This is a genomic window from Bacillus sp. NPDC094077 (assembly GCF_050279465.1).
In the GTDB taxonomy this organism is placed as follows: Bacteria; Bacillota; Bacilli; order Bacillales; family Bacillaceae_G; genus Bacillus_A.
Window position 1 is genome coordinate 1 of the sequence record NZ_JBNNUF010000011.1, and the last position, 57208, is coordinate 57208.

At 34.2% G+C, this 57208-nt stretch carries 64 protein-coding genes and 5 pseudogenes (1 of these 69 cut by a window edge); 49 read left to right on the forward strand and 20 right to left on the reverse strand.

Annotation, left to right across the window (positions count from 1 at the left end; translation table 11 throughout):
• Positions 1-592 (forward strand): annotated as a pseudogene (locus ACQKNR_RS21895) (hypothetical protein); the annotation flags it as partial.
• A 316-nt stretch (positions 593-908) separates the two neighbouring features.
• Positions 909-1856, forward strand: coding sequence for a DNA-binding domain-containing protein (locus ACQKNR_RS21900; RefSeq protein ID WP_427320847.1), 948 nt, complete (start codon positions 909-911; stop codon positions 1854-1856).
• A gap of 95 nt (positions 1857-1951) precedes the next feature.
• Here the strand turns inward: ACQKNR_RS21900 and ACQKNR_RS21905 are convergent, their stop codons facing one another.
• Together ACQKNR_RS21905 and ACQKNR_RS21910 are read right to left on the reverse strand one after the other, a co-directional pair.
• Complete coding sequence (locus ACQKNR_RS21905) at positions 1952-2752, reverse strand: flagellin (protein ID WP_427320547.1); 801 nt, start codon at positions 2750-2752, stop codon at positions 1952-1954.
• Positions 2753-3007: 255 nt separating this feature from the next.
• Positions 3008-3820: a flagellin gene (locus ACQKNR_RS21910; protein ID WP_147787972.1), complete on the reverse strand. Its 813-nt coding sequence runs from the start codon at positions 3818-3820 to the stop codon at positions 3008-3010.
• Positions 3821-4077: 257 nt separating this feature from the next.
• Between ACQKNR_RS21910 and ACQKNR_RS21915 the strand changes: the two genes are divergently transcribed.
• From ACQKNR_RS21915 to ACQKNR_RS22000, 18 genes are all read left to right on the forward strand, one after another.
• On the forward strand, positions 4078-4863 hold the full coding sequence (locus ACQKNR_RS21915; RefSeq protein WP_427320549.1) for a lytic transglycosylase domain-containing protein: 786 nt from the start codon (positions 4078-4080) through the stop codon (positions 4861-4863).
• A 62-nt stretch (positions 4864-4925) separates the two neighbouring features.
• The gene (locus ACQKNR_RS21920) at positions 4926-5150 is read left to right on the forward strand and encodes a flagellar motor switch protein FliN (protein WP_000775712.1); all 225 of its coding nucleotides are present in this window, start codon (positions 4926-4928) and stop codon (positions 5148-5150) included.
• 14 nt (positions 5151-5164) lie between these two features.
• Complete coding sequence (fliM, locus tag ACQKNR_RS21925) at positions 5165-6151, forward strand: flagellar motor switch protein FliM (protein ID WP_427320551.1); 987 nt, start codon at positions 5165-5167, stop codon at positions 6149-6151.
• A 10-nt stretch (positions 6152-6161) separates the two neighbouring features.
• Complete coding sequence (gene fliN, locus ACQKNR_RS21930) at positions 6162-6521, forward strand: flagellar motor switch protein FliN (RefSeq protein WP_151035372.1); 360 nt, start codon at positions 6162-6164, stop codon at positions 6519-6521.
• Between the two features lie 12 nt (positions 6522-6533).
• Positions 6534-6854: a hypothetical protein gene (locus ACQKNR_RS21935; RefSeq protein ID WP_000121171.1), complete on the forward strand. Its 321-nt coding sequence runs from the start codon at positions 6534-6536 to the stop codon at positions 6852-6854.
• Entirely contained in the window at positions 6851-7609 is a 759-nt protein-coding gene (locus tag ACQKNR_RS21940; protein ID WP_427320553.1) for a flagellar type III secretion system pore protein FliP, read from the forward strand. Before ACQKNR_RS21935 ends, ACQKNR_RS21940 begins: the two co-directional genes overlap by 4 nt.
• 33 nt (positions 7610-7642) lie before the next feature.
• Positions 7643-7918 carry a flagellar biosynthetic protein FliQ gene (locus ACQKNR_RS21945; RefSeq protein ID WP_001098085.1) on the forward strand — a complete coding sequence of 92 codons (276 nt, stop codon included), beginning with the start codon at positions 7643-7645 and terminating at the stop codon, positions 7916-7918.
• A 15-nt stretch (positions 7919-7933) separates the two neighbouring features.
• Positions 7934-8695, forward strand: coding sequence for a flagellar biosynthetic protein FliR (locus tag ACQKNR_RS21950; RefSeq protein WP_427320555.1), 762 nt, complete (start codon positions 7934-7936; stop codon positions 8693-8695).
• 10 nt (positions 8696-8705) lie between these two features.
• Positions 8706-9752 (forward strand): flagellar type III secretion system protein FlhB, encoded by a 1047-nt coding sequence (gene flhB, locus ACQKNR_RS21955; protein ID WP_427320557.1) that lies wholly within the window; start codon positions 8706-8708, stop codon positions 9750-9752.
• 23 nt (positions 9753-9775) lie between these two features.
• Complete coding sequence (flhA, locus tag ACQKNR_RS21960; protein WP_427320559.1) at positions 9776-11842, forward strand: flagellar biosynthesis protein FlhA; 2067 nt, start codon at positions 9776-9778, stop codon at positions 11840-11842.
• Positions 11843-11856: 14 nt separating this feature from the next.
• Positions 11857-13167: a flagellar biosynthesis protein FlhF gene (gene flhF / locus ACQKNR_RS21965; RefSeq protein ID WP_427320561.1), complete on the forward strand. Its 1311-nt coding sequence runs from the start codon at positions 11857-11859 to the stop codon at positions 13165-13167.
• 43 nt (positions 13168-13210) lie between these two features.
• Positions 13211-13984, forward strand: coding sequence for a flagellar basal-body rod protein FlgG (locus ACQKNR_RS21970; RefSeq protein ID WP_427320563.1), 774 nt, complete (start codon positions 13211-13213; stop codon positions 13982-13984).
• Between the two features lie 159 nt (positions 13985-14143).
• Positions 14144-14980: a TrmB family transcriptional regulator gene (locus tag ACQKNR_RS21975; RefSeq protein ID WP_427320565.1), complete on the forward strand. Its 837-nt coding sequence runs from the start codon at positions 14144-14146 to the stop codon at positions 14978-14980.
• On the forward strand, positions 14973-15698 hold the full coding sequence (locus tag ACQKNR_RS21980; protein WP_427320567.1) for an AzlC family ABC transporter permease: 726 nt from the start codon (positions 14973-14975) through the stop codon (positions 15696-15698). The genes ACQKNR_RS21975 and ACQKNR_RS21980 overlap by 8 nt, the downstream gene beginning before the upstream one ends.
• Positions 15689-16000: an AzlD domain-containing protein gene (locus ACQKNR_RS21985; RefSeq protein WP_000425942.1), complete on the forward strand. Its 312-nt coding sequence runs from the start codon at positions 15689-15691 to the stop codon at positions 15998-16000. Before ACQKNR_RS21980 ends, ACQKNR_RS21985 begins: the two co-directional genes overlap by 10 nt.
• Before the next feature lie 62 nt (positions 16001-16062).
• Complete coding sequence (locus tag ACQKNR_RS21990) at positions 16063-16233, forward strand: DUF3951 domain-containing protein (protein WP_427320569.1); 171 nt, start codon at positions 16063-16065, stop codon at positions 16231-16233.
• An 87-nt stretch (positions 16234-16320) separates the two neighbouring features.
• Positions 16321-16905, forward strand: coding sequence for a TetR/AcrR family transcriptional regulator (locus tag ACQKNR_RS21995; protein ID WP_427320571.1), 585 nt, complete (start codon positions 16321-16323; stop codon positions 16903-16905).
• Positions 16898-17296, forward strand: a complete 399-nt coding sequence (locus ACQKNR_RS22000) for a DUF5367 family protein (protein ID WP_427320573.1) — start codon at positions 16898-16900, stop codon at positions 17294-17296. Before ACQKNR_RS21995 ends, ACQKNR_RS22000 begins: the two co-directional genes overlap by 8 nt.
• A gap of 26 nt (positions 17297-17322) precedes the next feature.
• Here the strand turns inward: ACQKNR_RS22000 and ACQKNR_RS22005 are convergent, their stop codons facing one another.
• From ACQKNR_RS22005 to ACQKNR_RS22025, 5 genes are all read right to left on the reverse strand, one after another.
• Entirely contained in the window at positions 17323-17682 is a 360-nt protein-coding gene (locus tag ACQKNR_RS22005; RefSeq protein WP_427320575.1) for a hypothetical protein, read from the reverse strand.
• Positions 17683-17693: 11 nt separating this feature from the next.
• On the reverse strand, positions 17694-18287 hold the full coding sequence (locus ACQKNR_RS22010; protein ID WP_427320577.1) for a dienelactone hydrolase family protein: 594 nt from the start codon (positions 18285-18287) through the stop codon (positions 17694-17696).
• A gap of 2 nt (positions 18288-18289) precedes the next feature.
• Complete coding sequence (locus ACQKNR_RS22015; protein ID WP_427320579.1) at positions 18290-18625, reverse strand: antibiotic biosynthesis monooxygenase family protein; 336 nt, start codon at positions 18623-18625, stop codon at positions 18290-18292.
• A 187-nt stretch (positions 18626-18812) separates the two neighbouring features.
• Positions 18813-18992: an H-type small acid-soluble spore protein gene (locus ACQKNR_RS22020; protein WP_193411228.1), complete on the reverse strand. Its 180-nt coding sequence runs from the start codon at positions 18990-18992 to the stop codon at positions 18813-18815.
• Positions 18993-19058: 66 nt separating this feature from the next.
• A complete protein-coding gene (locus ACQKNR_RS22025) occupies positions 19059-20273 on the reverse strand; it encodes a helix-turn-helix domain-containing protein (RefSeq protein ID WP_427320581.1) in 1215 nt (404 codons plus the stop codon).
• 118 nt (positions 20274-20391) lie between these two features.
• Here ACQKNR_RS22025 and ACQKNR_RS22030 point away from each other — a divergent pair, with 118 nt between their 5' ends.
• Together ACQKNR_RS22030 and ACQKNR_RS22035 are read left to right on the forward strand one after the other, a co-directional pair.
• Positions 20392-21660 carry an MFS transporter gene (locus ACQKNR_RS22030; RefSeq protein WP_427320583.1) on the forward strand — a complete coding sequence of 423 codons (1269 nt, stop codon included), beginning with the start codon at positions 20392-20394 and terminating at the stop codon, positions 21658-21660.
• 118 nt (positions 21661-21778) lie between these two features.
• Complete coding sequence (locus ACQKNR_RS22035) at positions 21779-22303, forward strand: hypothetical protein (RefSeq protein ID WP_427320585.1); 525 nt, start codon at positions 21779-21781, stop codon at positions 22301-22303.
• A gap of 40 nt (positions 22304-22343) precedes the next feature.
• Here ACQKNR_RS22035 and ACQKNR_RS22040 read toward each other — a convergent pair whose 3' ends face one another.
• Positions 22344-22766 carry a YfmQ family protein gene (locus ACQKNR_RS22040; RefSeq protein ID WP_427320587.1) on the reverse strand — a complete coding sequence of 141 codons (423 nt, stop codon included), beginning with the start codon at positions 22764-22766 and terminating at the stop codon, positions 22344-22346.
• 549 nt (positions 22767-23315) lie between these two features.
• On the opposite strand from ACQKNR_RS22040, the gene ACQKNR_RS22045 reads away from it, so the two are divergent.
• The 4 genes and pseudogenes from ACQKNR_RS22045 to ACQKNR_RS22060 all read left to right on the forward strand — a co-directional run bounded on the left by ACQKNR_RS22045 (position 23316) and on the right by ACQKNR_RS22060 (position 26029).
• Positions 23316-23477 carry a hypothetical protein gene (locus ACQKNR_RS22045; protein WP_002171285.1) on the forward strand — a complete coding sequence of 54 codons (162 nt, stop codon included), beginning with the start codon at positions 23316-23318 and terminating at the stop codon, positions 23475-23477.
• Positions 23478-23654: 177 nt separating this feature from the next.
• Positions 23655-24745: pseudogene (locus tag ACQKNR_RS22050) on the forward strand (serine hydrolase).
• 124 nt (positions 24746-24869) lie between these two features.
• Entirely contained in the window at positions 24870-25439 is a 570-nt protein-coding gene (locus ACQKNR_RS22055; protein WP_427320589.1) for a histidine phosphatase family protein, read from the forward strand.
• Positions 25440-25657: 218 nt separating this feature from the next.
• Positions 25658-26029 (forward strand): hypothetical protein, encoded by a 372-nt coding sequence (locus ACQKNR_RS22060; RefSeq protein WP_193411218.1) that lies wholly within the window; start codon positions 25658-25660, stop codon positions 26027-26029.
• An 18-nt stretch (positions 26030-26047) separates the two neighbouring features.
• Here ACQKNR_RS22060 and ACQKNR_RS22065 read toward each other — a convergent pair whose 3' ends face one another.
• From ACQKNR_RS22065 to ACQKNR_RS22075, 3 genes are read right to left on the reverse strand one after another with little or no spacing between them, the layout of a single operon-like run.
• Positions 26048-26980, reverse strand: coding sequence for an alpha/beta fold hydrolase (locus ACQKNR_RS22065; protein WP_427320591.1), 933 nt, complete (start codon positions 26978-26980; stop codon positions 26048-26050).
• Positions 26980-27270, reverse strand: coding sequence for a DUF3147 family protein (locus ACQKNR_RS22070; RefSeq protein WP_427320593.1), 291 nt, complete (start codon positions 27268-27270; stop codon positions 26980-26982). The genes ACQKNR_RS22065 and ACQKNR_RS22070 overlap by 1 nt, the downstream gene beginning before the upstream one ends.
• On the reverse strand, positions 27254-27664 hold the full coding sequence (locus tag ACQKNR_RS22075; protein ID WP_427320595.1) for a MarR family winged helix-turn-helix transcriptional regulator: 411 nt from the start codon (positions 27662-27664) through the stop codon (positions 27254-27256). The genes ACQKNR_RS22070 and ACQKNR_RS22075 overlap by 17 nt, the downstream gene beginning before the upstream one ends.
• Positions 27665-27788: 124 nt before the next feature.
• Between ACQKNR_RS22075 and ACQKNR_RS22080 the strand changes: the two genes are divergently transcribed.
• Positions 27789-28616, forward strand: a complete 828-nt coding sequence (locus ACQKNR_RS22080; RefSeq protein ID WP_427320597.1) for a protein phosphatase 2C domain-containing protein — start codon at positions 27789-27791, stop codon at positions 28614-28616.
• 44 nt (positions 28617-28660) lie between these two features.
• On the opposite strand, the gene asnB is transcribed toward ACQKNR_RS22080, so the two are convergent.
• Positions 28661-30484 (reverse strand): asparagine synthase (glutamine-hydrolyzing), encoded by a 1824-nt coding sequence (asnB, locus tag ACQKNR_RS22085; protein WP_427320599.1) that lies wholly within the window; start codon positions 30482-30484, stop codon positions 28661-28663.
• 271 nt (positions 30485-30755) lie between these two features.
• Here asnB and ACQKNR_RS22090 point away from each other — a divergent pair, with 271 nt between their 5' ends.
• Positions 30756-31322, forward strand: a complete 567-nt coding sequence (locus ACQKNR_RS22090) for a sigma-70 family RNA polymerase sigma factor (RefSeq protein ID WP_427320601.1) — start codon at positions 30756-30758, stop codon at positions 31320-31322.
• Complete coding sequence (locus ACQKNR_RS22095; protein WP_427320603.1) at positions 31319-32464, forward strand: DUF4179 domain-containing protein; 1146 nt, start codon at positions 31319-31321, stop codon at positions 32462-32464. The genes ACQKNR_RS22090 and ACQKNR_RS22095 overlap by 4 nt, the downstream gene beginning before the upstream one ends.
• Before the next feature lie 41 nt (positions 32465-32505).
• Here the strand turns inward: ACQKNR_RS22095 and ACQKNR_RS22100 are convergent, their stop codons facing one another.
• Positions 32506-33579 carry a WD40/YVTN/BNR-like repeat-containing protein gene (locus ACQKNR_RS22100; RefSeq protein ID WP_427320605.1) on the reverse strand — a complete coding sequence of 358 codons (1074 nt, stop codon included), beginning with the start codon at positions 33577-33579 and terminating at the stop codon, positions 32506-32508.
• A gap of 174 nt (positions 33580-33753) precedes the next feature.
• Here ACQKNR_RS22100 and ACQKNR_RS22105 point away from each other — a divergent pair.
• Both ACQKNR_RS22105 and fbpA read left to right on the forward strand, forming a co-directional pair.
• Positions 33754-34155 (forward strand): annotated as a pseudogene (locus ACQKNR_RS22105) (cation diffusion facilitator family transporter); the annotation flags it as partial.
• A 193-nt stretch (positions 34156-34348) separates the two neighbouring features.
• Positions 34349-34519 carry a Fur-regulated basic protein FbpA gene (gene fbpA / locus ACQKNR_RS22110; protein ID WP_078418474.1) on the forward strand — a complete coding sequence of 57 codons (171 nt, stop codon included), beginning with the start codon at positions 34349-34351 and terminating at the stop codon, positions 34517-34519.
• A 55-nt stretch (positions 34520-34574) separates the two neighbouring features.
• On the opposite strand, the gene ACQKNR_RS22115 is transcribed toward fbpA, so the two are convergent.
• Positions 34575-35246, reverse strand: a complete 672-nt coding sequence (locus tag ACQKNR_RS22115; protein ID WP_427320607.1) for a GntR family transcriptional regulator — start codon at positions 35244-35246, stop codon at positions 34575-34577.
• Positions 35247-35262: 16 nt separating this feature from the next.
• On the reverse strand, positions 35263-36228 hold the full coding sequence (locus tag ACQKNR_RS22120; RefSeq protein WP_427320608.1) for a DMT family transporter: 966 nt from the start codon (positions 36226-36228) through the stop codon (positions 35263-35265).
• 166 nt (positions 36229-36394) lie between these two features.
• Between ACQKNR_RS22120 and ACQKNR_RS22125 the strand changes: the two genes are divergently transcribed.
• Complete coding sequence (locus ACQKNR_RS22125) at positions 36395-36706, forward strand: DUF3784 domain-containing protein (RefSeq protein WP_427320610.1); 312 nt, start codon at positions 36395-36397, stop codon at positions 36704-36706.
• A 38-nt stretch (positions 36707-36744) separates the two neighbouring features.
• Here ACQKNR_RS22125 and ACQKNR_RS22130 read toward each other — a convergent pair whose 3' ends face one another.
• A complete protein-coding gene (locus ACQKNR_RS22130; RefSeq protein WP_427320612.1) occupies positions 36745-37932 on the reverse strand; it encodes a GTP-binding protein in 1188 nt (395 codons plus the stop codon).
• Positions 37933-38120: 188 nt separating this feature from the next.
• Between ACQKNR_RS22130 and ACQKNR_RS22135 the strand changes: the two genes are divergently transcribed.
• The 5 genes from ACQKNR_RS22135 to fumC all read left to right on the forward strand — a co-directional run bounded on the left by ACQKNR_RS22135 (position 38121) and on the right by fumC (position 44078).
• Positions 38121-39098 (forward strand): permease, encoded by a 978-nt coding sequence (locus tag ACQKNR_RS22135; RefSeq protein ID WP_427320614.1) that lies wholly within the window; start codon positions 38121-38123, stop codon positions 39096-39098.
• Between the two features lie 12 nt (positions 39099-39110).
• Complete coding sequence (locus ACQKNR_RS22140; RefSeq protein WP_427320616.1) at positions 39111-39995, forward strand: TIGR03943 family putative permease subunit; 885 nt, start codon at positions 39111-39113, stop codon at positions 39993-39995.
• Between the two features lie 112 nt (positions 39996-40107).
• Positions 40108-40767, forward strand: coding sequence for a class I SAM-dependent methyltransferase (locus ACQKNR_RS22145; RefSeq protein WP_427320618.1), 660 nt, complete (start codon positions 40108-40110; stop codon positions 40765-40767).
• A gap of 297 nt (positions 40768-41064) precedes the next feature.
• Positions 41065-42468 carry a Na+/H+ antiporter NhaC gene (nhaC, locus tag ACQKNR_RS22150; RefSeq protein ID WP_427320620.1) on the forward strand — a complete coding sequence of 468 codons (1404 nt, stop codon included), beginning with the start codon at positions 41065-41067 and terminating at the stop codon, positions 42466-42468.
• Positions 42469-42689: 221 nt separating this feature from the next.
• Complete coding sequence (fumC, locus tag ACQKNR_RS22155) at positions 42690-44078, forward strand: class II fumarate hydratase (protein ID WP_427320622.1); 1389 nt, start codon at positions 42690-42692, stop codon at positions 44076-44078.
• Positions 44079-44187: 109 nt separating this feature from the next.
• On the opposite strand, the gene ACQKNR_RS22160 is transcribed toward fumC, so the two are convergent.
• Positions 44188-44583, reverse strand: a complete 396-nt coding sequence (locus tag ACQKNR_RS22160) for a PH domain-containing protein (RefSeq protein ID WP_427320624.1) — start codon at positions 44581-44583, stop codon at positions 44188-44190.
• Between the two features lie 162 nt (positions 44584-44745).
• Here ACQKNR_RS22160 and ACQKNR_RS22165 point away from each other — a divergent pair, with 162 nt between their 5' ends.
• The 3 genes from ACQKNR_RS22165 (at position 44746) to ACQKNR_RS22175 (ending at position 47489) form a co-directional block, all read left to right on the forward strand.
• Complete coding sequence (locus ACQKNR_RS22165) at positions 44746-44922, forward strand: hypothetical protein (protein ID WP_427320626.1); 177 nt, start codon at positions 44746-44748, stop codon at positions 44920-44922.
• Positions 44923-45216: 294 nt separating this feature from the next.
• Positions 45217-45981: a DUF2087 domain-containing protein gene (locus tag ACQKNR_RS22170; protein ID WP_427320628.1), complete on the forward strand. Its 765-nt coding sequence runs from the start codon at positions 45217-45219 to the stop codon at positions 45979-45981.
• A gap of 98 nt (positions 45982-46079) precedes the next feature.
• On the forward strand, positions 46080-47489 hold the full coding sequence (locus ACQKNR_RS22175) for an MATE family efflux transporter (RefSeq protein ID WP_427320630.1): 1410 nt from the start codon (positions 46080-46082) through the stop codon (positions 47487-47489).
• 57 nt (positions 47490-47546) lie between these two features.
• Here ACQKNR_RS22175 and ACQKNR_RS22180 read toward each other — a convergent pair whose 3' ends face one another.
• Entirely contained in the window at positions 47547-48245 is a 699-nt protein-coding gene (locus ACQKNR_RS22180; protein WP_427320632.1) for a peptidase E, read from the reverse strand.
• Between the two features lie 393 nt (positions 48246-48638).
• Here ACQKNR_RS22180 and ACQKNR_RS22185 point away from each other — a divergent pair, with 393 nt between their 5' ends.
• The 7 genes and pseudogenes from ACQKNR_RS22185 to ACQKNR_RS22215 all read left to right on the forward strand — a co-directional run.
• A complete protein-coding gene (locus tag ACQKNR_RS22185) occupies positions 48639-49037 on the forward strand; it encodes a DUF3942 family protein (RefSeq protein ID WP_427320634.1) in 399 nt (132 codons plus the stop codon).
• A gap of 97 nt (positions 49038-49134) precedes the next feature.
• Positions 49135-49551 (forward strand): BlaI/MecI/CopY family transcriptional regulator, encoded by a 417-nt coding sequence (locus ACQKNR_RS22190; RefSeq protein ID WP_427320636.1) that lies wholly within the window; start codon positions 49135-49137, stop codon positions 49549-49551.
• Position 49552: 1 nt separating this feature from the next.
• On the forward strand, positions 49553-50365 hold the full coding sequence (locus ACQKNR_RS22195; RefSeq protein WP_427320638.1) for a M56 family metallopeptidase: 813 nt from the start codon (positions 49553-49555) through the stop codon (positions 50363-50365).
• Positions 50366-50420: 55 nt separating this feature from the next.
• Positions 50421-51134: a cytochrome c-type biogenesis protein CcdA gene (gene ccdA / locus ACQKNR_RS22200; RefSeq protein WP_427320640.1), complete on the forward strand. Its 714-nt coding sequence runs from the start codon at positions 50421-50423 to the stop codon at positions 51132-51134.
• 18 nt (positions 51135-51152) lie between these two features.
• Positions 51153-51707: a TlpA family protein disulfide reductase gene (locus ACQKNR_RS22205; RefSeq protein WP_427320642.1), complete on the forward strand. Its 555-nt coding sequence runs from the start codon at positions 51153-51155 to the stop codon at positions 51705-51707.
• A gap of 17 nt (positions 51708-51724) precedes the next feature.
• Complete coding sequence (locus ACQKNR_RS22210) at positions 51725-52405, forward strand: prolipoprotein diacylglyceryl transferase family protein (RefSeq protein ID WP_427320849.1); 681 nt, start codon at positions 51725-51727, stop codon at positions 52403-52405.
• 445 nt (positions 52406-52850) lie between these two features.
• Positions 52851-53112 (forward strand): annotated as a pseudogene (locus ACQKNR_RS22215) (IS6 family transposase); the annotation flags it as partial.
• A 93-nt stretch (positions 53113-53205) separates the two neighbouring features.
• Here ACQKNR_RS22215 and ACQKNR_RS22220 read toward each other — a convergent pair.
• Positions 53206-54564 carry a hypothetical protein gene (locus ACQKNR_RS22220; RefSeq protein ID WP_427320644.1) on the reverse strand — a complete coding sequence of 453 codons (1359 nt, stop codon included), beginning with the start codon at positions 54562-54564 and terminating at the stop codon, positions 53206-53208.
• Positions 54565-54901: 337 nt separating this feature from the next.
• Here ACQKNR_RS22220 and ACQKNR_RS22225 point away from each other — a divergent pair, with 337 nt between their 5' ends.
• Positions 54902-55990, forward strand: coding sequence for a tetratricopeptide repeat protein (locus ACQKNR_RS22225; protein WP_427320646.1), 1089 nt, complete (start codon positions 54902-54904; stop codon positions 55988-55990).
• Between the two features lie 233 nt (positions 55991-56223).
• Here ACQKNR_RS22225 and ACQKNR_RS22230 read toward each other — a convergent pair.
• A pseudogene (locus tag ACQKNR_RS22230) lies at positions 56224-56473 on the reverse strand (IS6 family transposase); the annotation flags it as partial.
• Positions 56474-56800: 327 nt separating this feature from the next.
• Here ACQKNR_RS22230 and ACQKNR_RS22235 point away from each other — a divergent pair.
• Positions 56801-57208, forward strand: the 5' portion of a protein-coding gene (locus tag ACQKNR_RS22235) for a cupin domain-containing protein (RefSeq protein ID WP_427320648.1). 303 nt of this gene lie beyond the right edge of the window; the window shows 408 of its 711 coding nt (coding positions 1-408); its start codon is at positions 56801-56803; its stop codon lies off the right edge, out of view.

Here is a 57208-nt window from a genome sequence, read left to right on the forward strand (position 1 = left end):
ATATGCATCTGAAACAGTAACAAAAGCACCAGTGGCAGGAACAATCACAGTAGCGAATAATAAAGCAGGTGTGAAAGATGTAGTGACAGTGACAGGAGTGAAAGCAGGCGACGTAGTCAAAGTATACGACGCAGCAACAAAAGGAAAAGAATTGGGAACAGCAACAGTGGCAGAAAAAGCGGTAGAAGCAAAAATAGAAATTGATCAAATCGCAAAAGACGCAAAAACAAAAGGAAATGTATACGTAAGTGTACAAAGTAAAGGTGAGTTAGAAAGTACGCGTACAGTGAAAGCATTTGATGCAGAAATTACAGCCGCTCCAAATGCAAATAATATTGTTGTATTAAATAATGATTCTGGTGAAGATGATATTGTTCGAGTGACAGGCTTAAAAGCAGGAGATGTAGTCAAAGTATATGACGCGGCAAAAGAAGGCAAAGAGCTGAAATCAGCAACCGTTGCTGCACAAAAAACGGCAGTAAATGTTAAAATTCCTCAATTAGGTGAGAAAGCAGGAAAAGTATACATTACAGTAACAAACGTGAATAAAGAAGAAAGTGTACGTGTAGCAAAAGATTTTATAGGTGAATAAAAGGATAGAGTATTAAAAATTAGTAATTCAATAGAGAGCGCCAGGAGGATGTAGATCTCTTGGCGCTCTTGTTTTTGGTTAAGTAATATAAATAGAAATAAAAACGCTATTTTTAAAAATGAAGACATTTGAATTTTGAATACTATAAATGAAATAGCCAAATCCTATTTTATACTTTTTATACCTTTTTGTATGTTAATTATTTGACGGATAATTTTGAAATGTTATAATATGGATGTGTCAAAATTTCTATTTTCTTAAAAGACATGGGAGTCAAATGAGAATTGTGAAAGGATGAGGGGGAGTGACACATATTATGTATCATCATACAGCAATCAATGCATTAAGTGTTTTGCAAAAAATGTCAAATGATAAAATGAACGATATGAAATTAGATACGGAATTCAAAAAAATAGAGAAACAATTCCGAATAGGGTATGAGGAGCTTGTTGATTTATATAATAGAATGGTATTATTTCAAATAGATATAGAAAAAAGTGGCGGTATGCGAGCATATGAAAAATCAGCAATTACATGGCTGAAATCCGAATTAGAACTATTATATGAAGTGTATCGATTTTGTCAACGTCATGGTTTAAATATCGCAAATATTTCAAAATATGTTAGTAAAAATGAATTGAATCTTTTTCCGAAAACAGAAAGTCAATTACAAAATACGTATTATAAATTAAAAAAACAAGAGATGCCGTTTGAAAATATTGAAAAACAAAAACCAGGACGAAAGCGAAAATATACACCTGTAAAAGAACCAATCGTTGAAATAAAAAAAGAAAACAAGCAAGAATTAAGAAAAGAAGTTCAAAGTACAGAGAATGAAAAAAGTCTTGTAACAGTTATATCTGGTATCGTTGATAACTTTGAAACAATTAGTCAGTGTAGTGAAAGAAAAGAAGATGAACTACATCAGTTTATGGAAGGTATTTATAAGCTTTCAAGCATGGCTGCTGGGCGTTCAAAAAATGAAAAGAACGTACGTGGTCTTGAAAGTGAACTACATGTATTACGAGCTGAAAATGAAAGACTAAAGCGAGAAAAGGAAGAACTTGTTCATGATATAAAAGAAATGACGCATCATTTAATTCATTTCATTACGAGCTCTGATATCGATCAAATTCGCACTTTGCCTTTCTTCGTAAAAGAATGTAAACAAGATTTGCATAAGTTAGGCTTATATAACGCACAAGACGGTAAAATGAAAATTATGGTTGATCGTAGTGGACAAGTTATGACTGTAACACAGTAATAAAATTTGGGTACAAAATAAAAGGGAGATACATAGTTTATATGTATTTCCCTTTTGTTTTGTGTGGAATCGTTTTAAAGAAGGAAGATGAATTCTTATGATTGTAGTAACTTAGAAACTCTTTGCGGAATTTGATTAGCCTGCGAAACCATACTAAGTGCAACTTCAGTTAACAATTTAAACTTCAAAAAATCACTCATCTCTTGCACCATATCCGCATCCTCAATTCGAGATGCAGCATCTGTTACCGCCATACTTTGGCTATTTAAATCTTCAATATTAAACTGTAAACGATTCATCATAGCACCGAGGTCGGCACGATGAAGTGCTACACTTTGCAAAGCCTCTTCAATTTTACGAATCGCCGCTTTTGCTTCTTGTTCTGTTGAAATCTTGATGTCATGTTGTGTAGGGGAAGGGGGAATATGTTTCGTTATATTTACTGTATGACCGATATCGTCTAATGTAACAGGACGGTTTTTACCGTCGAATACAGATAAATCGTTAAGCTCAGTCGTCTCGCCAATATAGCCAATTTGCTCTGTTAAAGATTGAAACTCTTTATTCAGTGCATCACGGTTTTTGTTTGAATTTGTACCGTTCGCAGATTGAATAGCTAAATCACGCATACGCTGCAAAATATTCGTCACAGTTTGAAGAGAAGCTTCCGCTGTACGAAGCATTGATATCGCATCCTCGTTATTACGAATCGCCACACGCATACCACTCGCTCTCGCATGCATATGAGTCACAATCGCAACATTAGTTGGATTATCAGAAGCATGATTTAACTTCTTACCAGTCGCCAAATGCTCCAACGCACCATTCATACGTTTCTCATTCTCATACAACGACTGTCTAGCATTCATACTTGAAACATTCGTACCAATACGCATAATAGACACTCCTTATAGATTCATATATGGTCTTAAAGCCAATAAACAGTTATGAAAAGAAAAAGGGATTTATGCTTATCTTTTATTTGTGTTTTAACATGAGAGGGAATAGAGAGAGGCACTGACCGCTTCTACACATCGTGGAGGCTCTCTTCCACCTAAAAAAAGAAGGGCTTTACAAATAATTTATTTATATAGAAAAAATAAACCCCTCCGCAAGCAGAGAGGTTTATTCATAAAACTAACTCAAATGGATTATTGTAATAATTTAGAAACCATTTGTGGAGTTTGGTTTGCTTGAGAAAGCATGCTGATACCAGCTTCGTTCAAGATTTTGAACTTAGTCATTTCAGACATTTCTTTCGCCATGTCAGCGTCTTCGATTTGAGAAGCTGAAGCAGCCATGTTTGTTGCTTGGTTAGTAACGTTTGTTAAGTTATGGTCTAAACGGTTTAATTGAGAACCGAAAGTTGCTCTATGATCAGCAACTGTTTGGATAGCAGCATCTACAGCCTCCATTGCAGCTTTAGCATTATCTGGAGTTGTTAAATCTCCAACGGCAGTAAGAAGTGTAGCCGCTGATGCATCAATAGCAGTAACTGTAAGTTTATCACCAGATACGTCAGAAAGTTGAAGATCAACATCTGTACCGTCAGTGCTTAAAATTTTATTTCCGTTAAAGTTTGTTGTGCCGGAAATATGGTCAATTTCTTCAGCTAATGCTTGGTATTCTAAATCTAAAGAAGCTTGGTCTTTATCTTTGTTTGTACCGTTTGCAGATTGGGTTGCAAGATCACGCATACGAAGTAAGATGTTTGAAATTGAGTTTAATGCTGCATCAGCAGTACGAAGCATAGACATACCGTCTTGTGTGTTACGAGCACCAACATTTAAGCCGCCCTCTTTTGCACGCATACGAGTAGCGATTGCTAGACCTGCTGCATCGTCAGCTGCACTGTTGATTGATTTACCGCTTGATAAACGATTCATAGCTGTATTCATTTTGTCTTGGTTTTGGCGCATGTACTCTTGTGTACGCATGCTGTTAATGTTTGTATTAATTCTCATAATTAAGAACCCCCATTTTTTTATATTGACTTTTCTGCAAATTGAAAAACGGTATATGCGAAAAAATCAATTTCGAGATTTATTGTAAGCCTTGCTACAACGGGTGTCAACTAAAAATTTGAATTAATAAATATAAAAAAATAACAGTTTAACAATATATTCATTTTTTTATTACAATATTATTTAAAAGGATTATTGCAAACTTTAAAAAAAAACTCTAATATTAGAATATCTTTGTTTACCGAAAAGGTGATATTATGATAGTTGGAAATATAGTAAAAGAAGTGCTTGCATATAAGAAAGGACAGATTCAGCAAAAGCTAAGTAGTCCACAGGCGTTCGTTAGTAGTCGTTTTCAAGAGAAGTTACAGAGTGAGCCTGCGAAGGAGACGAAAGTAACTACGCAGCCGGCAAAAGTAGAGGATATGAGTCAGCCGGTGCAATCTACGAAAATAGAAGCGGTTATTAACAAACCAGCAGAAACTATTAATAAAATAGAGGAAGCGAGAAAGCCTGAAGAAAAGGCCGAAACGAAGAAAGTAGATGAAGTGCAAGTCGCGCAAAAAGAGTTTGAACGACGTTTCCCAGAAACGAAAAATGAGGCTGCTGATACGTGGGGATTAACGAAGAAGTATAATATTCAAAAAATACGTTCTTCAAATGAAGGTAAGTATGAGGATATTATTGATCGCGTAAGTCGTACATACGGAATTCCGAAAACGTTAATTCAAAAAATGATTGAAGTAGAATCTGATTTTAATCCGAAAACGGTGTCGCATGCAGGGGCGATGGGACTTATGCAGCTTATGCCAGCGAATGTGAAAGAGATGGGGATAAAAAATCCATTTTCACCAGCTGAGAGTATTGAAGGCGGCGTGAAAGAGTTAAGCGGTTATTTAAAGAAAAATAACGGCGACTTAGTATTGGCGCTTGCTTCTTATAATGCTGGTCCTGGTAATGTGAGAAAGTACGGAGGCGTACCGCCATTTAAAGAAACGCAAGGATATATTAAAAAAATATTAAATATCGACGTTTCAAAATAAGAAATTTCATATATAGAGAGAACATGAAATTTTCGTGAACATGATATGGGAGTTGGCTAGATTTGAAATTACAAGATGATATTCCGTTAACAATTTATTTTGAAATCGGAAATACGAAAAAGAAAATTGAAGATTTGCTTCATATTACGAAAGGTACATTGTATCGTCTTGAAAATTCAACGAAAAATACGGTGCGTCTTATGCTTGAGAATGAAGAGATTGGAACCGGAAAGATTTTGACGAAGAATGGAAAGATGTACGTTGAAATCGTTGAATTGAAAAGGTAGGGAAGGGGATTGTCATGAGTGGCGAAAAATTGAGCCAAGAGCAAATTGATGCCCTGCTGAAGGCGGTAAATGAAGGCGAGGAAATGCCAGCTTTCGCACAAGAAGCAGGGAAGCAAGAAAAATTTCAAGAGTATGATTTTAATAGACCAGAGAAGTTCGGTGTTGAGCATTTACGTAGTTTGCAAGCGATTGCTTCTACGTTTGGAAAACAGACGTCACAGACGTTGTCAGCACGTATGCGTATTCCGATTGAGCTAGAGCCTTCGACTGTTGAGCAAGTTCCGTTTACGAGTGAGTATGTGGAGAAAATGCCGAAAGATTATTATTTATATTGCGTTATTGATCTCGGCTTGCCAGAGCTTGGAGAAATTGTTATTGAGATTGATTTAGCATTTGTTATATATATTCATGAATGCTGGCTTGGCGGAGATAGTAAGCGTAACTTTACGATGCGCAGACCGCTAACAGCATTTGAGTTTTTAACGCTTGATAATATATTCTTGCTTCTTTGTAAAAATTTAGAGCAATCATTTGAAAGCGTTGTTGCGATTGAACCGAAGTTTGTAACGACGGAGACAGATCCGAATGCATTAAAGATTACGACGGCGAGCGATATTATTTCATTACTTAACGTAAATATGAAAACAGATTTTTGGAATACGACGGTGCGTATCGGAATTCCGTTCTTATCTGTTGAAGAAATTATGGATAAGTTAACATCTGAAAATATTGTCGAACATTCTTCAGATAAACGTAAAAAGTATACGTCTGAAGTGGAAGTGAAAGTAAATCAAGTGTACAAACCTGTTCACGTTGCGATTGGTGAGCAGAAGATGACAATGGGTGAGATTGAACAAATTGAAGAAGGCGATATTATTCCGCTTCATACGAAAGTTTCAGATGAATTACTTGGTTATGTAGATGGAAAGCATAAATTTAATTGTTTTATTGGGAAAGATGGAACGCGTAAGGCGCTCCTATTTAAAAGTTTTGTAGAGTAGGAGGATCCATATGAAGCATGAAGTATCCCCTGTGTCATTAATGGGATTAGAAGAATTTGCAGGAAAGCGAAATGAGGCAGGTAAAGCACATATTGATACTGTTTCAGATATTTCGATTGAACTTGGCGTAAAGCTTGGAAAGTCATCTATTACGCTCGGTGACGTGAAGCAATTAAAAGTTGGCGATGTTCTTGAAGTAGAGAAAAATTTAGGGCATAAAGTAGATGTATATTTAAGTAATATGAAAGTCGGCATCGGTGAAGCAATCGTAATGGACGAGAAGTTCGGCATTATTATTTCTGAAATTGAAGCTGACAAGAAGCAAGCTGCGCTTATGAAGGCGCAAAGTCAAATGCAAGATAAAGAGTAGAGGAGGAGTCATATGTCGTATATGACGACCTTATTTCAAGTCGTTTTACTGTTTGGTGCGCTCGGCTACGGTGCATATTATATGACGAAAAAGACGCGCAAACAGCAGTTTTTTAAGCAAGGTGAAAATGGCCATATTCAAGTGAAGGACGGTGTTTTTTTAAATCATCAAACGAGCGCCTTTTTGTTTGAAGTGGACGGAAAGCAAGTATTCACTGTTATTAGTAATAACGGTGTACAGTCTGTGCAGTTAACAGGAACAGGAAATCAGTTTCAACAAGCGCTAGAAGACGCGGTGAAGAGTGAAACCAAAAAAGTAGAGGATCCATCATGAGAATAAAGAAACAGTTATCATTATTAGCCGTTATTTTCGTATTTTCTATCGTTTTTTTAATTGTTTTTGTAAATCCAGCGTATGCGGCCCCGAACGGTTTTATTAATTTCGAAAATGGAAAAGAGTTTACGAGTAATTCAAGTGTACAGTTATTTGCGCTCGTTACCCTTTTATCATTATCTTCTTCTATCGTTCTATTATTTACACATTTTACTTATTTTATGATCGTTCTTGGGATTACACGTCAGGGACTTGGGGTAATGAATTTACCACCGAACCAAGTGCTTGTTGGACTTGCATTATTTTTATCACTCTTTACGATGCAGCCTGTACTTGGGCAGTTAAAGAGCGATGTGTGGGATCCAATGACGAAAGAGAAAATAACAGTAAGTCAAGCTGCGGAGACGACAGCGCCTATTATGAAAGAGTATATGTCGAAGCATACGTATAAGCATGATTTAAAAATGATGCTGAAAGTGCGCGGAGAAGAGTTGCCGAAAGATTTGAAAGATCTTTCTCTATTTACGCTCGTACCATCCTTTACGTTAACGCAAATTCAAAAAGGATTATTAACGGGGATGTTCATTTATTTAGCGTTTGTTTTTATTGATTTAATTATTAGTACACTTTTAATGTACCTTGGGATGATGATGGTACCGCCGATGATTTTAAGTTTACCGTTTAAAATACTCGTTTTCGTATATTTAGGTGGATATACAAAAATCGTCGACATTATGTTTAAAACGGTCGCCTGAAGCGTTTGATGCTATGTGATAGGAGTCATATAAATGAATACGTCACCAATTATAGATATTTTTCAAACCTTTTTTTATAAAGGAGTTATGATTTTAATGCCGGTTGCCGGTGTAAGTATGATTGTCGTTATTATCATCGCTGTTATTATGGCGATGATGCAAATTCAAGAACAAACGCTAACATTTTTACCGAAAATGGCGAGTATCGTGCTCGTTATTATCATTTTAGGTCCGTGGATGTTTCAAGAGTTAACGACGCTTATTTTAGATTTATTTGATAAAATTCCATCGCTATTGCGTTCGTACTAAGATAGGTGAACTGAAATGAATATGGAATTATGGGCGGCAACGTTTTTTGCGTTTTGCCGCATTACTTCATTTTTATATTTTCTACCGTTTTTCTCAGGGCGATCGATTCCAGCAATGGCAAAGGTTACATTTGGGCTTGGTCTTTCGATTACAGTTGCCGATCAAGTTGATGTCTCTCATATAAAGACAGTTTGGGACGTCGCAGCTTATGCAGCAACGCAAATTGTAATTGGGTTATCCCTTTCAAAGATTGTAGAAATGCTGTGGAACATTCCGAAAATGGCTGGGCATATTTTAGACTTTGATATCGGTTTATCACAGGCAAGTTTGTTTGATGTGAACGCAGGATCACAGTCTACTTTACTATCAACATTATTTGATATGTTCTTTCTCATTATTTTTATTTCACTTGGCGGCATTAATTATTTCGTTGCCACGATTTTAAAGTCGTTTCAATATACAGAGGCGATTTCAAAATTGCTGACGACTAGTTTTTTAGATAGTTTACTCGCAACGTTATTATTTGCAATTACATCAGCGGTTGAAATCGCTCTGCCGCTTATGGGAAGCTTATTCATTATTAATTTCGTCCTTATTTTAATCGCAAAAAATGCTCCGCAGTTAAACGTTTTTATGAATGCGTACGTAATTAAAATTACGTGTGGTATTTTGTTTATTGCGATGAGTGTACCGATGCTCGGCTATGTGTTTAAAAATTTGACGGACGTATTACTTGAGGAATATACGAAACTATTTAACTTTTTCTTAACGAAGTAGGGGGACGCGCATGGCAAAGGATAATAAAACAGAAAAGGCCACCCCACAGAAGCGTAAAAAATCGCGTGAAGAAGGGAATATTGCCCGGAGTAAAGATTTAAATAATTTATTTTCCATTCTCGTATTAGCAGTTGTCGTTTACTTTTTCGGAGATTGGCTCGGTTATGAGATTGCCAATTCCGTAGCGGTGCTGTTTGATCAAATCGGAAAAAATACAGATTCGACCGAGTATTTTTATTTAATGGGGATTTTGCTATTAAAAGTATCGGCTCCGATATTAATACTCGTATACGCTTTTCATTTATTCAATTATATGATTCAAGTCGGTTTCTTATTTTCTTCTAAAGTCATTAAGCCGAAAGCATCACGTATTAATCCGAAAAACTATTTTACGAGATTGTTTAGTCGTAAAAGTTTAGTAGATATTTTGAAATCACTATTTTATATGGGATTGATCGGTTACGTTGCTTACGTTCTCTTTAAAAAGAATTTAGAGAAAATCGTGAGTATGATTGGGTTTAATTGGACTGCGTCACTTACTGAAATTATAAGGCAAATTAAATTTATCTTTTTAGCTATTTTAATTATTTTAATCGTTCTTTCTATTATTGATTTCATTTATCAAAAATGGGAGTACGAGCAAGATATTAAGATGAAAAAAGAAGAAGTAAAACAGGAGCATAAAGATAATGAAGGGGACCCACAAGTAAAAGGGAAACGAAAAAACTTTATGCATGCCATCTTGCAAGGGACAATTGCAAAAAAGATGGATGGTGCAACGTTTATTGTAAATAACCCGACTCATATTTCGGTCGTACTTCGATACAATAAACACGTTGATGCAGCACCAATTGTCGTTGCAAAAGGGGAAGATGAGCTCGCATTATATATACGAACGCTTGCCCGTGAACAAGAAATACCAATGGTGGAAAACCGTCCACTTGCTCGTTCTTTATATTATCAAGTCGAGGAAGATGAGACGATTCCAGAAGATTTATACGTAGCTGTAATTGAAGTTATGCGCTATTTAATTCAAACGAAAGAACTTGAAGTATAATAGCGCGTTTGGAGGAGATCTCTTTGTTTAAGATAGATTCTGCAAGAACCTATTTTTCTATCTTTTTAGCAGCGTCATTCGTTGTGGCGCTCTTAATTCCACTTCCGCCATTTATACTTGATATCATTATCGTTTTTCTATTAAGTATGTCAGTACTTATTTATATGCGAGCGACAAGTATTAACGAGTGGGATGAATTAAAGTCCTTTCCGACGATGTTGTTATTAATCGGGATTTTCCGCGTATCGATTAACGTTTCGACGACGCGGGCAATTTTAACAAACGGAAATGCCGGTCATGTTATTGAAGAGTTCGGTCAGTTCGTAATTGGCGGGAACTTATTAATTGGTATCGTTATTTTTACAGTATTAATTATTTTCCAGTTTATCGTTGCAAACGGTGCATCTCGTACAGCTGAAGTTGCAGCTCGTTTTACACTTGATTCTTTACCAGGGAAACAAATGTCTATCGATGCTGATTTAAACCAGCGTATTATTACAGAAAAAGATGCACAGGCAAAACGAAAAAAGTTAAATATGGAAACAGAGTTTTACGGAGCGATGGATGGTGCCGGGAAGTTCATTAAAGGGGACGTTATTTTCGGGATTGTCATTTTATTCGTAAACATCATTTTCGGTTTAATTGTCGGAATGATGCAGCAAGGTATGACTTTTGGGCAAGCAGCTCTTCATTATACGCAGTTAACTGTCGGTGACGGAATTGTAAACCAAATCGGTTCATTAATGCTTGCGATTTCAACTGGTATTATCGTAACGCGCGTATTTGACGGATCACCGGATACAGTAACTGAAGGGATCTTTAAAGAGTTATTAGCGCATGAAGTCGTTGTATATGCGCTCGGTGGTTTATTTATCGCAATGGGTTTATTTACTCCGCTACCATTTCTACCGTTTGCTCTCGTTGGAGGAACAATTATCTTCTTAGGAATTCGTAATAAAAAACGAATAAAGAAAGAGAAAGAAGACGAGCTTCAAAAAGAATTAGAAATGATTCAAGGCGAGGATGAGCAATTACAACAAGTGGAAGATTCATTTGGAGTCTTTACAGATAAATATCCAATTATTGTAGAGCTTGGATTAGATTTAGCGGCTCTTGTAAAACAAAAAATTAATGGGGAAACAGCTCGTGATAAAGTTGTTCTGATGAGGAAGTCGATTATTACCGACCTTGGTATTAACGTTCCTGGTATTAACTTTAAAGATAATACGAGTTTTAGACCACGTGGGCGTTATATTATTCGTATTAAAGGTGCAAAGGCGGCTGAAGGTGTTTTAAAATCAGGTTATTTATTAGCGCTGAAAACACCGAACGTAATGGCTGATTTAGATGCAGAACCAGCGAAAGATCCAATCTTCGGCGAAGACGGTTATTGGATTTTAGAGCATATGGTGCAAGATGCACAAATGAAAGGCTATCAAGTGTTAGAACCACTTAGCATATTAATTACACATTTAGATGTTGTCGTTAGACGTAATCTTCATGAGTTAATTCAGCGTCAACATGTGAAAGACTTAATCAATTCTCTTGAAAATGATAATGGCGTTCTATTAGAAGAGATTAAGAAGAAAGAAATTGATTTATCACTCGTTCAAAACGTTATTAAACAACTTCTAAAAGAAGGTATTTCAATCCGTGATTTACCAACGATTATTGAAGGTATTATTGACGGCAAAGAAGTTTATCAAAATCATGTGGATGGTGTAACGGCATTTGTCCGTGAATGTATTTCAAAAGTGATTTGTGAACATGCGAAAAATCCTGACGGGAAAATTTATGCGGCGCTCTTCTCTGATTCAATCGAGTTAGATGCGGATGTTGTGAACAATTCTTATCAAGGTTATTTATTAAACTGGGATTTAGATTTAGAAACACGTGTCGTTGAGCAAGTACAGCGCGTCTTTAAACAAGCACGTTTAATGGGAAGAGAACCAGTGTTATTAACGCGCAGAAAAGACTTCAGGTTTGCAATTGTAAGACTTCTTGAGCGTTATCAAATAGAAGCACAAGTGCTTTGTATTAGCGAATTAGCACCAGAAATTGTTGTAGATCAAATTGCCTATATTGAATAGTAGGGGGTGAAGTAATGGAAAGTACAGAAAAGAAAGAAGCGTTAATGCGAATAAAAGCAGCTTCGAAAAATGAATTGTATCGAAAGTTATTTGACCAATATGGTACAGATTATTATTACGTTGTCGATGAGAGTGTAAAACGAAATATCCCGTTTTTTTGGAAAAAGGATTATGAAATGTTAGTTGCTTTTCCAGAGGATAAACAGGAAGAAGTGAATGAAGGCACAGCTCAATTTCATGAACAGTTAATGGATGTTGTGAATGATCCTTCAGAACAAATTGTGAAGGCGAATGGAATTCAATCAGTACTACACAATTTAGAAAACGTAACGACTACTATGCCGTATGCGGCGATGCAAACAGGGAATAGTGAAGAATGGGCAAGGAAAAAAGAGAAACTATTAAAACTGTTTGAAAAAGGCATTGTCGTAGTGAAACAGACGGAAGAGGCGAAAGTAACGAAAACGCAACAGATTGTGAAACAAGTCGTTCCGGTTAAGAAAGAAGAAGTAGTTGTAAAAAAAGAAAAGCAACAATCTGTACCGTTTATTATTCAAAAAGTGATTCGGTTGTTAGAACAAAACGATGTGGAACAATATTTCATTCATGCATATGCTGAAAAGTTAAAAGTGAAGTTTGAGAACGCAACGATGATTACAGAAGAGGAAGTCATCGGATACATACTGGAAGATATGAGATCTCATTTCAATACGGAAAACGTCTTTGAAAAAGAAGTGCAAACAATTGCATTAATCGGTCCAACTGGCGTTGGGAAAACGACGACACTTGCGAAAATGGCGTGGCAGTTTCACGGTAAGAAAAAAACGGTTGGTTTTATTACGACAGATCACTCTCGCATTGGGACAGTACAACAACTGCAAGATTACGTAAAGACAATTGGATCTGAAGTAATTGCTGTACGTGATGAAGCTGCAATGACAAGAGCGCTTACTTATTTTAAGGAAGAAGCACGCGTCGATTATATTTTAATTGATACAGCCGGAAAAAATTATCGTACGTCAGATACAGTAGAAGAAATGATTGAAACGATGGGACAAGTAGAACCAGATTATATTTGTTTAACGTTATCAGCTTCTATGAAAAGTAAAGATATGATTGAAATTATTACGAACTTTAAAGATATTCATATAGATGGTATCGTGTTTACGAAATTTGATGAGACAGCAAGTAGTGGTGAATTGTTGAAAATTCCAGCAGTATCATCAGCTCCCATTGTATTAATGACAGATGGACAAGACGTAAAGCAACATATACATATCGCTACAGCTGAACATTTAGCGAAACAAATGTTACAAACATCGTAAGAAAAGAGGTGAAGAATAAGGCGCTTGCCTTATTCAAACGAGTATGAACGGTCTTTATATAGGTTCTATGGGAATGATGAATTATATGCAGCGTATTAATGTTCATTCGAATAACGTTGCGAATGCCCAAACGACAGGATTTAAAGCAGAAAATATGACTTCTAAAGTATTTGATGTACAAGACACATATCGCCGCGGAGATGGGGCTGTGACAAATATCGGTAAGGTCGATTACGCTGTAGTACCCGCCGCGACGCATGTGAACTTAGCGCAAGGAAATGTACAAATTACAAATAGTCCTACAGATTTCTTTATAGATGACGGCGCAGCTGGCACATCATCATTTTTCGTTACATCTAAAAATGATGAAACGTTTTTAACGAGAGATGGTAGTTTTACAGTAAATAGTGATCGTTATTTACAAACATCTTCAGGTGCATTCGTAATGGGAGAGAATAATGAACGTATTCGTATTCCAGAAGGAGCAAAGATCGCTGTACAAGCAGATGGTACATTATATGATGAAGTGACACAAAATAATATTGCCCGTTTGCAAACAAAAACAGTAGATGCAGAAACGAACGCTCGTCTTGTGCAGCGTGAAAATAAAAGCTTTACACTTGCAGAAGGAAATATTGCTGATTTACCGAATGGAACAGGGGCGGTAAGGAATCATATGCTAGAAAATTCAAATGTGGATATGACGAAGGAGATGGCAGATCTTATGACGAGTCAAAAAATGATTCAAGCATCTCAACGTGTTATGACTTCATTTGATAAAATTTATGAAAAAGAAGCGAATGAAATATTGAGATAAAGGACTCCCTTTAATGGGGGTCCTTTATTAGTTTTAAATTTCAGAATTATCAATTGACTTCAAGGGGCTTCTTTTTTATATTAGTAGGTATAGTAATAACTACTAATATAAAATGCATCGCTTTAAAATGAGAGCTATTTAGATTGTGAGGAGTTACCGATGGATGAAATTATAAAGGAATTACAAAAGTTAGGGTTTTCTCAGTATGAATGTAAAGCGTATATAGGTTTATTAAAGCATTTCCCGGCAACAGGATATGAAGTGAGTAAACAAACAGGCGTACCTCGTTCGATGATTTATGAAGTGCTTGGTAAGTTGATGGATAAAGGAGCGGTGCATATTGTTCCTTCTGAACCCGTGAAATATGTACCAGTACCAGCGACTGAACTAATGAATCGAATGCGTAAAGACTTTGAAAAATCCTTTGAATTTTTAGACCAGAAATTAAATTGTTTAGAACAGGAGCGACAAATTGATGTAATTTCGCATATTCGCTCAAATGATCGTGTTTTGAAAGAAATATGCAATATAATTAGTAGAACAAAGGAAGAGTTATGGGTTTCTGTATGGGAAGATCAAGTGCATGAGATTGAGTCGTTCATTCATAGAAAAGAAGAGGAAGGGGTACATATATTTTCAATCTTATTTGGCGCCCCGGAAACGAAAATAGGAGCGACATTCCACCATAATTATATGATGCCTCACGTTGTTGAAAAGCGAATGGGTGGTCATTTAACTGTTATCGCACGTGATGGAGAAGAAGTATTAATTGCTAACTTCTCAAATGATAGCACTTCATGGGCCGTTACAACGTACGATCCAGCTTTAGTTCTCGTTGCTACAGAGTATGTACGACACGATATTATGATGGAAGAAATTACGAAAGAGTTTGGTGCGGATAAGTTGGATACGTTGTGGAGAGAGAATATAGATTTAGTGCACGTTGTTACAGGAAAACGTACTATGGAAGGAATGGAGGATGATATAGATGAGTAAAGCTCAGGCACATGTAACGTTGCAGGGCGATGATACATTTCAGCAAGGAGTAAAAGATTGTTTGCCGACAGTATTAGGATATTTAAGCATCGGTATAGCAGCTGGTGTTATTGCGAAAACAGCAGGTTTCTCCATCATTGAAATTGCGTTTATGTCCACTTTAATTTATGCAGGTTCTGCCCAATTCATATTAGCTGGTATGTATGCAGCTGGTGCGCCTGCTTCAGCAATCATTTTTACCGTATTTTTTGTTAATTTACGCCACCTTCTAATGAGTGCTGCGCTTGCGCCGTATTTTACGAAAATTCCTCTATTTAAAAACTTGATCATCGGTTCGCAAATTACAGATGAAACTTTTGGCGTTGCAGTGCAGCATGCAGCGCAAAAAGGATATTTAGGCGAAAAATGGATGATTGGGCTAAATGTAACTGCCTATTTAAATTGGATTATTGCTACAATTATTGGCGGGCTATTTGGTGAGTGGATACCAGATCCTCATACGTACGGGATGGATTATGCATTGCCAGCAATGTTTATCGGGTTATTTGTTCTTCAGTTAATAAGTAGCAAACCGAAATTAGCAATTCATCTTAGTGTTGCAATTGTAGCAATTCTTATTGCATATGTTTCACATTTATTTATGCCAGATAGTATAGCAGTTATTATCGCAACACTTTTAGCTGCGACGATTGGAGTGGTGATTGAAAAATGGAAATGAGATTAGACGTATTATTACTTTTACTAGCAGCAGGAGCTGTCACACTCGTACCACGTATATTACCTCTACTCGTATTTAGCAAACTACAAATTCCAGACTGGGGTTTAAAATGGTTAAATTACATACCAATTGCGATATTAGCAGCACTTTTAGCACAAGTATTATTTATGCACGAGACGATGCAGTGGGATTACCTTATCGCAGCAATTCCAACATTTCTTGTTGCGATATATACTCGTAGTTTATTAGGAACAGTATTAACAGGAGTGATTGTGATTATTTTGTTACGTTTCTTTTTCTAAAAAGGATTACGCTCATATAATAGCGAAAGGTGTAATAACATGAAATATATAGGGGTGGTGTTATGATACTTTTAACGATAGGCGCAATTTTGTTAACGTTATTTATTTTCTTTATTATCGGCTTCATTACGTTTATGATGTTTGTTGATAAGGCGACACCTCAAATTTATTACACACCTTGTGAATTAGTGACAGTGAAATCTAAGAGTAAAAATAAAAGGAAGAAAAGTTGATTTTGGGCTTTTCTTTCTTTTGGTTTATCTGATTTTTCTGTATAATTTAAGTTAGTTAGTCAACTAACTTAAAAGGGGGTGATATAAGTGGCAAAACCGAATGTTGTTAACAAGCAAAAGTTGCTAGAAGCAGCAAAAGAAATTATTACAGAGCATGGGATGGGAAAATTAACGCTAAAAGCAGTCGCAGAGAATGCACAAGTTACACAAGGAACCGTATATTATCATTTTAAAACGAAGGATCAATTATTACTTGAAGTGACTGAATCGTTTTGTGAAGCGTCATGGGAACAAATAGGAAAAGGAATACAGTTAGAAAAGGCTTTACAATCTGCCAAAAGTAGATGCGTGAAAGATTCAATGTATCATCATTTGTTTTTTCAATTAGTAGCTAGTGGACTACAAAATGATACGATGAAAGATAGAATTGGTGAACTGTTACATTATGAAAATCAAGAATTAAAAGGAGTTTTAGATAAAAAAGTAGGAGGTGCAATTACATCTCAAATTTCAACTGAAACGTGGAGCATTTTATGTAATGCATTAATTGACGGATTGGCATTGCAAGCTTTATTCAATCCATCTTTTTCTACCGATAAAGTATACAGTGATTTGTACATGCTCTTGGAAAAGTTTATAGCATCACAAAGAGAGGGGAATGTAAGTGAATAAGAATTTATGGCTAACTATCTTATTTTCTGTAAGTGTTTGGTTTGCTGCTGCAGTTTTTTTCATTTTCTTCGGTTCTTCAGTTTTAGTAGAGTACACATCAAATAAATTTTTTCTACAAATAGCTTTTCTTGAGTTAGGAACAGCTGCCGCATTATACTTTGTAATGTGGTTATATCAAAAATTAGATTCCTCGAAATATGCAGTTATTAAGTTAGGTATAAGTGGTACAGCAATTGGTTTAATTTTAGATTCTTACATTTTATATAACCATTCTAGTATATTCTCACAATTATCCTCACAGCAAATCATATCATTTACCATTTGGATGGTTATTGCTTATGCTTTATATTTAATAATTCCTTTAGCCATGGAACGAAAAAAACTGTTGTAAAGAGGTTTTTATCCTCTTTACAATAGTTACATTCCCGAAAGGACTAACAACAATAACCCCAATAGAAAACTAATAAATGAAAGAAAACCGATGGATATCGAGAGCACACGATTATTTCTCCATTCACGTATGAAAACGATGAATCCTAAAATACAAAGGAAAAACCAAATGGGTAAGAAGATGAATTGATTCAATTTGTCAGGTAATAATGAATAAAAATTTGTTACATATAGTATCCAATTCGCAAAAAATAAAGCGCATAAGATGAAAGAGTGTAAGTAGGGACGTTTTAAAAATCTCCCTTTCTTAATCGTTATAAAAATAAGAGTTAACGCCGAAATAAAAGGAATGATTATAAATATGAGTAAGAGTAATGTAAGTGACATTTAACCTTCCTTTACAATATTGTTTTCATAAGAAATGAATCTATTAGATTGTATACTTGCTTTGTAGATTGTTCGTTATATTTTTCAGAGTATGGATTTAGAAATCCATGTTCACCATGTAGTTGTTTTATTTCTAATAAAGGATTGTTTTGTTGCTGTAATGTTTGCATGAAGGAAGATACTGAAAAACTAGATTCTTTTTCAGGGAAAATAAGTAATGTAGCACATGTAGGTTCCATGTGAACATAGTCGCGTATACGAGAACCGTAACAGCCAATGATAAAATCTAGTTTTTGATTGTTACTACATAGCCATGAGATGGTAGCTCCAACGCTAAAGCCGATAAGTCCAATATGTGTATAATTACTCGAAAGATTATTGACGAACTCTTCAATTTGGTCTTTTCCATCATCAAATCCAATATGATTCACAAAATGTTGATATGCTTTTTCTTCATCACTATAATGAAATGCGTGTTGCGATTGTAGGAGGTTAGGACAGAATACATCTATATGGGATGAAGTAAAGTGGTTTATAACATGATGCATATGATCATTTACACCATATATTTCATGTACAACAACGAGAGCTAATTTTTTCTTCATTATCACGAATTCTTTCTTTGAAACTTATATTCTTTCTCTACAAGGCAGATTCGGAGATGAAAGTTTTCATACCATTGTTCACGGCCTCTTTTTTTCGCTTCTTTATGTAAGGCATTCTTCTTCCAATTTTCAATTGCGTCAAGTGATTCCCAATAAGAGATTGTAATTCCTAAGCCAGATGAATCACGTGAGCTTTCTACGCCTAGAAATCCAGGTTGCTGCTTTGCAAGTTCCTCCATTTTTTCGGCAACTTCTCTATAGTTTGCTGTATGATTTGATAGATTAGAAGTAAATATAACTGCATAATAAGGCTTGTTTTTTTCTAAATCAGATTTCATTATCTTTCCCCCTTAATGTATAATGCTAATAATTCATTCATAGTTTGTATTTTAGCAGGTCACAAAAAGAAAAGAAGTAGAAAATTTTTATTTTTTTCAGGTGTTGTAAAACAGAGGAAAGAAGAAATTTATACGAAGTAATCAAAAGGAAGAAAAATGCCACTTCAAAAAATTGAAGTGGCATTTCTTATATTTCCTCTAAGCTATTAACTGGAACCGTTAATTCGCGTTCTGGATTTTTTACTTCATATATGCGGGCGGTTTCGTTGCTTTCGTCGACGTGTTGAATCATAACAGGCATGCCTTGAAAACTGACATTAGCTTGTTCCGATGACACAGAAAGCTCTTTTGCACGTTGAATATTCATTTATATTCCTCCCATCATTATTATCTTTGCTAAAAATGAGGAATAATATACCATTTCGAGACATTCTTAAAGTTTTTGTATTATTTGTAATGTTTCTTTAATAAATGATGAGAAAACAGAATCAGGATAGGACTGTATGATTTCATGTGCTTTCGTTACTTCTTCAAGAGCTTTTTTTTCATCATTAAGTTTTACGTAACAAAGAGCACGATATGCACCTGCCGTTGTAAGCCATGCTTGATCAAGTGGATGATTCATATAATCCGGCATGATAGCACGTTGCAATGTTTTTAAAGCTTCTTCGTAACGTTTTAAGCCGTACAAAGCTTTTCCTTTTTCAAGATAATACAATCCATCGTTTTGAAAAATTGGCTCATCTTTTAGTTTTTCTCGAAATTGTTCTAGATGTTCTAATGCGATTGTATATTCATTAGTAATTGTATTGTAGTAGTAAGCTTTTAAAATATCAATAATCGCAGTAGATAAAATATCTTCTGTAAAAATGGCAAATTGCTCAGATTTCTTGATGTAATGCAAATACTGTTCTTTATCAGCTGTAGTGACTTTTTGGTAAGATAAAATACGGTAAAATTCATCTGTTTTATAATACACTTGATGTTGTTTTGAAAATGCAAGTGCCTCTAAACTGACTTTTTCACATTTTTCATAATCGCCACATGCTAGTAAAATAATCGCTTCATATAAACATAACTCAATATGTATAATGAGATCCATTTCTAAATGTCTCACTTCATAGTCATTTCGGATACTAGCAATAAGTTGTAAACATTCAGCATACTTTTTACGTGTGAATATCGTAAAAGATAATTTTAATTTTGTTTCCGTACTGTCTCTATATAAAGTATATTTTTCAAAAATAGAGGTAGCCTTTTCAACATACGATTCGATAGCGTAATCTTTCATTATAGCCGCAGCGGTTACAAATTGTTTATACAAACGTGCGGTATTTAAAGTAGGAGGTAACTCTTTTTGAACGATAGGTAGTAAAGTCTCGTATACTTTATCACATTTATTCGCCTTTATTAGTTGCTCCATTTGTTGAATGAGTTCTACAATTTCTACATTATCTTCTTCTAATAAAAAACTCGTTTCACATCCAAGTTTTTCAGCGATATATTGTAAGGTTTTCATGGAAGGTGTAGCTTTTCCATTTTCAATTTGACTTAACATACTTTTTGTCAGTTCTGAACCTACTAGTTCTGTTTGCGTAAGCTTTTTTTCTTTTCGTAACGCTTTAATTTTTTCGCCAAGAGTAGTCATATGATTGCTCCTTTATAGTTAAAAAGTTAAATATAATTTAACTTTTTGTTGTAAAAATTGGAAAGTTGATTATATAATAAGTTTAACACAATTTAACTTTTAATGGGAGAGTGTCATAATGGGAGATGTAAGTATAGGGAAAAATGATTCAAGAATGAAGATTGCAACAAGAAATATCATTTTGATGATGATTGGGAAAATGACGTCTTTGCTAGGAGCAGGTATTTATACGTTCGCAATGGGGTTATACGTATTAAAGACAACAGGATCAGGGATGGGGTTTGCAACTACTCTTATTTGCGGATCACTTCCAAGGATGATCTGTGGACCAATTGCAGGTGCTGTAGCTGACCGCGTTAATCGAAAATGGCTTGTCATTGGCACTGATTTATTAAGTAGCTTAACGATGCTTATTATGTTTATTCTTACAATAATGTTTGGACCATCACTTCTTTTTATTTATGTATCAGCAGCATTATTATCAATTTGCGCAAGTTTTTATTCTGTTGCGTTTACTTCATCTATTCCTAATTTAGTTGATGACGGACGTATTCAAAAAGCGAGTGCTTTAAATCAAACGGCAGCTTCTTTATCAAATATTTTAGCGCCGATTATTGGCGGAGTTGTATTTGGTTTCTTTTCAATTAAGTCGTTCTTTTTGTTAAATAGCATTACGTTCTTTTTAGCAGTTATTGTGCAATTATTTATCGTATTTGATTTATATAAAAAAGAAGTGGCTGAGAGTAAAGAGCATTTCTTGATGAGTATAAAAGAAGGCTTTTCATATGTAAAACGACAGCATGAAATATATGGTTTAATGAAAATAGCACTGTGGGTAAACTTTTTTGCGTGTGGGCTAACCGTTGCACTTCCATATATTATCGTTCAAACATTGCATTTATCTTCAAAGCAACTCGGTACTGTAGAGGGAATGTTAGCAGTTGGAATGCTAATTGGTGCGATCGTTTTATCAGTACGTAAAGAAGTGAATAATCTGTTTCGTTCTATTTATACTGGGCTGTTTTTATTTGCGGGTTTGAGTTTATGTACAGTTTTCCCATTGTTAGTTACCATTCCGAAAGTAGCAAGCTTCATTTACTATATCGTGTTTATGCTTTTAACGGGTATTTCAATGATGATAGTAAATATACCGATGCAAGTACATATGCAAAAGACGACAGATCCAAGCTATTTAGGGCGTGTATTCGGCCTACTTGAAACAATTGCCACTGCAATCGCGCCGCTCGGTATGATTGTATATGGATTATTATTAGATATGTTGCCAACTAGCATTGTTATGATGACATTAGGCGGAGGTTTATTGTTAGTTGTATTAGTTGGAGTAAAGCAACATATGTCGAAAAAACAAGTGGATGTGTCGGCTTGAAAATAATAAAAATTTGACTTATCATTATAAAAATGACCAAATTAGTATTTTAGTTTTTGAAACTCTTTTTCATGTATGTTACAGTAAAGTGAGCAGGCAAAGAAAAGGAGAAAACATCATGAAAAAATTAAGTTTTGTTGTGCTTTTTCTGTTAGTCGTAATGACTGGATGTAGTAATTATGACACGTATATTGAAACAGGTATGCAATCATTGAAAGATGAAAAATATAGTGATGCAACAATGTGGTTTGAAAAAGCAGAAAAAGAGAAATCAGGAAATGAAGCGAAATCATATAAAGAAGTTGCCGAGATAATGGATCACGGAGCAACAGCATTAAAAGACGGTAAGTATTTAGAAGCGAAAGACATCGCGAATGAAGTGTTACAAAAGAAAAAAGACGATGCACTTGAAAAAGCTGTGCAATTAAATGCAGAGAATATGCTTCAAAAAGCAAAAGATGTGGAAGAGAAAGTAAATGAAAGGGTGGCAAAGCATAGAAGGATAGAAGAAGAAGGAATCGATAAAATTATTAAAGCTGTCGATAGTATAGATGAAGTGAAAGAAAAAGAGAAAAAAGTTTCAGAAGCATTAGATAAGGCTGAAGAGGCACAAGCAAAAATCGAGGCAAAGAAAAATAAATAGAGTTGTAGTTTAAAAGGCTGTCGTGTATAACGACAGCCTTTTAAGCTAAATCAGCTGACACGAACATATCATTGTTTTGAAGGTTTTTAGAGCGCAAACTATAAGCGACCACTTTCTTCTTATGTTGTTTTACAACATCGACATGCTCTTCATGACTATAAATATAAAATGTAAAATCTTTTTTGCCACGTTTTGCATTGATAATTAATGGAGTTCCTTCATTTTGTGGTGGCGCATAGTAACGATCTAAAAATAGCCCTTCATTAAAATCATGAATAATTTGAGATTTCTGTTCACCTTCTAAGCTATTTCCATTGATTGTAACAGTAACATTTTCTTCTTCAAGTTGTGGATGTGTTTCAAATCGGCTAATAATGGATTCAATAGCAGAGTTCGGAAGGCTAGAAACAATAATTTTAAATGCGCCAAATACAACTAACATTACAATAAACCAAGTCGTCATAGTATATCATCCCCTTTATCCCGCATTAACGGTCAATAAGACTCCCACCTTAAAACCTGGCACAGGCGAGGAAGCAAGGTGGGAGATTAACTGTCCGTAAAAGCACCATTGGTGTGGGCTAATAATCAGTGTGGGATGGACAAAACCCCCACTGATTAAAGTTTCACTTTATTCTATTTAATAATATAACTTATATGGTAATAGTACATATGGTGAAATTTTGTATATTTTGTGAAAAAATTTCCTTTTTTTGAACGTTTTTTAACAAATGGAGATGTTTAAAAAATATAAGGGGATATTTGGTATGATAAAAATGTAAAGGCTTTCTATTTATTATAAGGGGGTTATGAAATGGGAAAATTAGATGGTAGCACATTACCAGAAACTGTTTCTGTCGGTGTAAAGTAAAAGGATTATCAATGAGAGCCTTTAGCTATGTTTTTATTTATTATTAGAAAAATCAATTTTGTTACAAAAAGTTGAAATTAAAGCATTTTAAAAGAAAAAGGTTTATAATAAAAATATAACTAATTACAAGGAAGTGTAACTATGAGTACTGTAGCAATCGTATATGGTATTATTCTTTCTACAATTTTTGTTTTATTTTTCGTTGGGGTTTCACGTTATATTCATAAATGGAAAGAAGGCGTTGCGAAATTAAATCACATTGAAGAAGAACTTAGTGATTTAATGTTACATCATGGTAAGTAAACGTTTATTTTTTAACTAAACAATGTGAAGAATATCACAAAACATGCTCTCATAATGAAAGCATGTTTTTTTGTTGTTTAAGAAAGGAAAGCATTTTGTACTAATTTCCTAATTTTTACTTAAAAAGGAGGATTCATTTAGTATAATATATAATATGTTTATTTTAGGGGGAGTATCATGAGAGGGTTAAAGGTTGTGGGGATTATAGTTGGAATTACTATAGTAGGCTGCATAGCTTTTTTTTCAGTTAAGGAATACGCCAATTCAAAAGAAGATCCTAATTATGTGCTAAATTATATAAAAGAACATACGGATGATAAAACAGCTTCTTTAATTGTTAAAAGAAATGGTGAGACATTAACATCACTAAATGAAAATGAAAAATTACCACTAGCAAGTATGGCGAAAATCGTTATAGCAATTGAATATGCTAAGCAAGTAGCTGAAGGGAAAATAAGAAAAGACGAGCAAATTTCATTGAAAGAATTAGAAAAATACTACGTGAAAAACACTGATGGTGGTGCACACCCTGCATGGCTAGATGATGTGAAAGCTAGAGAGTTAGTGAAAGATGGGCAAACTTCTTTAGAGGAAGTAGTTAAAGGAATGATTCGTTATAGTTCGAATGCGAACGCATCGTATTTATTGGACAAGCTTGGAACAGCACGGGTGAATGAAAGTTTGAAAGAGTTAGGCTTAAATAGTCACGATGAATTTTATCCGGCGTATACAGCGGCATTATATATGAGAGGGTATGTTGAAAAAGAAATGCATATTCCTCAAAATAAAGCATTGGACAAGCTACGTAATATGTCTAATGATGAATATGTTAAGCATGTATGGCAAATACATGAATGGATGAAAGACGAGACAGAATGGGAAAAACGGGAGATATCGTTAAAAGCCGATATGGACTCCCAACGTATTTGGTCAGATCGGTTAGTAGGTGCAAATGCGAAAGATTACATGAGTTTAATGGAAAAGATAAATAACAGAAACTATTTTACGCAACAAATGTAAGGTGAGATTGAAAATATATTTAAAGGAACAATAGGGGATGGTATGTTCGAATATGCTGGACAGAAAGGTGGTTCTACAGCATTTGTATTAACAAATAGTTTCTATGGTACTGATAAAAAGGGAATAAGATTGAGATTGTCTTTATGATGAACAATATAAGTGAGAAAGCATTTGAAAAACTTATAAGTAATATGGGTTACTTTATTCGAGATATCGTCATAAGCGAAGAATTCAGAAAAAAGTTATAATGAAATAATTTTATTATGTAAACAAAAAAGATACTGTGAATAAAGTGTCTTTTTATTTTAAAGATAAAGGGATTTACTTGTAATCCATTGAATTTGGATAGAAAAAGAAAAGGGAGACAAATAAATGTCCACTATATATTTCGTTCGCCATGCCCACTCTACATATACAAAAGAAGAAAGGGAGCGTCCATTATCTGAAAAAGGGCACTTGGATGCAGAGGATGTAACACGATTATTAAAAGATGAACATATTGATGTCGTTATTTCTAGTCCGTACAAAAGAGCGATTCAGACCGTTCAAGGAGTTGCGAATATATATAATTTATCGATACAAATAGAAGAAGATTTACGTGAAAGGTTATTGAGTACAGAGCCAGTAGCAGATTTTAATGTTGCTATGCAGAATGTGTGGGAAGATTGGACTTTTGCATATGAAGGCGGAGAATCGAATGATGTAGCACAAAGTCGCGCTGTATTATGTATGCAAAATATATTGGAAAAATATAAGGATAAGAATATTGTAATAGGTACTCATGGAAATATTATGGTATTACTAATGAATTATTTTGATCGGAAATATGATTTTCAGTTTTGGAAAACTCTTCACATGCCCGATGTGTATAAATTAACTTTTGATAATGATCTTTTCATTTCTGCTGAAAGAATAGAGAAAACAGGTCATCGGGTAAAGTGAAACTTTAATCAGTGGGGAGGGGCATCTCCCACTGATTATTAGCCAGACTCTCACCTAACTTCCTCGCATTCTCCGAAGCTTGAGGTGGGAGTCTTACTGTCCGTTAATGCGGGATAAATATTTTGTAAAAGTTTATCAAAAAAAGAGGGAAAAGAGAAGTTATTGTAGAAGTATGACTTTGTAACATAAAAAAATATATGTTAAAGGAGGCTGTTTACATGTTTGAGAAAGAGAAAGAAGGGCTTATTGAAGTTCACAACGTATATGAAATTGCACCAGCAGATGGAACAATTATTGGTATGGCAACGGAAGAAGAAATGGAAATTGCTGCTGAACTAGAGTTACAGTACTATGCCCATTCTCGTTTGTTAGAAGCAAATATTCAGTTAGACGGTTCCTCCTATAAAGAGTTACTTCAGGAGTTTCAGGAGTACGAAAGAAAATCAATGAACTTTTGGCGCGCATTACATAAACGTTTAGCTGTGCCATGGGCATGGGTACTACGTATTGATGTTGCGAATGGTCCTATTTATGTAAACAATGGGAATACGTATTACGAAGAAGTTGATGATGAAGAAGATTATGAATAGATAAGTAAGGAAGCAGCTTTAGTTGCTTCCTTTTTTTATTTGTAAGGAGTGAATCGCTTCAATGATAATATCTGGTCGATCATTTTCTACTCCGTGACCAGCATGCTTGGCAAGTGCATATTGGCTGTTTGTTGAGAGATGTAATTGTTCACGAATGAGTTCTTGCCACATTGCCTCAAGTTGCGTGGCTTCTTCTTTTAGCATACCGCCCTCAAGCATTTGGGTAATAGAATAATGAGGGTCTCTACCAATAATAAGTAATGGTATTTTTAATGTTTTATATAGCTTTTTCATTGAGCGAGCACAGTTTTTCCACTCCGATAGTTCGGAAGCTGTTGCTTTATATAATGAAGGAGAGGTAGAAAATTCAATTTGCTGCCTTGATTGATTGACGAGCATAGGCTTTAGTTCATTATAAAGCATGTCTACATCCATTTTGGAGTACATATTATATTTTTGAAGCCACATATCATCAGAATCAGTTTGATCAGAAACTGGTAAATGAATTTCATCTAATCGGTGTAAATTCATGGAAGTAGAATCAACTAAAATAAGTGCTTGCATTTGGTCTTCATGTAACATCGCAAACTGTTGTGCACATAGCCCTCCATACGAATGCCCGATTAGAATGATTGGCTCGTGAATCGCCAGTTCATGTAGTAACATATGTAGTTCTTTTGTAGCTTGTATTGTTGTACGTGAATGATTTCCGAGCCCGCTTTTTCCGTAACCTGGGCGATGGTATGAAACGACTGTAAAGTGTTGTGAAAGTTTTTCTATAATTGGAAGCCAATCATAAAATGAGCAACTCATCCCGGTTTGAATAACTACAGTTTGTTTACTATTTCCTTTTATATATACTTCTATATTTTGTCCCAATATCTCTACAAATTTATGGATAGTAATTCCTCCTAAGCTTGAAATAATTTTTGGCAAGCAAAAACGATACATCAAACACCTATACCGAATAGAACGGATGTACTAAGTGAAAATGAGTTTTTTAAACCAATATAGACCATAAATAATAGTAGTGCTGATGCTGGAAATCCATACAATACGCCTATAGCGAATTCGCTTAGCTGTTGTTTACTACCTCCTTCAAAAGAAATCCAAAACAGACTAAGTAAACTCACAAGAGGAAGAGCGGCAATAAATCCGTCTATCGTACTATAATGTTTAGCGACTTCAGTAATCACGCCGATAATAAGTGCCGAAACGATAACTTTAACGAGGAAATGCATATTTTGCCTCCTTCGCTAATAACGAAAAGGCTTTTTCGATTAATTGTTGTTCTTCTTTTGATAACTGTGATTCTAATATTTTTATTTTTTCTTTATCTAGTAAAGTATGCTTTTCTAATACTTCAATTCCTTCTTTTGTTAATGTAAGGTTTACAACTCTTTCATCTTGTTTATTTCTTTCTTTAACGATGAAATCCTTTTGAATAAGCCGCTTTATGTGTTCAGACACTGTGTTATGAGATAGACCAAGTTCAGAAGCGATTTTTCCAATTGTTATGTCTATCTCGCGGGAAATGATTTGTAAAATGCGAATCGCTTGATGAGAAAGATTGTCTTCGTATTCATACCGTAAGTGATAATAAATACTCTCCCAATGTTGATTGATGTCTTTCATAATGATAAATCCTCCTGTTTTTATATCGTATAATAAGATATATTCGTTGAGTAAGAATTAAAATCCTTTTATTTGGATAAAAAATGTTGGAAAAGTTTATTTTTATTGAAATATAAGGTAATCTATGTGTAAAGGTATACATTTAGCAAGAGAGAGGATGATAGCTGTGAATACATTTAAATGGATTAGTCATGAAAAGATGTATGTAGATCAAATACATGTTGAAAAATGTGGTCCTCTTTCAGTCGGCGTATATGGAGGAAATCAAGAAAGTGATGCATATGAAAGAGGAGATGCAGTGCTAGCTTGGTGGGATCCGAAATTAGAATTTGAATTTGTTATGATTTTTGATACACATCACAAAACGAAAAATATACATTATATAATAGAAGCGATTTCAGAAAGAGAAGAGAAACTAAAAGAGTTATTTTCATATCCGATACATTTAGCTTTTCATCATACGCATATGTACTTATTAGCATTATTTACAGATGAGTTATTTATTGAAAAATGTGATCAAGATGATGAGGAACTCGCATGCTTAATTTGTTTACGAAAAGGCGAATTTTTATATTGGCTATCAGTTGGTGATTGTCTCGCCTATTTATTCCATTCAGAGAAAACGAAGAATGGAAAAGGGAGATTAAATAAGCGTAAGAATTATGAATATATAGGAAGAAAGAATGTTTTTGCTGCAAATACACCGTGCTTTACATCTGGTGTAAGAGGCTTAGAAAAAGGCCAGAATCACATTGTAATGGCAACGGACGGTATTTTAGAGTGTGATGAGAATAGGTTTGATGATAAACAAACTTTATTAGAAGCGTTGCATGATGGTGATTTTTTGCAGATTGAGCCAGTTTTACACAATGTACTTCAGTGGAAAAGTAGAGATTGTGCTACCATTATCGGTTGGTCAATTGATACTGAAAATAGAGGGTGTGCAAATTAATAAAAAGGAGTTCAGGGGAATTATCCCGTGAACTCCTTTTTATATTAAGCGATATGAATGCCGTATGTTTTCAACCATTCATTTACTTGGAGCATATATTCCATTATGCTCCTTGCTTCAAAGCTATTCATTTCTTTATCACTTTCATTAGCAATCGCAAGTAAGGTGGAATGATTAATAAGTGAGAAAATAGGATTATTTTTATTACTGCATATGTCCAGTGTTAAATTACGGATCGTTTGTAAGTAGTGTGGGTCTTGTGAAGTTGGATAAGCACTTTTCCTTCTATTTCGTACATCATCAGGTAAAGCAGGTTTCAGTGCCCTACGTAAAATGCCTTTTTCAATATTATCAATACTTTTCATGTTGAAAGGAACGTTCCATAAATATTCAACTAATCTATAATCGCAAAACGGTACACGAACTTCAAATCCTACAGCCATACTCATACGATCTTTACGGTCGAGTAAAAACGGGAGGAATCTCGTTAAAAATAAATAAAACATTTGCCGTTGTTTCGCTTCTTTTTTGCTTTCCCCTTCAAGAGTAGGTACTTCAAGTATCGCTTCTTGGAATCGTGTATGAATATAGTTTTCTAAGTTACATTGGTTGCTTACTTCATTTAGTAGAAGAGGAGATGTATTTTTCCAATTTGTTAGCCAAGGAAATTTATCTACATACAGTAATTCTTTTTGATGAAACCAAGGATACCCACCGAATACTTCATCAGCAGATTCACCAGATAAGGCAACGGTTGCGTCTTTTTTCATTTCGCAAAATAGTAAATATAGTGAAGTTTCCATTTCGCCAGCCCCCGGTAAATCTTTCGCATGAAGAGGAACAAATAAGTGATTTGCTAATTCCTCTGCATTTACAATAATGTCATGATGTGATGTCCCTACATGTTCAGACACGCGTTTTACCCAAGGAGCATCTAGACCAGTGCGAGCAAATGTCAGCTCGAAATCGTTCGCGCTATTTACAAAGTCGATGGAATACGTATGAAGTGTTTTATTTTCCGCTGCAAATTCTTTACCTGCTAGTGCAGTAATACCACTAGAATCTAATCCTCCTGATAACATACAAACGAGCGGGACATCTGAGATTAATTGTCTTTTTACTGTATCTTGTAAAATAGATAAAATATGCGAGGATGTGTCTTCGATAGAGTCTGTATGGATCTTACTTTCTAAATTCCAATACTTCTTAACTACTTTTTTATCACGTGTAAACGTTATAGAATGCCCAGCACGTACTTCTTGAATATGTTTAAAGACGCCACATCCAGGAGTTCGAAATAAGCCTAATCCAAATATTTCATTTATTCCAACCGCATCAATTTCAGCAGGGACAGATGGATGAGCTAATAACGCTTTGATTTCAGAGCCGAAAATAATACTGCCATTTCTTTCTGTAAAAAAGAGCGGTTTTACACCTAAATGATCGCGTGCTAAAAACAATTGTTGCTTCTGATCATCCCATATTGCAAAAGCGAAAATGCCATTTAAATGTTTTACGCAATCTTCTTTCCACTCTAAATAAGCATGTAGTAATACTTCTGTATCTGACTGCGTTTCAAATGCATGACCACATTTTTGAAGTTGCTCTCTAAGTTCACGGAAATTATAAATTTCTCCATTATAGGTAAGAGCATACGTATAATCACCAGCACGGAATGTCTTCGGTTGTTTCCCGCCTTCTGGGTCAATAACAATTAAACGCCGGTGTGCAAAAGCCGCGTGAGGTGAAAACCAAAATCCTTCAGCATCAGGACCGCGATGCTGAATACTATTCGTCATCTTTTCTAAAATAACATGTTCATTGGAAAGATCCTTCTTCCAATCTACCCAGCCTGTAATTCCACACATACACATCTCATCTCCTAGTTTAAAATAATGAAAAGTAGATTAACGAAATAAAATGTACACCAAGTTAAAGAACTGCTACATAAATAGTGTACTACATTAATTAAATTGTAGACTTGAGAAAGTTTTCTTCGAATGCACAGTTATATGAGACAATGGCTAAGGGAAAGTATTCCATTACATACAAAAAATAATAAAAAGATGAGAGAAAAAAATTTTCTGGACGTTATATAGAGTGTAAAAGGTTTTACAAAAAAATAAGGGGAATCGCTACATGAAATCAAATGAGAAAAATTTTATAAAAAGATTACAGCGGCAAAAAGAAGATGCGCTAGAATTTGTTGTCGATACATACTTACCACTCATAAAGGGGATAACGCATAAAGTTCTTCTTCCAGTTCAAAATGATGGATTGATAGAGGAATGTATAAATGATATATTTCTCTCCATTTGGAATAACGCAAATAAATTTCATGGAGAGCCGAGTGATTTTAAAAAATGGATTGCGGCGATTGCAAAATTTAAAGCAATTGATTATTACCGAAAAGCGACTAAAAAAGTAGAAATCATTTCAGATGAGTTTCATATAAGTACAGAAAAATCGGCAGAAGACGAATTAATCGTTATGGAAGATAGGGAAGAATTATTGAAGCTTATTAATCAATTAGAACCGTTAGATCAAAAAGTATTCATCATGAAATATCTCCTTGGTATGAAGACAGAAGAGATAGGAGACAAATTAGGATTAACTCGAGCGGCGATAGATAATCGTGTGTATCGCGGGAAAAAGAAGCTACAACAAAATGCTACGAATATTAGTTTTGGAGGTAGTGCAATATGAAAGACATTTATGAACTATTAAATGATATTGATATAGATGAAAAAAAACTTGAAGAAATTGAGGCTTCTGAAATTGAAAAAGAAAAGGTGAAACGTAACTTAAAGCAATCTATACGCACGAAGAAAAAGATGAAAACTTGGAAGAAAAGTGTCGCTGCTGCATCCATTTTAGTAGGGTTATCAGTTGCAACGCTTGGCATCGGATTTCCTACATACGCTGGGGGTCTTCCTATTGTAGGGGATATATTCCGATTTTTAGATAATGGTAGAACAGGGCTATATGAAAATTCTAAAGCTGACGTAGAGAAGACAACGGGGCTTCATTATAATTATAAGCAATACGCTACAGAACTAAATATGACAAAAGAAAGCAATGGAATTAAGATAACGATTAATGATGCGATTTTCGATGGGAAGACAGTATTAATAACCTATTCTATAGAAAGTAACCGGGATTTAGGCAAAAATCCAAGTATGTTAGATTTTTTAATTATTAAAGGAGCAGGTGCCCAATCAGGAAGCAATAAAATTACTAAAGTCGCTGATAGAAAATATACAGGTTTAATAAAAACAAGTAGCGATCTAGTTAGTACTAAAGAAACTACAGTGAACGTTGAATGGAGTATAAAAAGTATAGACATTTTAGAAGCAGAAGAAGAGATAAAAGGGGATTGGAATTTTAATATTAATCTAAAAGGAATAGAAAATAAAGAGCAATTGATTAGAAGTAGTGCAGAAAAAGATGGTGTAAAAGTAAATATGGAAAGAATGGAAATAACACCAATGTCATTTATTCTATACTACAACCAAGAAGTATCTCAAGAAGTAAGGGGGGGATGGGATGGAGTGGATGCTGATTTAGAAGTGAGAGATGATTTAGGTAACCAGTATTCTGGGGAAGGAAATGGAGGCTCAGGTGAGGATTCTTATAATATTAATTGGAGTAAAACATTCCAACAACTAAATGAGAATGCGACTAAGCTAATAATAACGCCTCACGTTAATTTAAGAATTCACACTCCTGAAAATTATGGCTCGGTAACAATAGTTGGGGGACAAGTAAAGGAGAGTTTTGTGCCTCGAAGACCGGGCGGCAATAAGGGTATTGTGTTAGATGATATTGTCATTGATATAAAGAAATAAATAGAGAGACTGCCTTAAATGAGAAGGCAGTCTCTTTTTTGTTAAGAACTAGTAACGAGTAAAGCATGAGGATGCTGCGTTTTATACTCATCTTTCCACGGAATGTTTAGTTGTTCCCACGATTCGCCGCTATCATTGGATTGAAACACGCCATTGTTATTTAAAGTGTAAAACGTATGCGGTTCTGCATGGTTTGTAGCAAACATCGAAATGACTGTACCAATTGTAGAAGGTAGTCCTTGTTGTACTTGCTCGAAAGGAGTATCTTTCGTTTTTCGATATATATAAGATTCATAAGGAATACGGTGATGAGCAAGATCAGCGCTCGGTGCGGCAGAAACGAGAATTGTATCGCAATCAGCTGGATCGATAGCCATGCTGTATAAATAATGGTGCTCAAGACCTGCACTACATGATATCCAGCTACTTCCGTTGTCGTAACTTTCTAGATAAGCACGATCAGGGCCACTCATAAATCCGTCACCGCATGATGCATAAAGGCGATTTGGCGCATCAGGATGCATAAGTAATTGATGGGCGTCAATAGGAGCACCAAATTTTTTATCAATCCATGTATGCCCTTTATCGTTACTTTGAATAACAGCGCCAGCTTCGATTGAAACGTGGATTGTATTTGGATTGTTTGGATCAACTGTAATCCAGCGTACATGGTGGGTAAAAGGTCTAGGCGGGAAAGCCCACGTATAGGAAGATAATAATGATTTCATATTTTTTAGTTCAGTCCACGTTTCACCACCATTTTCTGAACGGAATAAAGCACTCGGTTCTGTGCCGACATAAACGACGCCATATCCGTTAACTTGTTCATTAGAGCTTATTGTTATGGAAGTGATCGAAGAATGTAAAATACCATCACCTTTCGGAAAATCAAAGTAACGATAAGAATCCCCAATTGGTCTCCATGAATCCCCACCATCATCGCTTAACCATAAACCTCTTCCAAATGTTCCACAATATACACGATTCTTTTGAAATGGGTCAACTGCAATACAAGTAGGTTGCATATTTTGTAAGTGGTAAGTCGTTTCGTAGTTACCGTATTGTTCTTTTATTACAACAAGTTCACGCTCCATACAGAGAAATAAACGTTTCAATTTATAACCTCCTTAAAAATTCTTTCATTAGTAAACAATATGAAGCTGAGAAAGAAGTAGTCTTATTTTTTGTTGAGAAAAAGGACTTGTTTGAAAAGTAACGAAGTGTGTATACAGAAGGAAGCGGGATAAAGTGAAACTTTAATCAGTGGGGGTTTTGTTCATCCACCACTGATTATTGCAGCACTGCTTATTAAATTTTTTGGATGGGATGCTGCTGATCCGATCGCTAGTATTCTTGTGTCTATTTTAGTTATTATTAGTGGATGGCGTATAACACGTGATACAGTTCACATATTAATGGAAGGTGCACCGCAGCACATAGATGTTGAAGAAGTAAAAAATGCATTATTAAATATTACGATTGTAAAAGAAGTTCATGATTTGCACATATGGTCTGTCACATCGGATTTTCAAGTATTAACTTGTCATCTTATTATCAAAGGTAATGAAACGCAAAGTGTATTAAAAGAAGCTACGGATGTATTAAAAGAGAAGTTTCATGTAGAACATGTCACCATTCAAGTAGAAATAGATGGTGAATTTAATCATAGTGAGACGACTTGCAAAGTATGAAAGAAAAAGGATAAGAAAAAGTGTCATAACATTTTTCGCGCAGCATACATATATATAATGTGGCCACAAATACTTTGTAAGGTAAATATTTCATAAGATTATTTTACTTATAAAGAGTCATCTTTTATAATCAAAAGTGGTAATTAATAAAGATTATCATTTTCAATGATCGTAGAAAGGAGTTTTTTTAAAGATGAGTAGTCAACTCCGTTTTGCTGTTGAAAATCGTAAGAGGCATTTAATTGATGAGTTAATTGGAGCCGGGGTGTTTAAGATTCGCGACCGACAATTATACGAGCTGTCTTTAGAGGAATTGGAAAAAGAGTATGAAGATATTGAAGATTACGCAGATATTCAGGCATAGCATATAGATTATTAAAGAAGGAGCTGGTTACACTTTTGTGTAACCAGCTTTATTATTATTTCATAGAAATCAATTTTTGTATTTCTTTCATTGGACGGAGCCAGTTTTGAGACATCATTTGTTCCATTCGTTTTTCGTCTTGCTTTTGTAGTGCTTGAATTATAAAGTGATGTTCTTTAATAGATTGACTTGCAGGCACAAAGTTTTGGAAAAACAAATATTCAAGTCGTAAAACGTGAAGCTGCATATTTTCTAAAAAAGGTTCAATATATGGATTTTTAGCAATAGAAGTAATTGTATTGTGAAATTGAATATCTAGATCTAAAGCTCGTTTTGAATCTTTTTCAAGTATAGATTGTTGGAAAATATCATTTATCTCGGAAAGTAGTTTAATATCAGCGTTTGTAATTTTTTGAAGTGCTTGCTTTCCTATAATTGAGTGAAGACCAGCCATTGTTTCATAAATGATAGATACGTCGTCTAACTTAATAGGAGCTATTTTCGTTTTTTGACCAGGCACCATTTCCACTAATCCAGAAAGCTCTAAAATTTGAAGTGCTTCTCTTACAGGTGTTCTGCTTACTCCTAAAGCTTCAGCCAATTCCCCATCATTAATTTTTTCATCAGGCTGTAAAACACCTTCTATAATCCAATCTTGTAGTTGATTTAAAACGAGTGACTTTGCTGAAACTCTTCCTGGTTTTTTATAATTTTGAGGGACAGGCATAGGAAATTCAATCCTTTCATTGTATATTTTTCTTTTTCGCATTAACAAGCTTTAATTTCGGTTTTCCTTCATCCGGTTTTTGACTTAATATGAGCACCATTACAATGACACAAAAAGAACCTAATAACTGAAAAGATTGAAATGGTACGTGTAAAATAAGTACTGAAGAAATAATAGCTGCGAGTGGTTCAGTACAGCCGAATAATGTTGTTTCTTTCGGAGTAAGGTATCGTATGCTGTCTAAGTATAAATAAAACGCGATAAGTGTTCCGAAAATGACTACAAATATAATAAGGGGGAGGGTATTTAATTTTACGTATTTTGTCGTTGATAATAAAATGAATTCGTTTGTGGAAATAAAGTGTAAAATCGTTACGCCAATTCCCCCAATAATCATGCCCCATCCAACGATAACGGATGAAGACCACTTTTCTAATAATTCTTTTGAATACAAACTATAAAATGCAAGGGATAGTCCAGATAAAATGCCCCAAATGATAGCTGGTGTAGAAACAGCTAAGTTATGAACAGAACCGTTTGTTAGTAAGAGAAAAGTCCCTACTAATGAGAGTGCAATTGAAATAAAATCAATTTTTGATGGACGAACGTTCCATCTGAAAAGTAAGTATACAGTGATAAATATAGGGGCTAAATATTGTAATAATGTTGCAACGGCAGCATTTCCTTCTTTAATGGAAGCGAAGTACGTGTACTGTACAGTAAGCATGCCTAATAGACCGAACAAAATCATCTTATTTGCATCAGACTTTTGTTTCCAAATGCCGAATATCTCTTTTTTTCTCGTTCCGAATGATGACATAATGAGCAGAATAGCACCAGATATAAGTAAACGAATCGTAACTAACCATTCAGCAGAAACGTTTTCATATTGAAAAAGTTGTTGCGCAGCTGTTCCGGATAACCCCCATAAACAAGCGCCGATTATGACCATTATAATTCCTTTTAAGCGATTTGGATCCATAAGGTTTATAGTCCTCCTTTCAAAAATATATATTGGATACAATATGCAATATATCACAAAACGGATTATTAATAAATTGAAAATTCTAATTAAAAATAAAATTGTTTATTAAGAACGATAATCCCCTTTTGTGTATGGTAAAATTTGTAGAGAGGGTGGTGGTGAAATGTTAGCAGGGTTTTTGATTTGTTTAGTGGTCGGATTACTTATCATATTTTTAGGGTATCAAATACACGTGAAAAAGAGATTGTTTCTGTTGGCAGGATACCAGGAAGAAATGTTTGTTGGAGATAAAAATAAATTAGCGAAGCTTTCAGGGGTGTTTTCCTATATAGTCGGAGTTGCCACAATAATATTACCGTTTGGCTTAGAAAAAATAGGTGATGTAGTTGGTATCGTATATGCTGTATTAGTTGTTTTAGGCACAATTGTGTTTCTTATTAAAGTAAGTCTGTTAAATAAGAGTACTATAAAGTGAAAAAAGGCTTCATTCTACGGAAGCCTTTTTATTTTTGGTTATGAAGTGTAAGTAAAAGCTGGAATAGGATCAACAAATATATTCCAATCTTGTTTCATTTCTTTTTCTGTTAATAGACAATCATCTAATGATTGTTCAATCAAAGAACGATTCATGTCAATGCCGATAAATACGAGTTCAGTTATTCGATCTCCGTATCGTTCATCCCAGTTTTTCAGTACTTCGGGTTCTTCTATAAACATTTGACTTTTTTCAGCTTCAGGTAATGCCGCTATCCATTCACCAGCTCCTTGAATTGTAATAGAGGAACCGGCTTGAGATAGTAGTCCTATCATATTATTGCGAGATGCGAGCCAGAAAAAGCCTTTTGCTCTTACAATATCTAAAGGCCATTTTTCTAGCCAATTCATAAGGCGTTCAGGATGAAAAGGGTGTTTCCGGCGGTACACAAAGGAATGGATACCGTATTCTTCAGTTTCAGGTGTATGATGTTCGCTATTTAATTCTTGCATCCAGCCTGCCGATTGACTGGCTTCTTCATAATTAAATAAACGAGTGTTTAAAATTTCTTGTAATGGCACTTGGCTAAAGGAAGACTCAATAATTTTTGCACCAGGATTTAATTTCTTTAGCAAATGTTGGAGTTCTATCATATCTTCTTTTTCTAGTAAATCTATCTTATTAAGAATAATGACATTCGCAAACTCAATTTGATCTATTAATAAATCAATAACTTCCCGAGTATCATTTTCATCGATTGCCTGTTTCCGGTCTAATAAGCTTTCTCCATCTGCAAAATCATCCCAAAATCTATTTGCATCTACAACTGTAACCATCGTATCTAGGCGACAATTTTGCGTTAAATCAATGTTAAGAGCTTCGTCTGTATAAGTAAATGTTTGGGCAACTGGAATAGGCTCACTTATACCAGAAGATTCAATAACAATATAGTCAATATCACCATTTTCAACAAGACGATTCACCTCTATCATTAAATCTTCTCGTAGTGTACAGCAAATACAACCATTTTGAATTTCTACTAATTTTTCCTCTGTACGTGAAAAACCTCCTTTTTTTATAAGAGACGCGTCAATGTTTACTTCGCTCATATCATTAACGATAACAGCTACTTTTAAGTTGTTTTTATTAGTCAAAATATGATGTAGTAAAGTAGTTTTTCCAGCTCCTAGAAAGCCGCTTAATACAGTGATAGGTACTTTTTTCATGAAATAATCTCCCTTCTTTAAATCGTAATGATTACGTTTTATATTAAACGATAAAAAAGAAAAAATCAATAATAAATCATAATGATTACGTTTTAAGAATAGAAATAGACTATAAAATTTGTGTTGTAGTTGTATGGAATATTTGGACAAGCATACGATTTAATATGAATAAAACGGGGGCGATAGTGTTGGTCTTTAATAGAGTTTCAAAAGAATTAATAGGAATAGCTCTTATTGCTATTTTTCTCTTTTTATTATTTTTTGTGGATTTTACAAGTCTAGCAAATTTGCATAAAAGTATGCCACAACAATGGCTGAATGTGAATACGGTGTTTTTAAGTATTATTTTTGAAGCAATACCCTTTATTTTATTAGGGGTAATTGTGTCTTCTCTCATTCAAGTGTTTGTGACAGAAGATATGATTCGAAAAGTAATGCCGAGATCTCCGATTGTTGCAATGATTCCGGCGGTATTTGTCGGAATCCTTTTTCCAATGTGTGAATGTGTCATTATACCAATTGTAAGAAGACTTATTCAAAAAGGACTCCCTCTGCATGTGGGAATTGTCATTTTGTTGAGTGCACCTATTATGAATCCAGTTGTTCTTTTATCTACCGTATATGCGTTTCAAAAAAATAATGCCGTTGTATATACACGCTTTGGGATAACAATTCTTGTTGCTCTATTCATAGGTCTAATTGTGTATTATTGCTATCGCGGGAGAAATGTTTTAAAAGACGTAGAGGTTTCGGTTCAGAAAAGACAAAGAAAGAGTTGGAAAGATGCTGTGAATCATACTGTAGATGAGTTTTTTGATACGGGTAAGTATTTATTAATTGGTGCTTTTTTAGCGAGTATATTTCAAACATTTTTTGATCGGAATGAACTTGATACAGTAGCACATAACGAAGTAATTGCTCCAATTGTTATGATGGGATTTGGTTATGTTTTATCAATTTGCTCAGCAGCCGATGCGTTTATAGCGGTATCATTTGGGCATGTATTCTCGGTAAAGGCGCTTCTCGCATTTCTTGTGTTTGGGCCTATGCTTGATATGAAAAATACGTTAATGCTATTTGCGTATTTTCAAAAAAGATTTGTATTCTTTTTGATTGGAATTGTCATTTTATCGGTGTATACCATTTTGCAAATCACAATGTTATAGGAGGTGAGAAGAATGGAGAAAGAGGAGCAACAGGCATATCATGGCTATATTCGTGGCATTATTTTAATGGGTTTAGCGATGCTCTTATTTAAACTACTTGTAACAGGAAATATTTACAATTTTATCGCTCCAAAAATGATTAAATTTACGTATATAGCTTTTGTAGTAATTTTACTTCTTGGTTCCATACAAGTTTGGGGAAATGAGAGAGAGGAAGAAGATGATTGTAATTGTTGTATGCATCATAGAATATCAAAATCAAGGATGAAAAATTACTTTGTATATGTTTTATTTGTTGTTCCAATTATTAGCGCTTTTTTATTTGGAAGTATAACAATTGATGGAAGTTTAGCAGGAAAAAGGGGTATGAATCAAAGTGCACAGCCGTTAAGTATGGAAAAGAACGAAAAAGAGGGAAGACAGGTAAATTCTGATTGGCGAGAAGTATTAGTTGATCAAGATGAACCCTCGAATTTAAAAGCGACTTATCAAACGGAAGAGCAATTAGCAAAAAGTATGTTAGGGCAGCGTAAAATACAAGTAGAGGATAAGGATTATGTTCAAACAATGTTTATAATTGGCCAAGATGTTAATGGGTTTAAAGGGAAAGAAATTACATTCTCAGGGTTTATATATAGTGATAAAGATGTGACGGGTAATAAAGTTGTAGTGGCTCGATATGGCATAACTTGTTGTATTGCGGATGCATCAGTCTGGGGGATGATTGTTACGGGACAAAGAGTTGAAAAATTTCCAGAGGAAACATGGGTGAAAATAACAGGGGTATTAGATAGAACGGCATATAAAGGAACGCTATTTCCACTTGTGAAAATAAGTAAAGTAGAGAAGATTAATAAGCCAACAGATCCATATGTATATGATGCTTTACCTCAATAAGAAAGGGATAATTCTTCATCTTTTTATGAAATAGAATCATAATTACAATGATAACAAAGTAAAGATAAGAGTAATTTGGTTTGTTAAAAATATGTGTATAAGGAGATACGAGATGAACTGGGTTACTCATAAACCATCGTTTGAATTTGAAAACTTTAGTCCAATTATTCGGTCGCAATCTGCGTGGAGTGGACATTTAGATTTTGCATATGATTTAGTACGATTTGAAAAGCCAGAAACATTAGTCGAGTTAGGTACACATCTAGGTGCTTCCTTTTTCAGTTTTTGTCAGGGGGTAAAAGATGGTGGGTTAGCCACAAAATGTTTTGCTGTAGATACTTGGACGGGAGATGGACATACAGGTCCATATGGAGAAGGGGTTTTTCAAATAGTAGAAAAAGTTGTGGACCATAACTACCTTAATATAGGAAACTTAATTCGGTCTACTTTTGATGATGCTGTAGAACGGTTTCAAGATGAAACGATAAATCTTTTGCATATTGATGGCTATCATACGTATGAAGCTGTTTCTCATGATTATAAAATATGGTTACCTAAAGTAGCGAAAAACGGTATTGTATTATTTCATGATATTGAAGTTAAAAGCGGTGATTTCGGTGTGTATAAGTTTTGGGATGAGATCAAAGCGAAGCACCCTCATTTTCAGTTTGGTCATTCATATGGACTTGGAGTATTATTTCCGAAAGGTTGTAGTGAAAAGTTTTCGGAGATACTTAAAAATAAAGAAGAAATACAAAATATGTATAAATAAAAGAAGAGCATACATCGATGAAAAGATGTGTGCTCTTCTTTTTTTAGAAAGAGAGTGTTAGGTAAACATTAAAAAGGTTAGGATTATTTTTTTCTAAATAAATAAAAATACAATCTTTTTTATATTTTCCATTGCGAAAAGTAGCATCTACTTTTACAATAGAAAGGGTTGTGAATATATTATACTGAAAAAATAAATCGAAATAATATGAAAATTTTGTTTTGTCTTTGCTAATTGTATACTACATACATATAAGACGACATACATCATGTTATCGACTTGTAAGGAGAGAAAAAAATGAAAAGTGTAAGATTACCATCGATGCCAGAAATCATAATCCTTTTATTACTATTTCTTGCTGTTGTCTTTTCCTTCCAAACGATTTTTGATCTCCCAATTCAATTAGCGCTATTTATTTCATGGTTTTTAGTAATTGCGCTTGGATTAAGATTAGGATTTCGTTATCAAGAATTGCAAGATGCAATTACGAAAGGGATTTCTAACGGATTAGAAGCAATTCTTATTTTAGTTGCAGTAGGGGCTTTAATTGGAACATGGATTGCTGGTGGGGTAGTACCAACATTAATCTATTACGGATTAGAATTCATTCACCCTAGCATATTCTTATTGGCAACGTTAATTATTTGTTCGATAACTTCTATCGCGACAGGAACATCTTGGGGAACAGTAGGAACAGCAGGTATCGCTATGATGGCAATTGGTGAAGGTCTTGGATTACCATTACCACTTGTTGCTGGTGCAGTTCTTTCAGGAGCTTATTTCGGAGATAAATTATCGCCACTTTCTGATAGTACAGTTCTTGCAGCTTCTATGGCGAAAGTAGACGTTATTGCTCACGTTCGAGCTATGCTTGTATTAGACGTTCCGGCGTATATTATCACTAGCATTATGTTTACTGTAGCTGGCTGGATGTATGGCGGAGATAATGTAGATTTAAATCGAGTGGAGTTTTTAAAAGAATCTTTATTAAAACACTTTGATATTAAAATATGGATGCTAGTTCCAGCAGTAATTGTCATTGCACTATTAGCAATGAAGAAGCCTTCTATGCCGACAATTGCAATGGGAGCTTTACTTGGCGCAATTTGGGCTACCCTTTTCCAAGGAATGCACTTTGGAGAAGCGATTGGAACAGCATATAACGGATTCTCAATTCAATCAGGAGTGGAGTTCATCGATAAGTTATTAAACCGTGGTGGGATTAACGGTATGCTCGGTTCCGTAGCCGTAATTATCTTCGGTTTAGGATTTGGTGGATTACTTGAAAAACTAGGTGTTTTAAAAGTAATCGTATCGAAATTTGAAAAGAAATTACATTCTGCAGGTAATGTAACATTGTCTACATTAATCGTTGCATTTTTAGCTAATATATTTGGTTGTGCGATGTACGTATCACTTATTTTAACACCGAAAATTATGGAAGATAGCTATGATAAATTAAAAATAGACCGCCGCGTATTAGCGCGTAACTCAGAAGTAGGTGGAACGTTAACTTCGGGTATGGTTCCATGGTCTGATAACGGTATTTTTATGGCTGGTATTTTAGGTGTAGCAACGTTATCATACATTCCATTTATGTGGTTAAGCTTCGTATCGCTAATTTTAGCAGTTATTTACGGATATACAGGCAAGTTTATTTGGTATGTAGATGATGCAGATAAAGGAAAGCAAGTATCATAAATAAAAAAATCACCTTCTATGTAATGTAGAAGGTGATTTTTTTATATTGAATTCCTCCAGTGTCGATATAGTAGGATACAACCTAAACTTAAGTTTAGGTCAAGAGGAATTTAAAAAATAAATATTGAATATTCATATATACGAGTGAGAATTCTTATCATTTGAGAGAAAGTCTGTTAATATAAGAAATGTAGGTATTAAATTTTCAAGGGGATGAAAAAATGGAGTACAGAATTGAAAGAGATACATTAGGAGAAATGAAAGTTCCAGCTGATAAATTATGGGCAGCGCAAACGCAGCGTAGTAAAGAGAACTTCCCAATTGGAACAGAGCAAATGCCGCTTGAAATTGTAAAAGCATTTGCGATTTTAAAGAAGAGTGCAGCACTTAGCAATCAAAAATTAGGAAAGTTATCAGAAGAAAAAGCAGAAGCAATTGTGGAAGCTGCTGATGAAGTGATTGCAGGGAAATGGAATGAGCATTTTCCACTTGTCGTATGGCAAACAGGTAGTGGTACACAATCGAACATGAATGTGAATGAAGTAATTGCAAACCGAGGAAATCAAATTTTGAAAGAAAAGGGATCTGAGGTACATATTCATCCAAATGATGATGTGAACATGTCCCAAAGCTCAAATGATACATTCCCAACAGCGCTGCATGTAGCGTGTGTAATTGCAGTAGAAAATCACGTATTACCAGCGATTACAAAGTTAAAAGAAACATTAGCAGAAAAAGTAATTGCATTTGAACATATTATAAAAATCGGTCGTACACATTTACAAGATGCAACACCTTTAACGTTAGGGCAAGAAATTAGTGGATGGCACCGTATGCTTGAAAAAACAGAGCGTATGATTGCAGAGAGCAATACATATATGAAAGAGTTAGCAATTGGTGGTACTGCGGTTGGAACGGGTATTAATGCTCATCTTAAATTTGGTGAGATGGTAGCAGAAGAGATTAGTCAGTTTACAGGTAAACAATTTATCTCTGCACCAAATAAGTTCCATGCCTTAACGAGTCATGATGAAGTTGTATATACTCATGGTGCATTAAAGGCATTAGCTGCTGATCTAATGAAGATAGCTAATGATGTACGCTGGCTTGCAAGCGGTCCACGTAGTGGTCTTGGAGAAATTATTATTCCTGCTAATGAGCCAGGAAGCTCGATTATGCCAGGGAAGGTAAATCCAACGCAAAGTGAAGCTTTAACGATGGTTGTAGCACAAGTTATGGGTAATGATGCTACTATTGGATTTGCTGCGAGCCAAGGTAACTTTGAGCTAAACGTATTTAAACCTGTTATTGCTTATAACTTCTTACAATCAGCTCACTTATTAGCCGATGCAATTGTTTCATTTCATGATAAATGTGCAGTTGGTATTGAAGCAGATGAAGAAGTAATTAAAGAGAATGTGAATCGTTCATTAATGCTTGTTACATCATTAAACCCGCATATTGGATATGAAAATGCAGCAAAAATTGCGAAACATGCTCATAAAGATGGTTTAACTTTAAAAGAGGCAGCACTGCAATCTGGATTATTAACAGAAGAGCAATTTGACGAAATTGTAGATCCGAAAAAAATGATTGCTCCAAAAGAATAATAGAAGAAGCCCGGATTCGAAATTTCGAATCTGGGCTTTTTTCTCAGATATTTATTTTAATCCCTTTTTATGCTTCCCCCAACTGCACCACTGTAAGCTCCGAAATATATTACTTGTTAGTGGTCGAATGGAGTACTTTTATATTTGGACAGTTCTCTTTTAAGAGTGAAATGAATTTTTCTTCTTCTTGTGGTACGAAAGTTGTCACGGAGTCAAATAAATTATAATCAATTTCTAATCGCTGTCTAGTCCACTTTTCTGAACGGAGTTTTTTGCCAGAGTATTTAATGTGACGAATGTCTTTAAATGGAATTTCAGTGCGCAGTATGAAACCGTGTTTTACAACAAGAGATGATTCCGTTATATTGTAGTGTGAAAAATAGAATGAAGAAAGATTCACGATATTTAACAGCATCATAAGAGTGAAAAAAATAGAGTTTTCATTTTGCAAGAATAAAGAAATGAAAAAAATGTGAAATGGATTTTTTTTCGCTTTAAATTTCAAGTAAGTCACCTCGATAAAAGTGTTCTGTAAATAAATTAAATCACAATATCTTAATAAGACGCGGGAATATGCAAGATTGCATATTTTTTGGTTTGCTATTCGTGTAATATCTTTGGATAGGATAAATTTAAAGGAAGTTTTTTAATAGTGGAGTGGCATGAAGTGACTTACAAGAATAGAAATGTAGCGCTAGTCATAATGAGTTGTATGATGATTATGAGTGGTTGTTCAAATAAATTTGTTGAGGATGGAAATAGAAAACCTGTATTTATAGAGGCAAGTAAAGTTTTAGTAGAGGTTGTTTACAAAAATATAAAAGGTGAAAGGGTGTTTCCATAAAAGGAAACGCCTTTTTTGTAGTTAAAATGGAATATTTGATAGGGATTAAATAGAGGGCTTGTTTTGTTTCGGACTCCACTTTAATTAGGTTATTACAGTTTCTCCATGGGATAATAATTTCATTATATTTAGCGATTACTCAAGGTGGTTATAGATGTTTTTTATAAAAGTTTATAAAATAGGCAAACGAAACGTTGAAATGTCTGTTTTGTATATGTTAAGATGATGAAGTGATAATAAACGTTATTATAATTTGTTTGTTTTTAGAATAAACATTTCGAAGGAGTGTTTAGTATGAATGATATTTCAGAGAAGTTTTGGGATGCATCAGTAGAGGAATTGAAGAAAGGTTATGTGTTTGATGAAGAAGCAGAGGAGTATATTTGTTTAGCTTGTGGAGAAACGTTTATTAAAGGAGTTATTTATCAAGATAATCAAGTTTTGTATGAAGCAGAGAAGTTTGTACAATTGCATATACAAAATGAGCATACGTCTATGTTTGATTATTTATTAAATATGGATAAGAAATTTACGGGTTTAACGGATTTGCAAAAGAAGATGCTTCAGTTTTTCCATATGGGACTGAGTGATAAAGAAATCGTAAAAGAAATGGATGGCGGAAGCACATCGACAATTCGTAATCATCGATTTACATTACGAGAGAAGATGAAACAAGCAAAAGTATTTTTAGCGTTAATGGAAGTATCAGAAGAAAAATCGAAAGTACAAACGAAATTTGTACCAATTCATAGAACTGCAACGATGGTAGATGATCGATACAATATTACGGAAGAAGAGAATGATGAAGTATTAAAAGCACATTTTACAGGTGGATTAGATGGACCGCTTTCTAAATTTCCGAAGAAGCAAAAGCGTAAATTAATTATATTACGTCACTTAGTGAAAAAGTTTGATAGTAATCAAAAGTATTCAGAAAAAGAAGTAAATATAATTTTAGAAAATGTATATCCAGATTTTGTGACTTTAAGAAGATATTTAATTGAATATGGATTTTTAGATAGAACAGCCGATGGAAGTCAATATTGGGTGAAGTTATAATAATACGGAAAGAAAATGAATAGAAGCACATAATTATAACAACTATACAAAGAAATAGAGATTGAAAAACAGATTTTTAATAAAAGGAGAAATGAAATTTGAAACCACCTACAGATAACAATAAAGAAGGTGCGGAGTCACATAAGTTGGAAAGTGAGAGTAAACCGATTTGGAAATCGATGTCCATGTTTTTAGTACCGTTACTGTTAAGTAATGTATTACAATCAGTTGGACAATTATTTGGGATGGTAGTAGTAGGAAGATGGCTTGGTGTAAATGATTTAGCAGCTATATCAGCATTCTTTCCGTTATTTTTCCTACTCGTTTCATTCGTAATTGGAATTGGTTCGGGTAGTTCTATTTTAATTGGTCAGGCGTTTGGCGCTAAAAATGAAGATCGTTTAAAAGCTATTGTTGGTACGACACTTACGTTTACTTTTATTATCGGGGTTGTATTGGCGATAATAGGTAGTATTTTTGCGATGGATATTATGCGTCTTATGGGAACACCAGAAAATATTATTGAAATAAGTGTACATTATGCACGGATTTTATTTATCTCTATGCCAGTTTTGTTTTTATATTTTGCATACACAACATTTATGAGAGGGACAGGAGATTCTAAAACGCCATTTTACTTTTTAATTGTAAGTACAGCGCTAAATATGATCTTATTACCAGTTCTTATTTTTGGCTGGTTAGGAGCTCCGAAATTAGATGTGTATGGAGCAGCCTATGCTTCTGTTATATCTACAGTTATTACATTTATTGTCATGTTACTATATTTAAAGAAGAAAAATCACCCACTACAACTAGATGGAACGGTAAGGAAATATCTCCGAATGGATTGGGAGTTATTAAAGCTATTGCTACGACTTGGTATTCCATCGAGTATTAATATGATATTAGTTTCATTATCTGAAATTGCAGTAATCGCATTTGTAAATCGTTACGGTTCGGATGCAACAGCTGCTTATGGCGTTGTGAATCAAGTTGCAAGTTATGTACAAATGCCAGCCGTTAGCCTTGGTATTACAGTCTCCATTTTTGCGGCGCAATCAATTGGTGCGAATCAATTTGATCGATTGCAGAAAGTTGTGAAGGCCGGAATTATTATGAACTATGTCATCGGTGGTGTGTTAATATCTCTTATTTACTTGTTCTCAAGAGACATTCTATCACTATTTTTAACGAGTCAAACTACAATTGAAATTGCTCATAGCTTAGTTATGATTACATTATGGAGTTATTTAATTTTCGGTCATGCACAAATTATTAGTGCGACGATGCGAGCGAGTGGTACAGTATTATGGCCAACTGTTATTGGTGTTGTATCAATCTGGCTAGTTGAAGTACCCGTAGCGTATTACCTTTCTTACCATACAAGCCTTGGAATTGAAGGGATATGGATTGGGTACCCAGCAGCATTTATTGTCAGCTTACTATTACAGTATGCATATTATAAGCTTTCATGGCAGAAGAAAAGAATTACTCGACTAGTTAGTTAAAAGAATGAGAATGCCCCTAAGTTGTTATGCTTAGGGGCATTCTTTATTCGTAAAAGCTTATAAATAACTTTTCAAAGTTATATCGAAATGCTGCCTAATGAGTTTTCCATTATTCATATAAAACTCCCATGCTTTCTCTGGCGCACCGATAATTTCAAAGGAATCTTTTGTAATATATAAAGCGCAATTATCCTCTAATGCAATGCCTTCTATATTACCATGATGATTTTGTAAAAAGGAATGGAAGGCATTCATTCTATTTAATTGATTATAATGAGGGCAAAATCGTTTGTTAACAATACCCCATCCGTTACTTTCTATATAACCAGAACTTTCATAATCTGATCGGATACTAGATGTGAACCAACACATAGCACCAGCGCTATACCCTGCAATGAGTGTTCCTTGTTGCAGAGCCAATAGTAATTTCTCATCTAGTTTATGTTCTTTCCATTGTGTAAGCATTTCAATATAGTTTCCGCCACCGAGGTAAATTAAATCGGCTGAATGAATCATCTCGTCTATTTCATATTTAGAAGGCGTATCGGTTATAGTACGTAAAATTTGCACCTCACAATGTAATTGTTTTTCAAACGTGTCTAAAAATAATTTTATATAGCTTTCATCATCATGACTTGCTGTTGGAATGAATAATATTTTTGGGTACTGTTTATTTGTTAATTCTATAAGGCGTTCATTAATATACAAGTGATTCAAATCTTGTAAATCACCACCACCAATGACAGCTAATTTCATAGTAAAGCACCACCTAATCATTTTTGTTATGTAAAAATTCGATAGAAGAGAGTTACATTCCTTCTCTAATGTAAGGAATAAAGAGAAAATACAGTTTAAATATATTGGAATAGTAAAGGGAGCGGTGGCTATATAGAGCGATGAATTAGAAACAGTGTATTGATATATAATATTGCATACTATTGTTTCAAAATATGGAAACAATATGTTTAAATGGATATAACGACGCATTAATTAATATTGAATTAGTGTTTATATTTTAAAAAGACATCGGAAATACTAGGGATTTTACAAAAGTGCTTTTTACTTTTTATAGGAACTTGTATTACAATATGGTTAAATTATATTAATATATTTATTCAGTATGGAATGAAAAAAAGGAGCGTGAAAAAAGTGGATTTTCGATTTGAATTTACAACGAAGCTGAAAGAATACTTAGATGATGAGAAGGATGAAAAAATAATAAAAGATGGACATAGAGATATAATTTTTCACTATTTATATGCGTTAGAGACTGAAATTGGCGTTGTTAAAAACCCGAACTTTACTTTTTTTGCATCAGGAAGACGTTCACATATAGTATTAGAAAATGTTGAATTTAAAACAGAGGTAGACGTAAAAAGTAACATAATTGAAATTACAAAAATAGTGGATAATGTGGTTATTCCTTTAGATACTATCGTAGCGAAAGATCGGGAATTATTTGCACTTGGGCGTAATGAGAAGTTTAGTGTGCAAATATTAGAGCAGTATCTCTTTGATACATTTGGAGAGAAGTTAGGTTTACAATGACTGGCTATTCATAATTAGTGGATAGTATATTATATCATTGGTGTTTGACCTTTCATTTAATTTATACTACAATTCGTAGTGTGAAAGGAGCCATACTATGTTTACTCAAAACTATAAGTTAAATGAGCAAGGGTTAAATCACTTCTTTGGACCGCTTGAAGCGAAAATTATGGAGATCGTTTGGTCTACTGAAGGTATTACCATTAAAGAAGTGCAGCAGAAATTAAGTGAAGAGTCACCAGTGAATTTTAATACTGTTATGACAGTTATGAACAGGTTAGTAGAGAAACTACACTTAGAAAAACAGACTGTGAGAAGAAGTGGCATATATCGTGCTGTACAAACAAAAGAAGAATTCTTATCCAATCAAACGAAGAAAATGACACAGGAATTAATGGGTGAATTTGGAGACTTAGTTGTAAATCATATGCTAGATGAGTTAGAGCAGGCTGATCCGACTTTACTAAAAAAATTAGAAGATAAATTGAGTCAGTTAAAAAAAGAGGATCGATAAAATGAAATGGCAAATGCGTAAAATTGCATTGTTGGCAGTACTTGTTAGTATTTTCTTTTTCTGTATGTTAACGTATTACGTTACATATCCATTTCTTTTTCAAAATAAGGCGTTCTTTCTTTCGAAGTTTTGCTTGTTTCAGTTAGAAAAACATATGAAAGAACTATCGTTGATTCGTATCGTAATAGCTGGATTATTATTACTTACTGTACTGATAGTGTGCAAAAGAATTTGGCGGCAATTTTTCTATAGTAAAAAATTACATAAAGTACTTGTACCGTTTATTAGAAAAGGAAAACAAATATATATACTGCCAACTGCAGAAGTTGCAGCATTTACAATTGGATTATTTCGTCCGAAAGTTGTCATGTCAGAAGGGATACTTCAGACGTTTTCAGAGGAAGAAATTGATGCGATTGTTTTCCATGAAGAATATCATCAAAACAATTGGGATCCGCTAAAATTATTTTGTTTTACGTTATTAGCAGAAGGAATGATGTATATCCCGATACTAAAAGGGCTGCTACAGTGGTATCATACGTATCAGGAGTTAGCAGCAGATAAATATGCGATGCAAAAAATGAAATCTTCATTCGAGTTAGGTAGTGCGTTATTAAAACTAATTAAAATAAAGACAATGGAAAACCGATGTGTGACAGCCTCATTTGCAAAAACAGCAATCAATTTACGAATCGAGCAAGTGTTAAATGAGAAAGTTGTTAAGTTTAATATCCCGTTACATACGAATTCGGTATATGTAACATTAGGTTTATTTTGTATGTCGATTGTACTTATTGTCGGAGAGTGCATATAGCCTCTTTTTTTTAAGAATTAACACTACATATCGTAGTGTGTTTAGGAGGAATAAAATGAACGCAGCAGATTTGACAATTTGGCTTGTAGCTGGGGCTGGGGTATTGTCATTTATATCGCCATGCTCTTTACCGCTATATCCATCTTATTTATCTTATATTACAGGTGTTTCTATTCAAGATTTAAAAGAGAATCGTGGGATTATGCAGAAATCAGCGATTATACATACTTTGTTTTTTATGATCGGATTTTCGGTTATATTTTACGCGTTAGGTTTATCAGTAAGCTGGATTGGAATAACATTCTCATCTAACCAAAAAGTGATTCAACAAATTGGTGGGATTTTTATTGTTTTGATGGGGTTATTTATGACTGGATTGTTTCAGCCTAAGTGGCTTATGGCAGAGAAAAAGGTACAGTATAGAAGTAAATCAACGGGATATATTCGCTCGATTTTAGTCGGTATGACATATGCAGCAGGATGGACGCCATGTGTTGGACCGATATTTTCAGCTGTACTCATGCTTGGGGCGACGAATCCTGAAGGGGCACTTCTTTATATTACAGCGTATACTCTTGGATTTGCAGTTCCATTTTTTGTGATGGCATTCTTTATCGGAAAGGTAAAATGGATTGTTACATATGCCAGTGTCATGATGAAAATTGGCGGCGGAATGATGATTGTAACAGGTGTTTTATTGTATACAAATCAAATGACAAAAATTACAGCGTTCTTTATTCGTCTATTTGGTGGATTTACGGGATTTTAAAAATGAGGAGGAAGAAAAGTGAAGAGGCTAATTGCTATTATACTAGTAGGAGCGCTCGTTTGGGCGGGAGTCAATTTTTATAATTCAAAGAAAGAAGAGAAGGAAAGGAAAGCGAAACAAGCGGAGTTACAAGAGAAAGAAATATTACCACAAGTAGGATTTAAAGCACCTGACATAACATTAAAAGGATTAGACGGGAAGCTATACTCATTAAATGATGCAAAGGGAAAACCGTATCTTATTAATTTTTGGGCATCATGGTGTGGCCCATGTGAAATGGAGGCACCTGACTTAGTTCATTTGTATGACAAATATAAAAAGAATGTTGAAATTTTTGCAGTAAATGCAACAATCGGGGACCCGGTACAAGAAGCAAGCGCATTTGCGGATCGCCATGGATTTGAGTTTCCTATTCTACTAGATATGGATGGAGTAGCTGGATTAGATTATAAAGTATTTTCCTTGCCAACGACGTTTTTTGTTAATAAAGATGGAATTATAGTAGATTATGTACGAGGGGTATTACCTCCAGATCAATTAGAAGAGAAATTTAAGAAATTAATTGAGAGTTAAGAAGGGATTTCGTAGTGATGGAGTGGATCGTGAGGTTACAACCCGTATCTCTTATAATTGGAAGTCTATTTGGATTTATGCTGATGAAACGAAAGATGAAACAGCAAAATGTATCATATGAGAAAATGATGGATGCAGTAACAAATGCTTTTCTTATCATCGTATTTGTATGGAAATTTGCACCGGCAATTTTAAATCCAGTATGGGCAATAGAGTCGCCATTGCAAGCATTATTAGCTGTAGGAAGTATTCAACATATTATAGTTGGGGGCATAATTGCAAGTATATATATTGTTTGGAAAAGTAAAAAGAAGCAATTTTCTCTTCGCATTTTACTTGACGCATTGCCTTTTGGAATAAGCATGAGTATTATTTTTTATTTTCTATTTCATCAAAAATTAGGTGTACAAACTACAGTGCCATGGGGTATGAAAATATATGAATCTAAATTTTTATATCATCCTATTTTCGTATACGAGATCATGCTCGCCCTTTGTATAATCAGTTGGTTATGGATGAAAAATGAAAGATTAGGAACTGGAAAAAATATAAGTCTTTTTTTTATTTTTGAGGGAAGTGCTCATATCATTATTTCGTTAATTAGTGAACAAAATTCGATTCTATTTGGTCTATCAATGCAGCAAATAATGAGTTTTTTTGTTATTAGTTTAGGGATTCTGTGCGTACCGAAAAAATAAAGTGAAACTTTAATCAGTGGGGTTTTTGTCCATCTACATTGATTATTGGCCCCCACCAATCGGGCTTTTACGAGCAGCGCGACTCCCACCTAACTTCCTCGTATTCACTGAATTTTGAGGTGGGAGTCTTATTGCCGACAAATAGCGGGGTGAAAATAGCCATGTACGGAGAGCATTCCATTGCTATCAAGCTAAAAAACAAAATACCCTCTAAAATGAAAAAATACGCTATTCTTTCTGTAGGATCATAGGAAAGGATGGCGTGTTTTATGTCTGTTTCTGTGTCTGACGAATTACAACTATTTGCTCAATAGATTCAAAGTTTTTTATCCCCAAATACCTTGCGGGATTTTGCTAGAGATGTTGGTTTTGTACAACGAACCAGTAAGTATCAAGCAAAAGATTTAGTAGCTCAAGTATTAGAAAAGTTAATTTGTACTGTTCACAACAGTTGGAAAAAGAAAAAAGCATACCTTACGGTATGCGACTTAGACAATAAAAGTACTTGAATACATAGTAGAACAAGATTATCGCTTTATAAAGAAGCGATGATCTTGTTCTATGCTAGGGTTCAAATGGTGTGATACAGCTACATCCATTCTTTCTGAAGTAGCAGCTATGCATATAATTAAAAAGAACAGATTCATTTATGGGACCAGTCTGTCCAGAGCCAGAAAGAATATATCCATCAATTTTTGAACTTGTAGCATAAAATGCAATTTTTTTAGGGATATATGTGTTTTACTGGTTTTTATTTTATTTTTGCACCAAAACCTTATTTTGTGCTCGTTGGAATTCAGTTAGTTTTTACTCTGTTCATTTACAATCAATGATTTCATATAAACACTATTTTCAACATTCAAGGTATTTACATCCTTTCCTTCGACATGAATCCCACCATTAATCTCAATAGTATTTGTTTTCGTACCTTTTAATAGACTCAGTCCATGAGCGGCAATTTTCTTAATAACACCTTGTACTAAAGAATCCCCTATATTCCCATATGTGAAAATCCCATCATTTACTGTTATATTTTCAACTTGAGTACTTGTTTGTATACCAGTTGCACCATCACCATGCGTGATAATTTTTTGGAAATTCGCAGTATCAATAACACCAGTGTATGCATTAAAGCCACGAGCTCCTAAACCAAATGTTTCTATTGTACCCAGCACATTAAGTTTATCTATTTTACCAAAATTAACAAATCCAACTCCACTTGGTCCATAAGATGTAATTGAATCCTTTGCAATCCATTGGGATACTTCACCCCAATTATCTAGTACCATATCATTTGCGCCATACGTTGTGACTTTTTCTCTATTAGTTAAATTATTTACCTTTGCACCATGGACTACAAATACACCACCAGAAATAACATCAGGTGTCCCAAACTTAATATTCCCTGTAGAGTGAATTTCGCCGGTATTAACAACATCGGCGATTAAAATTCCATTATTATTTGGTAGAGCATTATGTCCATATCCACTTAAAAAAACACCACTTCCCAAAACTGGTTTACCTTTTTCTCCAATGCTTATCTCATCTAAATGAACCGAAAGAACGGAATCTTTTGATGGTTGTTGGTTCCAAATAGTTAATGCACCTTGGATGACGGATACACCAAAACCTATTGGCCTTTCTATTTTATCTAACACATCCGCTTCAATAATATGTAAATTTTTAATATCTATATTTCCATTTTGAACTTTCAATTTGGCTAGAATTTCGACACTACCAATTGTTTTTACATTTTCAACTTTTAGCTTTCCTATCGAATCTTGAGTATAAGAGTTATAAATAGCTCTATTTTTAGGGGATACTTCTATACGTAAATTAGAAATAGTATTATTATTTGTAACTTCGACACCGTCAATGCCTGACTGAAATATTAGCTTTGTATCTTTTGTATTTCCTTTGATCGTTACATTAGCTGGAATTGTAATTGTTTGATCAACAGTAAATGTTTGCATAATCTCGATAACACTTGTGTTTTTTTTCAAAGCTTCTAAAAGTTCAGTTTGATTTGATACTTGTAAGCATGTTTCTGCAGCCATAACTTTGTTCGGTTGTCCTATTTGGTAACCGCTAAAATCTTGAAATGTTAAAATACTAGCTGCTGAAATTCCTATCGCTAATAGTTTCTTACTTCTCTTCATGTTTTCTTCCCCCTTATATGTAAGAATTAAAATCTTAAATTTCATACATAAAATTTTATAACTCTAATCATAGATATGTAAGTGTGTAAAATCTTTCTCAATTATAATTTGAATTTTTTGTAAATTTATCCAGTGAAAAAATACTATCATTTGGCGGTTTAGTTATAAATTTAAAGAGCGGCAGTTTATTTTCAGAATTATTCGCATGCTCAACTTGATTAGTAAGGTTATTTTATTGAGAAATATCTTCTTGAATAAATATTTAGAATATTAAATGTATTTATTGATTCATTTTTGGTATTATGTAATTAATTTACAGATAAAGGGGAAAGAGTCTATGAATGTACAAGTGATTACAAAAGAGAATGTAAAGACATTTCTTGATAAATGGTATCTTGAAATTCGCATGCAAAATGTTGAAAGCGCAAAAGAATTAAAAAAAGAACTTGAAGTTGAAATTGAAAATATAAAAAAAAATCAAGATTTAATGCTTTACTACTCACTTTTAAGATATAGATATGCAGTCTTGGATAAGACAATTTCTATAGATACAGATAAGATTCAATCCTTGGACATTCCTAAAGACAGTCTGATGGAATATTATTATTACTTTTTTAGAGCATCTCATGAAACTTCACTTGGGAATTATAAAAAGGCAAAAGAACTATATGAAAAAGCAGAAACTAATTTAAAGTATATTCCTGATGAATTAGAAGAAGCGGAGTTTTATGTTGAATATGCTATATTTTACTCTTATATCCATCAACCACTTATGGTTATTGAACATGTATCTAAAGCAAAAGCCATATTCTCTAAACATATAGGGTATGAATTTAAAATAGCAAGTTGTTATGACGTATTAGGACATGCATACATACAACTAAAAAGGTTTGAACATGCAGAAATGCATTTAATCACTTCTATGGATATTATCCAAAAAAGAAATAATAAAAATGATGAGAACTTTATTTTAAGAACAACACACAATTTAGGATACATGTATTCGGAACAAAATCGTTCCAAGCTAGCGATTCGTTATTTATCGGAAGTAACAAAAAAAATGCCAAATCATTTTAGAACTATTTTTTTAGAAGCTAGGGAAAATTTTAAACTAGGTGAAACAAAAGTCGCATTAAAAATGATTGAAAAGGGGATGAAGGTTTCTAAGGAATTAGATCAAGAAGAATATGAACATCACTTTACTATTTTAAAAGCAATAATTCAAGAAGTACCAGTTGAAGAATTAGAAAAGATCATCGCAGAAAGCTTTATCTTCTTTGAAGAAGAAGGCCTATGGCAATATGTCCTAGAATATTCAGATATATTGGCAGTTCAACTTTATGAGAATGGTCACCCTTTAAAAGCGGGTAAATATTTTTACCTAGCTCATAAGGGAAGAAAAGAAGCGGAAAAAAAGGGACTTTAAAATGAAAAAATAATGGTTGAAGCTACTAGTCTTGTATTTACGGAAATCTTATTAAGTGGATTGAATACCTCTTCTAATGAGTCGTAGAATGTCCAGCAAATTGTAAATTCTACATCAAAAGATACCATAAAAATGATAAGTGATGGCAAATACAATGATTGAAAAAGGCTGGAGTTGCCCCAAAAGTCGGTGAAATTGACTTATGAGACAGCTCTTTGCTCTTTTGCACAAAATAATCGCTTCATAAATAGATGAGCCACTTGATGATTGTATATTCTACGAAGTTGAAGATCTAAAGAAAATAGTACCAATCTCTTTTAACTTTAATATACGTCTCATCTAAATGCTAAGCAGAGTCTGCAGCTCTGTTTTTCTTTTCAAAATATGATAAATCATATGCATCAAACGCATGATTGTGGTAGAGGAAACGGAAACTCCTCGTTTTTGTTGGACCTCAAATACATCAAAATGGCTTAAAGAAAAACAGCCAAGAATTGTTTTATCTATATAAAATCGAATTTTTGATTCTCCGTATTCTTTTTCTAGGGTGTAGTCTTATTTAAAAAGCTTTGCAACAGAACCTTTTTGACGTCTGTATAAAAATTCTGAATTGTATTTTGATTATGTTCGTATAATCGATGTAAAATTATAATTTTAAAAAACATATAAAATTAAATGTTTTATCAATCTAATTTTTCTGGAAAATAACTTCCTAAATTTTTATTATATGTTAAAATAACATTGTTTTTCAAATTTAATCCATTTTAGGTATTTGCAGAACAAAATATCAAATTACTAGGAGTGAAATGTATGATCCAAAAAATGCATACTAAAGAGCAGAGCGAAGTCCAAAATGACCACTTGGGAGATTATAAGCCTTTCGATTTTCCGGAGTTATTGAAGGATGCGAATGAGCCTCTTATCCTTGGGCCAGCAGGAGAAACATTTGATTTTATTCAGACGGGAAAAACAACGGGTGGCAAGTACCTATTTGCCAAGTTGGTTGTACCTCCACATGTTGGACCACCACCTCATGTACATCACTGGATAGATGAATGGTTCTATGCTCCGAATGGGGGATTCTCAATATTTGTAGGTAAGAACACGTATCCAGACCTTGAGAAAGCGCCAGGTAAAGGTGCTCCGAAAGATACATTGCAAATAGTACAAATGCGACCTAAGGAGTTATTTTATGTTGAAAGAAATATCGTTCACGGA

Bases quoted from the DNA above. Each gene is read 5' to 3' on its own strand.
- ACQKNR_RS21900 (WP_427320847.1), top strand. From the start codon at position 909: ATGTATCATCATACAGCAATCAATGCATTAAGTGTTTTGCAAAAAATG.
- ACQKNR_RS21905 (WP_427320547.1), bottom strand. From the start codon at position 2,752: ATGCGTATTGGTACGAATGTTTCAAGTATGAATGCTAGACAGTCGTTG.
- ACQKNR_RS21910 (WP_147787972.1), bottom strand. From the start codon at position 3,820: ATGAGAATTAATACAAACATTAACAGCATGCGTACACAAGAGTACATG.
- ACQKNR_RS21915 (WP_427320549.1), top strand. From the start codon at position 4,078: ATGATAGTTGGAAATATAGTAAAAGAAGTGCTTGCATATAAGAAAGGA.
- fliM (WP_427320551.1), top strand. From the start codon at position 5,165: ATGAGTGGCGAAAAATTGAGCCAAGAGCAAATTGATGCCCTGCTGAAG.
- fliN (WP_151035372.1), top strand. From the start codon at position 6,162: ATGAAGCATGAAGTATCCCCTGTGTCATTAATGGGATTAGAAGAATTT.
- ACQKNR_RS21935 (WP_000121171.1), top strand. From the start codon at position 6,534: ATGTCGTATATGACGACCTTATTTCAAGTCGTTTTACTGTTTGGTGCG.
- ACQKNR_RS21940 (WP_427320553.1), top strand. From the start codon at position 6,851: ATGAGAATAAAGAAACAGTTATCATTATTAGCCGTTATTTTCGTATTT.
- ACQKNR_RS21945 (WP_001098085.1), top strand. From the start codon at position 7,643: ATGAATACGTCACCAATTATAGATATTTTTCAAACCTTTTTTTATAAA.
- ACQKNR_RS21950 (WP_427320555.1), top strand. From the start codon at position 7,934: ATGAATATGGAATTATGGGCGGCAACGTTTTTTGCGTTTTGCCGCATT.
- flhB (WP_427320557.1), top strand. From the start codon at position 8,706: ATGGCAAAGGATAATAAAACAGAAAAGGCCACCCCACAGAAGCGTAAA.
- flhF (WP_427320561.1), top strand. From the start codon at position 11,857: ATGGAAAGTACAGAAAAGAAAGAAGCGTTAATGCGAATAAAAGCAGCT.
- ACQKNR_RS21970 (WP_427320563.1), top strand. From the start codon at position 13,211: ATGAACGGTCTTTATATAGGTTCTATGGGAATGATGAATTATATGCAG.
- ACQKNR_RS21975 (WP_427320565.1), top strand. From the start codon at position 14,144: ATGGATGAAATTATAAAGGAATTACAAAAGTTAGGGTTTTCTCAGTAT.
- ACQKNR_RS21980 (WP_427320567.1), top strand. From the start codon at position 14,973: ATGAGTAAAGCTCAGGCACATGTAACGTTGCAGGGCGATGATACATTT.
- ACQKNR_RS21985 (WP_000425942.1), top strand. From the start codon at position 15,689: ATGGAAATGAGATTAGACGTATTATTACTTTTACTAGCAGCAGGAGCT.
- ACQKNR_RS21990 (WP_427320569.1), top strand. From the start codon at position 16,063: ATGATACTTTTAACGATAGGCGCAATTTTGTTAACGTTATTTATTTTC.
- ACQKNR_RS22005 (WP_427320575.1), bottom strand. From the start codon at position 17,682: ATGTCACTTACATTACTCTTACTCATATTTATAATCATTCCTTTTATT.
- ACQKNR_RS22010 (WP_427320577.1), bottom strand. From the start codon at position 18,287: ATGAAGAAAAAATTAGCTCTCGTTGTTGTACATGAAATATATGGTGTA.
- ACQKNR_RS22015 (WP_427320579.1), bottom strand. From the start codon at position 18,625: ATGAAATCTGATTTAGAAAAAAACAAGCCTTATTATGCAGTTATATTT.
- ACQKNR_RS22020 (WP_193411228.1), bottom strand. From the start codon at position 18,992: ATGAATATTCAACGTGCAAAAGAGCTTTCTGTGTCATCGGAACAAGCT.
- ACQKNR_RS22025 (WP_427320581.1), bottom strand. From the start codon at position 20,273: ATGACTACTCTTGGCGAAAAAATTAAAGCGTTACGAAAAGAAAAAAAG.
- ACQKNR_RS22030 (WP_427320583.1), top strand. From the start codon at position 20,392: ATGGGAGATGTAAGTATAGGGAAAAATGATTCAAGAATGAAGATTGCA.
- ACQKNR_RS22035 (WP_427320585.1), top strand. From the start codon at position 21,779: ATGAAAAAATTAAGTTTTGTTGTGCTTTTTCTGTTAGTCGTAATGACT.
- ACQKNR_RS22040 (WP_427320587.1), bottom strand. From the start codon at position 22,766: ATGACGACTTGGTTTATTGTAATGTTAGTTGTATTTGGCGCATTTAAA.
- ACQKNR_RS22045 (WP_002171285.1), top strand. From the start codon at position 23,316: ATGAGTACTGTAGCAATCGTATATGGTATTATTCTTTCTACAATTTTT.
- ACQKNR_RS22055 (WP_427320589.1), top strand. From the start codon at position 24,870: ATGTCCACTATATATTTCGTTCGCCATGCCCACTCTACATATACAAAA.
- ACQKNR_RS22060 (WP_193411218.1), top strand. From the start codon at position 25,658: ATGTTTGAGAAAGAGAAAGAAGGGCTTATTGAAGTTCACAACGTATAT.
- ACQKNR_RS22065 (WP_427320591.1), bottom strand. From the start codon at position 26,980: ATGTATCGTTTTTGCTTGCCAAAAATTATTTCAAGCTTAGGAGGAATT.
- ACQKNR_RS22070 (WP_427320593.1), bottom strand. From the start codon at position 27,270: ATGCATTTCCTCGTTAAAGTTATCGTTTCGGCACTTATTATCGGCGTG.
- ACQKNR_RS22075 (WP_427320595.1), bottom strand. From the start codon at position 27,664: ATGAAAGACATCAATCAACATTGGGAGAGTATTTATTATCACTTACGG.
- ACQKNR_RS22080 (WP_427320597.1), top strand. From the start codon at position 27,789: ATGTGTAAAGGTATACATTTAGCAAGAGAGAGGATGATAGCTGTGAAT.
- asnB (WP_427320599.1), bottom strand. From the start codon at position 30,484: ATGTGTGGAATTACAGGCTGGGTAGATTGGAAGAAGGATCTTTCCAAT.
- ACQKNR_RS22090 (WP_427320601.1), top strand. From the start codon at position 30,756: ATGAAATCAAATGAGAAAAATTTTATAAAAAGATTACAGCGGCAAAAA.
- ACQKNR_RS22095 (WP_427320603.1), top strand. From the start codon at position 31,319: ATGAAAGACATTTATGAACTATTAAATGATATTGATATAGATGAAAAA.
- fbpA (WP_078418474.1), top strand. From the start codon at position 34,349: ATGAGTAGTCAACTCCGTTTTGCTGTTGAAAATCGTAAGAGGCATTTA.
- ACQKNR_RS22115 (WP_427320607.1), bottom strand. From the start codon at position 35,246: ATGCCTGTCCCTCAAAATTATAAAAAACCAGGAAGAGTTTCAGCAAAG.
- ACQKNR_RS22120 (WP_427320608.1), bottom strand. From the start codon at position 36,228: ATGGATCCAAATCGCTTAAAAGGAATTATAATGGTCATAATCGGCGCT.
- ACQKNR_RS22125 (WP_427320610.1), top strand. From the start codon at position 36,395: ATGTTAGCAGGGTTTTTGATTTGTTTAGTGGTCGGATTACTTATCATA.
- ACQKNR_RS22130 (WP_427320612.1), bottom strand. From the start codon at position 37,932: ATGAAAAAAGTACCTATCACTGTATTAAGCGGCTTTCTAGGAGCTGGA.
- ACQKNR_RS22140 (WP_427320616.1), top strand. From the start codon at position 39,111: ATGGAGAAAGAGGAGCAACAGGCATATCATGGCTATATTCGTGGCATT.
- ACQKNR_RS22145 (WP_427320618.1), top strand. From the start codon at position 40,108: ATGAACTGGGTTACTCATAAACCATCGTTTGAATTTGAAAACTTTAGT.
- nhaC (WP_427320620.1), top strand. From the start codon at position 41,065: ATGAAAAGTGTAAGATTACCATCGATGCCAGAAATCATAATCCTTTTA.
- fumC (WP_427320622.1), top strand. From the start codon at position 42,690: ATGGAGTACAGAATTGAAAGAGATACATTAGGAGAAATGAAAGTTCCA.
- ACQKNR_RS22170 (WP_427320628.1), top strand. From the start codon at position 45,217: ATGAATGATATTTCAGAGAAGTTTTGGGATGCATCAGTAGAGGAATTG.
- ACQKNR_RS22180 (WP_427320632.1), bottom strand. From the start codon at position 48,245: ATGAAATTAGCTGTCATTGGTGGTGGTGATTTACAAGATTTGAATCAC.
- ACQKNR_RS22190 (WP_427320636.1), top strand. From the start codon at position 49,135: ATGTTTACTCAAAACTATAAGTTAAATGAGCAAGGGTTAAATCACTTC.
- ACQKNR_RS22195 (WP_427320638.1), top strand. From the start codon at position 49,553: ATGAAATGGCAAATGCGTAAAATTGCATTGTTGGCAGTACTTGTTAGT.
- ccdA (WP_427320640.1), top strand. From the start codon at position 50,421: ATGAACGCAGCAGATTTGACAATTTGGCTTGTAGCTGGGGCTGGGGTA.
- ACQKNR_RS22210 (WP_427320849.1), top strand. From the start codon at position 51,725: ATGGAGTGGATCGTGAGGTTACAACCCGTATCTCTTATAATTGGAAGT.
- ACQKNR_RS22220 (WP_427320644.1), bottom strand. From the start codon at position 54,564: ATGAAGAGAAGTAAGAAACTATTAGCGATAGGAATTTCAGCAGCTAGT.
- ACQKNR_RS22225 (WP_427320646.1), top strand. From the start codon at position 54,902: ATGAATGTACAAGTGATTACAAAAGAGAATGTAAAGACATTTCTTGAT.